The 57,671-nt window shown below is 35.4% G+C and carries 59 protein-coding genes and 2 pseudogenes (1 of these 61 running past the window's edge); 38 read left to right on the forward strand and 23 right to left on the reverse strand.

Features of this window, described 5'->3' with window-relative positions:
- Positions 1-240: 240 nt before the first annotated feature.
- Positions 241-333 (reverse strand): YjcZ family sporulation protein, encoded by a 93-nt coding sequence (locus ACH6CY_RS04465; protein WP_374066069.1) that lies wholly within the window; start codon positions 331-333, stop codon positions 241-243.
- A 194-nt stretch (positions 334-527) separates the two neighbouring features.
- On the opposite strand from ACH6CY_RS04465, the gene ACH6CY_RS04470 reads away from it, so the two are divergent.
- From ACH6CY_RS04470 to deoC, 8 genes are all read left to right on the forward strand, one after another.
- Positions 528-1,253, forward strand: coding sequence for a GntR family transcriptional regulator (locus ACH6CY_RS04470; protein ID WP_374066070.1), 726 nt, complete (start codon positions 528-530; stop codon positions 1,251-1,253).
- A gap of 202 nt (positions 1,254-1,455) precedes the next feature.
- The gene (locus tag ACH6CY_RS04475) at positions 1,456-2,652 is read left to right on the forward strand and encodes a NupC/NupG family nucleoside CNT transporter (protein ID WP_374066071.1); all 1,197 of its coding nucleotides are present in this window, start codon (positions 1,456-1,458) and stop codon (positions 2,650-2,652) included.
- 42 nt (positions 2,653-2,694) lie between these two features.
- Positions 2,695-3,999 (forward strand): pyrimidine-nucleoside phosphorylase, encoded by a 1,305-nt coding sequence (locus ACH6CY_RS04480; protein ID WP_374066072.1) that lies wholly within the window; start codon positions 2,695-2,697, stop codon positions 3,997-3,999.
- 117 nt (positions 4,000-4,116) lie between these two features.
- The gene (locus ACH6CY_RS04485; protein ID WP_374066073.1) at positions 4,117-4,305 is read left to right on the forward strand and encodes a XapX domain-containing protein; all 189 of its coding nucleotides are present in this window, start codon (positions 4,117-4,119) and stop codon (positions 4,303-4,305) included.
- Positions 4,223-5,404 carry a phosphopentomutase gene (gene deoB / locus ACH6CY_RS04490; RefSeq protein WP_374066074.1) on the forward strand — a complete coding sequence of 394 codons (1,182 nt, stop codon included), beginning with the start codon at positions 4,223-4,225 and terminating at the stop codon, positions 5,402-5,404. Before ACH6CY_RS04485 ends, deoB begins: the two co-directional genes overlap by 83 nt.
- Positions 5,405-5,417: 13 nt before the next feature.
- Positions 5,418-6,236, forward strand: coding sequence for a purine-nucleoside phosphorylase (locus ACH6CY_RS04495; RefSeq protein WP_374066075.1), 819 nt, complete (start codon positions 5,418-5,420; stop codon positions 6,234-6,236).
- Positions 6,237-6,261: 25 nt separating this feature from the next.
- A complete protein-coding gene (cdd, locus tag ACH6CY_RS04500; RefSeq protein ID WP_374066076.1) occupies positions 6,262-6,669 on the forward strand; it encodes a cytidine deaminase in 408 nt (135 codons plus the stop codon).
- A 44-nt stretch (positions 6,670-6,713) separates the two neighbouring features.
- Positions 6,714-7,385 carry a deoxyribose-phosphate aldolase gene (gene deoC, locus ACH6CY_RS04505; RefSeq protein WP_374066077.1) on the forward strand — a complete coding sequence of 224 codons (672 nt, stop codon included), beginning with the start codon at positions 6,714-6,716 and terminating at the stop codon, positions 7,383-7,385.
- 527 nt (positions 7,386-7,912) lie between these two features.
- On the opposite strand, the gene pdxK is transcribed toward deoC, so the two are convergent.
- Positions 7,913-8,707, reverse strand: coding sequence for a pyridoxine/pyridoxal/pyridoxamine kinase (gene pdxK / locus ACH6CY_RS04510; protein WP_374066078.1), 795 nt, complete (start codon positions 8,705-8,707; stop codon positions 7,913-7,915).
- A gap of 261 nt (positions 8,708-8,968) precedes the next feature.
- Between pdxK and ACH6CY_RS04515 the strand changes: the two genes are divergently transcribed.
- The 5 genes from ACH6CY_RS04515 (at position 8,969) to ACH6CY_RS04535 (ending at position 13,755) form a co-directional block, all read left to right on the forward strand.
- The gene (locus ACH6CY_RS04515; RefSeq protein ID WP_374066079.1) at positions 8,969-9,220 is read left to right on the forward strand and encodes a hypothetical protein; all 252 of its coding nucleotides are present in this window, start codon (positions 8,969-8,971) and stop codon (positions 9,218-9,220) included.
- The gene (locus ACH6CY_RS04520; protein ID WP_374066080.1) at positions 9,220-10,581 is read left to right on the forward strand and encodes a tripartite tricarboxylate transporter permease; all 1,362 of its coding nucleotides are present in this window, start codon (positions 9,220-9,222) and stop codon (positions 10,579-10,581) included. The genes ACH6CY_RS04515 and ACH6CY_RS04520 overlap by 1 nt, the downstream gene beginning before the upstream one ends.
- 68 nt (positions 10,582-10,649) lie before the next feature.
- Positions 10,650-11,630: a mevalonate kinase gene (mvk, locus tag ACH6CY_RS04525; RefSeq protein ID WP_374066081.1), complete on the forward strand. Its 981-nt coding sequence runs from the start codon at positions 10,650-10,652 to the stop codon at positions 11,628-11,630.
- Between the two features lie 18 nt (positions 11,631-11,648).
- A complete protein-coding gene (gene mvaD / locus ACH6CY_RS04530; RefSeq protein WP_374066082.1) occupies positions 11,649-12,629 on the forward strand; it encodes a diphosphomevalonate decarboxylase in 981 nt (326 codons plus the stop codon).
- Between the two features lie 25 nt (positions 12,630-12,654).
- Positions 12,655-13,755, forward strand: a complete 1,101-nt coding sequence (locus ACH6CY_RS04535; RefSeq protein WP_374066083.1) for a phosphomevalonate kinase — start codon at positions 12,655-12,657, stop codon at positions 13,753-13,755.
- A gap of 260 nt (positions 13,756-14,015) precedes the next feature.
- On the opposite strand, the gene ACH6CY_RS04540 is transcribed toward ACH6CY_RS04535, so the two are convergent.
- The 3 genes from ACH6CY_RS04540 to ACH6CY_RS04550 form a co-directional block, all read right to left on the reverse strand.
- Positions 14,016-14,744, reverse strand: coding sequence for a MerR family transcriptional regulator (locus ACH6CY_RS04540; protein ID WP_374066084.1), 729 nt, complete (start codon positions 14,742-14,744; stop codon positions 14,016-14,018).
- A gap of 192 nt (positions 14,745-14,936) precedes the next feature.
- Positions 14,937-16,307, reverse strand: a complete 1,371-nt coding sequence (locus tag ACH6CY_RS04545) for an aldehyde dehydrogenase (protein ID WP_374066085.1) — start codon at positions 16,305-16,307, stop codon at positions 14,937-14,939.
- Between the two features lie 73 nt (positions 16,308-16,380).
- Positions 16,381-17,433, reverse strand: a complete 1,053-nt coding sequence (locus ACH6CY_RS04550; protein ID WP_374066086.1) for an NAD(P)/FAD-dependent oxidoreductase — start codon at positions 17,431-17,433, stop codon at positions 16,381-16,383.
- Between the two features lie 136 nt (positions 17,434-17,569).
- Between ACH6CY_RS04550 and ACH6CY_RS04555 the strand changes: the two genes are divergently transcribed.
- The 4 genes from ACH6CY_RS04555 (at position 17,570) to ACH6CY_RS04570 (ending at position 21,464) form a co-directional block, all read left to right on the forward strand.
- Positions 17,570-18,379 (forward strand): ABC transporter ATP-binding protein, encoded by an 810-nt coding sequence (locus tag ACH6CY_RS04555; protein ID WP_374066087.1) that lies wholly within the window; start codon positions 17,570-17,572, stop codon positions 18,377-18,379.
- A gap of 41 nt (positions 18,380-18,420) precedes the next feature.
- Positions 18,421-19,299, forward strand: a complete 879-nt coding sequence (locus ACH6CY_RS04560; RefSeq protein ID WP_374066212.1) for an iron-hydroxamate ABC transporter substrate-binding protein — start codon at positions 18,421-18,423, stop codon at positions 19,297-19,299.
- Positions 19,300-19,476: 177 nt separating this feature from the next.
- Positions 19,477-20,463: a FecCD family ABC transporter permease gene (locus tag ACH6CY_RS04565; protein ID WP_374066213.1), complete on the forward strand. Its 987-nt coding sequence runs from the start codon at positions 19,477-19,479 to the stop codon at positions 20,461-20,463.
- Positions 20,460-21,464 (forward strand): FecCD family ABC transporter permease, encoded by a 1,005-nt coding sequence (locus ACH6CY_RS04570; protein ID WP_374066088.1) that lies wholly within the window; start codon positions 20,460-20,462, stop codon positions 21,462-21,464. The genes ACH6CY_RS04565 and ACH6CY_RS04570 overlap by 4 nt, the downstream gene beginning before the upstream one ends.
- Before the next feature lie 13 nt (positions 21,465-21,477).
- Here the strand turns inward: ACH6CY_RS04570 and ACH6CY_RS04575 are convergent, their stop codons facing one another.
- From ACH6CY_RS04575 to ACH6CY_RS04585, 3 genes and pseudogenes are all read right to left on the reverse strand, one after another.
- Positions 21,478-21,918: a GNAT family N-acetyltransferase gene (locus ACH6CY_RS04575; protein ID WP_374066089.1), complete on the reverse strand. Its 441-nt coding sequence runs from the start codon at positions 21,916-21,918 to the stop codon at positions 21,478-21,480.
- A gap of 105 nt (positions 21,919-22,023) precedes the next feature.
- Positions 22,024-22,515 (reverse strand): methyl-accepting chemotaxis protein, encoded by a 492-nt coding sequence (locus tag ACH6CY_RS04580; RefSeq protein ID WP_374066214.1) that lies wholly within the window; start codon positions 22,513-22,515, stop codon positions 22,024-22,026.
- A gap of 42 nt (positions 22,516-22,557) precedes the next feature.
- Positions 22,558-22,980: pseudogene (locus ACH6CY_RS04585) on the reverse strand (PAS domain-containing protein); the annotation flags it as partial.
- A 523-nt stretch (positions 22,981-23,503) separates the two neighbouring features.
- Between ACH6CY_RS04585 and ACH6CY_RS04590 the strand changes: the two are divergent.
- From ACH6CY_RS04590 to ACH6CY_RS04655, 14 genes are all read left to right on the forward strand, one after another.
- Positions 23,504-24,337 carry a sensor histidine kinase gene (locus ACH6CY_RS04590; RefSeq protein WP_374066090.1) on the forward strand — a complete coding sequence of 278 codons (834 nt, stop codon included), beginning with the start codon at positions 23,504-23,506 and terminating at the stop codon, positions 24,335-24,337.
- Entirely contained in the window at positions 24,334-24,966 is a 633-nt protein-coding gene (locus ACH6CY_RS04595) for a response regulator (protein WP_374066091.1), read from the forward strand. The genes ACH6CY_RS04590 and ACH6CY_RS04595 overlap by 4 nt, the downstream gene beginning before the upstream one ends.
- 104 nt (positions 24,967-25,070) lie before the next feature.
- Complete coding sequence (locus ACH6CY_RS04600) at positions 25,071-26,003, forward strand: ABC transporter ATP-binding protein (protein ID WP_374066092.1); 933 nt, start codon at positions 25,071-25,073, stop codon at positions 26,001-26,003.
- Between the two features lie 18 nt (positions 26,004-26,021).
- Positions 26,022-27,299, forward strand: a complete 1,278-nt coding sequence (locus ACH6CY_RS04605) for an ABC transporter permease (RefSeq protein WP_374066093.1) — start codon at positions 26,022-26,024, stop codon at positions 27,297-27,299.
- Positions 27,296-28,390: an ABC transporter permease gene (locus ACH6CY_RS04610; protein WP_374066094.1), complete on the forward strand. Its 1,095-nt coding sequence runs from the start codon at positions 27,296-27,298 to the stop codon at positions 28,388-28,390. Before ACH6CY_RS04605 ends, ACH6CY_RS04610 begins: the two co-directional genes overlap by 4 nt.
- An 82-nt stretch (positions 28,391-28,472) precedes the next feature.
- On the forward strand, positions 28,473-29,033 hold the full coding sequence (locus ACH6CY_RS04615) for an AAA family ATPase (RefSeq protein WP_374066095.1): 561 nt from the start codon (positions 28,473-28,475) through the stop codon (positions 29,031-29,033).
- A 15-nt stretch (positions 29,034-29,048) separates the two neighbouring features.
- Positions 29,049-29,741 carry a Crp/Fnr family transcriptional regulator gene (locus ACH6CY_RS04620; protein WP_374066096.1) on the forward strand — a complete coding sequence of 231 codons (693 nt, stop codon included), beginning with the start codon at positions 29,049-29,051 and terminating at the stop codon, positions 29,739-29,741.
- Between the two features lie 222 nt (positions 29,742-29,963).
- Positions 29,964-31,820 (forward strand): heavy metal translocating P-type ATPase, encoded by a 1,857-nt coding sequence (locus ACH6CY_RS04625; RefSeq protein ID WP_374066097.1) that lies wholly within the window; start codon positions 29,964-29,966, stop codon positions 31,818-31,820.
- A 149-nt stretch (positions 31,821-31,969) separates the two neighbouring features.
- Complete coding sequence (locus tag ACH6CY_RS04630) at positions 31,970-32,203, forward strand: heavy-metal-associated domain-containing protein (RefSeq protein WP_374066098.1); 234 nt, start codon at positions 31,970-31,972, stop codon at positions 32,201-32,203.
- Positions 32,204-32,491: 288 nt separating this feature from the next.
- On the forward strand, positions 32,492-32,581 hold the full coding sequence (locus ACH6CY_RS04635; protein WP_255307033.1) for a putative holin-like toxin: 90 nt from the start codon (positions 32,492-32,494) through the stop codon (positions 32,579-32,581).
- A 313-nt stretch (positions 32,582-32,894) separates the two neighbouring features.
- Positions 32,895-33,047, forward strand: a complete 153-nt coding sequence (locus tag ACH6CY_RS04640; RefSeq protein WP_374066099.1) for a hypothetical protein — start codon at positions 32,895-32,897, stop codon at positions 33,045-33,047.
- A gap of 219 nt (positions 33,048-33,266) precedes the next feature.
- Entirely contained in the window at positions 33,267-33,914 is a 648-nt protein-coding gene (locus ACH6CY_RS04645; RefSeq protein ID WP_374066100.1) for a TetR/AcrR family transcriptional regulator, read from the forward strand.
- On the forward strand, positions 33,911-34,816 hold the full coding sequence (locus ACH6CY_RS04650) for an ABC transporter ATP-binding protein (RefSeq protein ID WP_374066101.1): 906 nt from the start codon (positions 33,911-33,913) through the stop codon (positions 34,814-34,816). Before ACH6CY_RS04645 ends, ACH6CY_RS04650 begins: the two co-directional genes overlap by 4 nt.
- Positions 34,816-36,420, forward strand: coding sequence for an ABC transporter permease (locus tag ACH6CY_RS04655; RefSeq protein ID WP_374066102.1), 1,605 nt, complete (start codon positions 34,816-34,818; stop codon positions 36,418-36,420). Before ACH6CY_RS04650 ends, ACH6CY_RS04655 begins: the two co-directional genes overlap by 1 nt.
- 64 nt (positions 36,421-36,484) lie before the next feature.
- On the opposite strand, the gene ACH6CY_RS04660 is transcribed toward ACH6CY_RS04655, so the two are convergent.
- Complete coding sequence (locus ACH6CY_RS04660; protein ID WP_374066103.1) at positions 36,485-37,120, reverse strand: FMN-dependent NADH-azoreductase; 636 nt, start codon at positions 37,118-37,120, stop codon at positions 36,485-36,487.
- Positions 37,121-37,350: 230 nt separating this feature from the next.
- On the opposite strand from ACH6CY_RS04660, the pseudogene ACH6CY_RS04665 reads away from it, so the two are divergent.
- A pseudogene (locus ACH6CY_RS04665) lies at positions 37,351-37,910 on the forward strand (GNAT family N-acetyltransferase).
- 149 nt (positions 37,911-38,059) lie between these two features.
- On the opposite strand, the gene ACH6CY_RS04670 reads toward ACH6CY_RS04665, so the two are convergent.
- The 4 genes from ACH6CY_RS04670 to ACH6CY_RS04685 all read right to left on the reverse strand — a co-directional run bounded on the left by ACH6CY_RS04670 (position 38,060) and on the right by ACH6CY_RS04685 (position 40,689).
- A complete protein-coding gene (locus ACH6CY_RS04670) occupies positions 38,060-38,884 on the reverse strand; it encodes an alpha/beta fold hydrolase (RefSeq protein ID WP_374066104.1) in 825 nt (274 codons plus the stop codon).
- A gap of 21 nt (positions 38,885-38,905) precedes the next feature.
- A complete protein-coding gene (gene queC / locus ACH6CY_RS04675) occupies positions 38,906-39,556 on the reverse strand; it encodes a 7-cyano-7-deazaguanine synthase QueC (protein ID WP_374066105.1) in 651 nt (216 codons plus the stop codon).
- Between the two features lie 177 nt (positions 39,557-39,733).
- Positions 39,734-40,105 carry a carboxymuconolactone decarboxylase family protein gene (locus tag ACH6CY_RS04680; protein ID WP_374066106.1) on the reverse strand — a complete coding sequence of 124 codons (372 nt, stop codon included), beginning with the start codon at positions 40,103-40,105 and terminating at the stop codon, positions 39,734-39,736.
- 437 nt (positions 40,106-40,542) lie between these two features.
- The gene (locus ACH6CY_RS04685; protein WP_374066107.1) at positions 40,543-40,689 is read right to left on the reverse strand and encodes a hypothetical protein; all 147 of its coding nucleotides are present in this window, start codon (positions 40,687-40,689) and stop codon (positions 40,543-40,545) included.
- 378 nt (positions 40,690-41,067) lie between these two features.
- Here ACH6CY_RS04685 and ACH6CY_RS04690 point away from each other — a divergent pair, with 378 nt between their 5' ends.
- A complete protein-coding gene (locus ACH6CY_RS04690) occupies positions 41,068-41,643 on the forward strand; it encodes an RNA polymerase sigma factor (protein WP_374066108.1) in 576 nt (191 codons plus the stop codon).
- Positions 41,643-42,437: a DUF4367 domain-containing protein gene (locus ACH6CY_RS04695; protein ID WP_374066109.1), complete on the forward strand. Its 795-nt coding sequence runs from the start codon at positions 41,643-41,645 to the stop codon at positions 42,435-42,437. Before ACH6CY_RS04690 ends, ACH6CY_RS04695 begins: the two co-directional genes overlap by 1 nt.
- Before the next feature lie 25 nt (positions 42,438-42,462).
- Here ACH6CY_RS04695 and ACH6CY_RS04700 read toward each other — a convergent pair whose 3' ends face one another.
- Positions 42,463-42,897, reverse strand: coding sequence for a hypothetical protein (locus tag ACH6CY_RS04700; protein WP_374066110.1), 435 nt, complete (start codon positions 42,895-42,897; stop codon positions 42,463-42,465).
- A gap of 249 nt (positions 42,898-43,146) precedes the next feature.
- Positions 43,147-44,385 carry a peptidase T gene (gene pepT / locus ACH6CY_RS04705; RefSeq protein WP_374066111.1) on the reverse strand — a complete coding sequence of 413 codons (1,239 nt, stop codon included), beginning with the start codon at positions 44,383-44,385 and terminating at the stop codon, positions 43,147-43,149.
- Positions 44,386-44,923: 538 nt separating this feature from the next.
- On the opposite strand from pepT, the gene ACH6CY_RS04710 reads away from it, so the two are divergent.
- Positions 44,924-45,058, forward strand: coding sequence for a hypothetical protein (locus ACH6CY_RS04710; RefSeq protein WP_374066112.1), 135 nt, complete (start codon positions 44,924-44,926; stop codon positions 45,056-45,058).
- Positions 45,059-45,343: 285 nt separating this feature from the next.
- Here ACH6CY_RS04710 and ACH6CY_RS04715 read toward each other — a convergent pair whose 3' ends face one another.
- Complete coding sequence (locus ACH6CY_RS04715; RefSeq protein WP_374066113.1) at positions 45,344-46,081, reverse strand: hypothetical protein; 738 nt, start codon at positions 46,079-46,081, stop codon at positions 45,344-45,346.
- Positions 46,082-47,466: 1,385 nt separating this feature from the next.
- Between ACH6CY_RS04715 and fni the strand changes: the two genes are divergently transcribed.
- Positions 47,467-48,495, forward strand: coding sequence for a type 2 isopentenyl-diphosphate Delta-isomerase (fni, locus tag ACH6CY_RS04720; RefSeq protein WP_374066114.1), 1,029 nt, complete (start codon positions 47,467-47,469; stop codon positions 48,493-48,495).
- 242 nt (positions 48,496-48,737) lie between these two features.
- Positions 48,738-50,420 carry a dihydroxy-acid dehydratase gene (gene ilvD, locus ACH6CY_RS04725; protein ID WP_374066115.1) on the forward strand — a complete coding sequence of 561 codons (1,683 nt, stop codon included), beginning with the start codon at positions 48,738-48,740 and terminating at the stop codon, positions 50,418-50,420.
- 661 nt (positions 50,421-51,081) lie between these two features.
- Here ilvD and ACH6CY_RS04730 read toward each other — a convergent pair.
- The 4 genes from ACH6CY_RS04730 to ACH6CY_RS04745 form a co-directional block, all read right to left on the reverse strand.
- Positions 51,082-52,194 carry an NAD(P)/FAD-dependent oxidoreductase gene (locus ACH6CY_RS04730; protein ID WP_374066116.1) on the reverse strand — a complete coding sequence of 371 codons (1,113 nt, stop codon included), beginning with the start codon at positions 52,192-52,194 and terminating at the stop codon, positions 51,082-51,084.
- Positions 52,195-52,564: 370 nt separating this feature from the next.
- Positions 52,565-52,795: a thioredoxin family protein gene (locus ACH6CY_RS04735; RefSeq protein ID WP_374066117.1), complete on the reverse strand. Its 231-nt coding sequence runs from the start codon at positions 52,793-52,795 to the stop codon at positions 52,565-52,567.
- Positions 52,796-52,828: 33 nt separating this feature from the next.
- Positions 52,829-53,830: a permease gene (locus ACH6CY_RS04740; RefSeq protein WP_374066118.1), complete on the reverse strand. Its 1,002-nt coding sequence runs from the start codon at positions 53,828-53,830 to the stop codon at positions 52,829-52,831.
- 34 nt (positions 53,831-53,864) lie between these two features.
- Complete coding sequence (locus ACH6CY_RS04745; protein ID WP_374066119.1) at positions 53,865-54,197, reverse strand: ArsR/SmtB family transcription factor; 333 nt, start codon at positions 54,195-54,197, stop codon at positions 53,865-53,867.
- 235 nt (positions 54,198-54,432) lie between these two features.
- On the opposite strand from ACH6CY_RS04745, the gene ACH6CY_RS04750 reads away from it, so the two are divergent.
- On the forward strand, positions 54,433-55,638 hold the full coding sequence (locus tag ACH6CY_RS04750; protein WP_374066120.1) for an aminotransferase-like domain-containing protein: 1,206 nt from the start codon (positions 54,433-54,435) through the stop codon (positions 55,636-55,638).
- A gap of 54 nt (positions 55,639-55,692) precedes the next feature.
- Here ACH6CY_RS04750 and ACH6CY_RS04755 read toward each other — a convergent pair whose 3' ends face one another.
- From ACH6CY_RS04755 to ectB, 3 genes are all read right to left on the reverse strand, one after another.
- A complete protein-coding gene (locus ACH6CY_RS04755) occupies positions 55,693-56,133 on the reverse strand; it encodes a YueI family protein (RefSeq protein ID WP_374066121.1) in 441 nt (146 codons plus the stop codon).
- Positions 56,134-56,277: 144 nt separating this feature from the next.
- Complete coding sequence (locus tag ACH6CY_RS04760; protein WP_374066122.1) at positions 56,278-56,664, reverse strand: ectoine synthase; 387 nt, start codon at positions 56,662-56,664, stop codon at positions 56,278-56,280.
- 105 nt (positions 56,665-56,769) lie between these two features.
- A protein-coding gene (gene ectB, locus ACH6CY_RS04765; protein WP_374066123.1) for a diaminobutyrate--2-oxoglutarate transaminase crosses the window boundary here: on the reverse strand, positions 56,770-57,671 show its 3' portion. It continues 370 nt past the right edge of the window; only the last 902 of its 1,272 coding nucleotides appear in the window; its start codon lies beyond the right edge, outside the window — the gene reads right to left on this strand; the stop codon is at positions 56,770-56,772.

Consider the following 57,671-nt stretch of genomic DNA (forward strand, 5'->3'; position numbering starts at 1 on the left):
ATGGTCCGCCAAATCCGAATCCAGGTCTTCGATGATAATTTTGTGGATAAGATGAATGATAAAGATTGTTATCTCTATACATATTATTTCTCCTTTCCTATTTTTATATTAGTGATATAGGGTAATTTAGTTAAAAGTTTCCGTACATACTATGCGAGATAGGCAAAAGTTCTTGGGTTGATGTCCTGTAAAAAATAAAAAAGAAGAGATTTTTAATCATCTCTTCTTGGTTCCTTCTTTTTATCCATAGAATGTAGCGCCGACGATAATGAGAAGAATAAATAGCACCACAATCAAAACAAATGAATTACCATACCCACCGCAATGACTCATTTTGTTTTCCTCCCGTAAATAAATTTAGTAAAGCTACAGTATATCTTATGCTTTTATTGTTGTTTTGCTTGGGCGAGCATGTTCAATTTAGTTTTATTTATTAGGCAGCTTAATTAGATTTCTGATCCATGCTATAATGTAAAGAACATGTAAACGTATTCGAATAAAAGTATATAAATAAAGGGGGAAATAGGGTGAATTACAACTATCAAACACCACGATATCTCGTTGTTATTGAGCAAATAAAGACGAAAATTAAAGAAGGCGAATTAGAGCCAGGTGAACGCTTGCCCTCAGAAACAGACTTCTCCAAAGCGTTACGCGTATCAAGGAATACATTAAGAGAAGCGTTGCGAATATTAGAAGAGGAAAATATTATTATCCGCAAACACGGTGTTGGCACGTTTGTTAATAAAAAGCCAATTTTTTCAGGTGGGATTGAAGAGTTGTTTAGTATCACTGATATGATAAAGAGAGAAGAGAAGGAACCTGGAACAGAATTGCTTTTTACTGGGTTTGTTGATCCACATGTAGATGATGTCACTGAATTACAAATGAATCCAAACGAAAAAGTAATGCTCGTAAAGCGAGTTCGAACTGCTAATCAAGAGCCCCTTGTTTATTGTATAGACAAGATACCTGCTGAATTACTAGAAAACGGATTTTCATTACAAGGAGAATCTATCTTTGACTCGTTGCATCATAGTGCAGGAATTACAATCAGTTATGCAAAGGCCGATATTAAAACAATTGGTTATCATAAAGAAATATCTCATATCTTAAAGTGCGAACCCGATATACCTTTATTAGTACTAAAGCAAGTTCATTTTGATACGAATGACAAGCCGATATTATATTCATTAAACTTCTTTAGATCAGACCAAGTTAGTTTTAATGTATTTCGAAAAAGAATACTTTAAATTGAAAAAAACTTGATAACAGGAACATGTTATCAAGTTTTTTTATAAAACATTTGACTTGTTGGACGTCTAACCTTTATGATAAAGACATAGCACTTTGTAAGGGATTACATTAAACATTGATTTCGGTGTTTTATATGCTGACAAAAGGGATAAATCAACTAAAGATGTCCAAATTATAGATAGAAAGAGAGTGTTTAACATGAACTTGATGTGGGGTATCTTCGGCATAATTGTAGTATTATCTATTGCGTTTCTTTTCTCTTCAAACAAGAGGTCGATTCGTGTACGAACAATTTTAGGCGGTTTATCTATTCAAATCGCTTTTGCATTTATCGTATTAAAATGGGAAAAAGGGAAAGAAGGATTAGAATGGTTCACTTTACGTGTGCAAGATATTATTAATTATGCAAATGAAGGAATTAGCTTCTTATTTGGACCATTAGCAGATAGTGATGAATTTGGAACGATATTTGCTTTTCATGTGTTGCCAATTATTATTTTCTTTTCAGCGCTTATTTCTGTATTGTATTATTTAGGTATTATGCAGCGGTTTATTAAAATCTTAGGTGGTGGCTTATCGAAGTTATTAGGTACTAGTAAGGCAGAATCGATTTCAGCGGCATCTAATATTTTTGTTGGACAAACGGAAGCACCATTAGTTGTACGACCATTTTTAGATAAAATGACAAAATCTGAGTTATTTGCAGTTATGACGGGTGGACTTGCCTCTGTTGCTGGTTCTGTATTAGTTGGTTATTCGTTATTAGGCGTCCCGCTGGAATACTTATTAGCTGCTAGTTTTATGGCTGCTCCTTCAGGATTGGTCATGGCTAAAATGATGATGCCTGAGACAGAAACGTCACAAACAACAGATGAAGTTGAATTAGAAAAAGATACAGAAACGGTTAATGTAATCGATGCAGCTGCAAAAGGTGCGAGTGATGGATTGAAGTTAGCGCTTAATGTAGGAGCTATGCTTTTAGCGTTTATTGCATTAATTGCGTTGATTAATGGCATTTTAGGAGCTTTTGGTGGATTAACGTTAGAAGGAATTTTAGGATATATGTTTTCTCCAGTTGCATTTGCGATTGGTGTTCCTTGGTCTGAAGCAGTTACAGCAGGTAGCTTTATCGGTCAGAAATTAGTATTAAATGAATTTGTGGCCTATTCTTCCTTTGCTTCTGAAATGAATACACTATCTGACAAGACTAATTTAATCATAAGCTTTGCATTATGTGGTTTTGCCAATTTAAGTTCGATGGCTATTTTGTTAGGTGGTTTAGGTGGCTTAGCTCCTAGCCGTCGTAAAGATATTGCAACGCTAGGACTTCGTGCTGTAGCAGCAGGAATGCTTGCTTCGTTATTAAGCGCAGCAATAGCGGGTATGTTTTTTTAAGTCAGAAACAAAATAATTTTTAGAAAAGAGAGGAAGATAAACATGAGAATGGTAGATATTATTGCGAAAAAAAGAGATGGTAAAGCATTATCAAAAGCAGAGATCGATTTTGTTGTTGAGGGGTATACCAACAATGAAATACCTGATTATCAAATGTCTGCTTTAGCAATGGCTTTGTACTTTCAAGATATGACAAAAGAAGAGCGTGTTCATTTAACCATGGCGATGGTAGAGTCAGGCGATCAAATTGATTTATCTGATATTGAAGGAATTAAGGTAGATAAGCATAGTACAGGTGGCGTTGGAGATACGACAACATTAATATTAGCACCACTAGTAGCTGCATTAGACGTCCCGGTGGCAAAGATGTCTGGCAGAGGGCTTGGTCATACTGGTGGGACGATTGACAAATTAGAATCGATTGACGGATTCCAAGTGGAACTAGATAGTGCAACGTTTAACAAATTAGTGAATCAAAACAAAATTGCTGTCGTTGGTCAAAGTGGGAATTTAACCCCAGCAGATAAAAAGTTGTATAGTTTACGAGACGTGACTGCAACCGTTAACTCTATCCCTTTAATTGCAAGCTCTATTATGAGTAAAAAAATTGCTTCTGGTGCAGACGCGATTGTATTGGATGTAAAAACAGGCTCAGGTGCTTTCATGAAAGATTTGGACGATGCGCAAGCTTTAGCAAAAGCAATGGTTGAAATAGGTAATGGTGCTGGGCGCAATACGATTGCTGTTATTTCTGATATGAATCAACCGCTTGGCCTGGCGATTGGAAATGCACTAGAAGTAAAAGAAGCAATTGCTACTTTACAAGGTAATGGACCAAGTGATTTACATGAACTATGCTTAACGCTAGGAAGTCAGATGGTTTATTTAGCAAAAAAAGCAGATTCAATTGAACATGCGCGTAAGTTGTTGGAAGATGTGATGGAATCGGGTAAAGCCATTGAAAAGTTCAAAACTTTCATTGCATCACAAGGAGGGGATGCATCTGTTGTAGATGATCCTAGCAAGTTACCAGCAGCTGCAAATCAAATCGAAGTAAAAGCAAAAAGAGATGGATATGTAATTGAAATAGTTGCTGATGAAATAGGTGTTGCAGCAAGTATGCTAGGTGCTGGTCGAATGACAAAAGAGTCAGAAATTGATCTAGCTGTTGGTCTTGTATTAAAGAAGAAGATTGGCGATCCAGTAAAAACAGGTGAAACGATTGTTACGATTCATAGTAATCAATCCAATGTTGATGAAGTGATCGAAAAGGTTCAGCAAGCTTACACAATTGGCGATGAATCCCCTATAGCTAACGAATTAATATATGATATTATTCATCAGTAAATACTTCTTGGAAGGTTGGACATCAAACCACGCTGTAGGTAAAATAGAATAAGGTAGGAGAGTGCAATTGATTTTGAGTGAATCATTATAGGTGTATTTAAATTTTAAAAACTCCCATTGCCAGCCCCTCCAGTACTTACAGGTGTGTTTAGGATAGTAGGTGTTTATGTAGGTGAAAAGATTGGATACAAACTATACTTTACAACAGAAAGGATGAGATCTTATGCACACACCATTCAAACGAGTTTTTGTTATTGTAATGGATTCAGTTGGTATAGGCGAAGCGCCAGATGCAGCGGAATTTAATGATGTTGGTGCAGATACATTAGGGCATATTGCTGAAACAATGAACGGTCTAAATATGCCGACAATCGGAAAATTAGGTTTGAGTAATATTCGAGAAATAAAAGGTATTGAAAAGGCAGCACAACCACTTGCCCATTTTACGAAAATGGAGGAGGCTTCCAATGGTAAAGATACAATGACAGGTCATTGGGAAATAATGGGGTTACATATCGCCCAACCTTTTCAAACGTTTCCTGATGGTTTCCCTGATGATTTATTACAGCAAATAGAAGAGAAAACAGGTCGGAAAATTATAGGGAATAAACCTGCTTCTGGAACCGAGATTATTAAGGAATTAGGACAAGAACATATGGAAACAGGAGCACTTATCGTTTACACATCTGCCGATTCTGTATTGCAAATTGCTGCACATGAAGATATTATTCCAATCGAGGAACAGTATGAAATTTGTGAAACAGTACGAGCTTTAACTAAAAATGATACGTATATGATCGGTCGTATTATTGCACGTCCGTTTATTGGAGAGCTAGGTGCCTTTGAACGAACATCTAACCGCCATGATTATGCATTGAAACCATTTGATAGAACAGTGATGAATGAGATGAAGGATAGTGGGTATGATGTAGTTGCTTTAGGTAAAATTTCAGATATTTATGATGGTGAAGGAGTAACTGAGTCTATTCGAACAAAAGATAATGATGATGGTATGGAGAAATTCATCCAGTCAATGGACAAAAATTTTCACGGATTAAATTTCTTGAATTTAGTAGACTTTGATGCGAAATATGGTCACCGTAGAGATCCAGAAGGTTATGGAAAAGCTCTAGAGGTATTTGATCAGAGAATGCCAGAAGTATTAGAAAAGCTAAGAGAAGATGATTTATTGATTATTACCGCAGACCATGGAAATGACCCAGTTCATCACGGAACCGATCATACCCGTGAATATGTACCGTTACTCGTCCATCATAAAGGGATTAGCGAGGGAAAAGAGCTACCAATACGAAAAACATTTGCTGATATTGGTGCAACGATTGCAGATAACTTTGAAATTAACATGCCAGAACATGGTGCTAGTTTTTTGAAAGACATTAAGTAAGGAGGAAGAACAAATGAATCTACAAAACATTCAAGAAGCCGCTTCTTATATCACTAAAAAATTATCTATTACACCGAAAGTGGGCTTAATTCTTGGCTCTGGCTTAGGAATGCTTGCTGATGAAATTGAAGATCCAGTAAAGATTAAATATGAAAAAATTCCAGGTTTTCCTGTTTCGACTGTAGAAGGTCACGCGGGTCAACTTGTTAGTGGTACGCTAATGGGTGTGCCGGTCATTGCTATGCAAGGTCGTTTTCATTATTACGAAGGATATGGGCTTGATGCAGTTACTTTCCCAGTACGTGTAATGAAAGCATTAGGAGTAGAAAAGCTTGTAGTAACAAACGCAGCAGGTGGTGTAAACCCTGATTTAAATCCAGGTGACTTAATGCTGATTACCGATCATATTAATAATACAGGACAAGATCCATTGATAGGGCCAAACGAATCGAAGCTTGGTGTGCGTTTTCCGGATATGTCTACTGCGTATGATAGAAACTTACAGAATATTGCTCGTGATGTAGCCAAAGACATGAATTTAGACTTACAAGAAGGCGTTTATGTCTGGAATACTGGACCTAGCTATGAAACCCCAGCTGAAATTCGTATGCTACAAAAAGTAGGGGGAGATGCCGTTGGTATGTCTACTGTGCCAGAAGTAATTGTCGCTCGTCATGCAGGGATGGATTGCTTAGGTGTTTCTTGTATTTCAAATATGGCAGCAGGTATTTTGGATCAGCCGTTATCACATGATGAAGTAATTGAGACGACAGAAAAAGTAAGGGATTCTTTTTTACGTTTTGTTAAAGACGTGTTAGTTCGTATGAGCTAACATGCTAAGCTGAGGAGGAAATGCGATGGCAATAGAAAAAAAGCTGGTAGAAGAGGCTAAAAAAGCAAGAGAGATGGCTTACACACCATATTCGAAGTTCAAAGTAGGTGCGTCATTACGGACTACTGATGGTGACATTTTTCATGGGTGTAATATTGAAAACGCGGCATATTCCTTAGCGAATTGTGCGGAGCGAACGGCTCTGTTTCATGCCTACGCTTCGGGTGCTCGTTCATTTGATCTGCTTGTAGTTGTTGCTGATACCGATCGTCCGGTATCGCCTTGCGGTGCTTGTCGTCAGGTCCTAGCAGAATTGTGTGATCCTAACATGAAAGTAGTTTTAACCAATTTGCATGGTGATATTCAAGAGACGACAGTGAGTGAATTGTTACCAGGTGCTTTTGTGTCGGATGACTTATCTAATGCTAAATAAAAAGAAGTGAAAGTAAAGTAAATCTAAAATCAGGAGAGATAAGAATGGTAAATCAACTAGCAAACAAAATTGATCATACTGCACTTAAACCCGATACAACGAAGAATCAAATTACAACCTTGTGTCAAGAAGCGAAAGACCATGGGTTTTATTCTGTTTGTGTAAATCCAACATGGGTGAAGGAAGCTGCTAATTTGTTGGCTGGCTCAGATGTAGCTGTTTGTACGGTTATCGGTTTTCCTTTAGGAGCATCTACTACTAATGTGAAAGCATTAGAAACGAAAGATGTAATAGATAATGGTGCAACAGAAGTTGATATGGTTATTAATATCGGTGCATTGAAAGATGGAAACAATGAATTAGTTAAATCTGATATTCAAGCTGTAGTTGATGCTGCTAAAGGAAAGGCACTAGTAAAGGTAATCATTGAAACATGCTTATTGACGGATGAAGAAAAAGAAACAGCATGCAAACTAGCTGTTGAAGCAGGTACAGATTACGTGAAAACATCTACTGGCTTTTCCACTGGTGGAGCAACAGTCGAAGATATTCGCTTAATGCGTCAAACAGTTGGAGAGCATATCGGTGTAAAAGCTTCTGGCGGTGTACGTGATCAAGAAACGGCAGAAGCAATGGTTCAAGCTGGAGCTTCCCGTATTGGTGCTAGTGCAAGTGTTGCGATTGTACAAGGAAAAACATCAACAAGTGATTATTAAAAGCAATACATGTTTTTACCAAGTATGAACCGATTTTTGTTAAGAGTCAGATGAAATGAAGGGATTGTCTAGAGATACCGTTCTTAAAGGTTAGGTGTTCATTCTAATTTTTCGGGTAACGGTATCTTTCCATTTCATCTATTTTTCTAACATCTATTTAAATTGCGTCGTTGTACCTTAGTCAGAACAATTATATTGTCTTTCTATTCGGCTGTTTTGCAAATGAATGATAACTTGTATGCTTTTATTTTTGCTATATCTCTTGTTCTATTCATGACATCACGTTTGGTTAAATAAACATGAAAACGTGTTTTGAATTTTTTGTTTCTACAGACCAACTTTCACTATGATCAATGACAGGCCGCCTCTCTTCTTAATTCTGGCAGTACTAATTCAAGTTTATCTTTTAGCTAGTATTTTTTGTCCTGATGACAAACCATTCTTTGTATCGTGACTTTGGTGTTAACTTTACCAATTATTCGTGCGTTATAACAAAAACGAAGCCAGATGACTTCGTTTTTAAAGGTTTATTTTTGATTGTATGCACCGTGTTTAACTGGTCCGACAAATTTGTTTAATTTCCAACCGTGTTTGATAGCCTCATGAACAAACTCTTTCGCAACTATTACTGCATCTTTCACTGTCTTACCATTTGCTAAGTTCGCAGTAATCGCAGCAGCAAACGTACAGCCAGCACCGTGAGTATAATTTGTTTCTATTTTGTCGTTCTCTAATAATGTATGTGACTTACCATCATAGAACAGATCAATTGCTTTATTATGCTTTAGAGCTTTTCCACCTTTAATTACTACATTTTTTGCGCCTAATTCGATAATTTTTTCGGCTGCGTGTTTCATGTCATCAATTGTTTTAATCGGACCTGTTTTTGCTAATTGACCAGCTTCAAATAAGTTTGGTGTAGTAATGGTCGCAAGTGGTAATAGTAATTCTCGCATTGCATCTGTGTTTTCGGGTTGCAACACTTCATTTTCACCTTTGCAAACCATCACCGGATCAATCACTACCTTATTTAAACCGTGTGCTTTCATTTCTCTTGCGCCAAGTTCAATAATATCTACCGAGCCAAGCATACCTGTTTTCATTGCATCAATACCTACAGACAGGATGGTTTTTAATTGCCTTTCTACCGTTGTGACTGCTATAGGCGTTACTTGATGACTCCAATTTTCAGGTGCCATTGAAACAATGGAAGTAAGTGCGGTCATTCCGTATACTTGATGCTCTTGAAATGTTTTTAAGTCCGCTTGTATACCTGCTCCACCACTGGAATCAGAGCCAGCCAATGTTAGTGTTTTTTTCAAAATATCCCCCTCCAGGTCGAACAGAAATTTTTTATTTAAATATACTTTATCACACTAGAAGAAAGATGAAAAATAAAGAAAGCTTTTTTTACAATATACTGAAATACGCCTTTCAAAAATGCAAATTATTTCAGAAATAACCGCATGTCATGTTAAAATTGTGAACGATATCACTTAATTTTATTTGTTTGTACCAAGTAATAATATTATAATATAATCTCGGCTTATTCTTATCACTTTTCTAAATAAGGAATGAAGAAAATGACAAAAAAAGATCACGTAATACAAGAAGAAAACATTGAAGTATGGGCAGACTTAGTAAATATAAAAGATTTGGTTTGTGCACTAGTAATTACTAGTACTTTTACTTTAGGTGCATATTTTATTGCTCCAAATGAAGATCCAAAACCATTATATTTTGGCTTGATTGGTTCATTAATAGGGTTTATTATTTCTAGTATTGTAATTAAACCAAAAAGAAAGTTTGAAACAGGTAAGAACGGGGACATATAATGGATATTACGTTGATTATTCAGATGATTTTAGCAGCTGTTACTGGAACTTTTATTTATACAATCATAGGTATTTTACCTGGTACTGATGAAACCGCCGTCTTAGCTCCAGTCACCCTAGTCTTAGTATTGATAGGATTAGAACCAATTGTAATATTAACATTTTTTATTGCATCAATTATTGCAAAAAAACTAACTGATTCGATTCCAGTTGCTGTAGCAGGGATCCCAGGTGGTGTGATGGCAGCGCCGATGGTCGAACATGCTATTGTTTTAAAGCGACACGGCAAATCTGATCTTAGTATTCGGAAGATGGCATCAGGCTCTGTGATTGGGACAATTGTAGCAGTACCATTAAGTTTATTGTTAGCAAATGTGTTGATTCCTTTTTCGGATGTGATTCAAAATTATACGAATCAAATTCTGTTTGGAGGAGCAGTTGTTTTAGCCTTAATGTCAAGAAATAGGTGGATAGCTCTTGCGTCGATTGTACCATTTGCTATACTAATACAAGGCTTACGTCATTTGTATTGGGGGTTAGGTGTAGTCCCAGAAGGTACCAATGTTTTTGTTTCTTTCTTTTTAGGGATTACCATTGGCCCTGTTATCTTAATATTATTTGAGTTATTAAATAAAGATAAAAGAAGAGCGATGAGCCGCTATGGAATGAAGACAATTATATTAAATCAGAATAATAAGTATAAAGAGTTACCAAATCCATTCAAAATTTTAACAAAACAAGAATTAAGTATAAGTACACTTTCTTCTTTTTTCGGTTCTATTTTATTTATTTTAAGCCCTGTGGGAATAACTATCCTATTAGGAGAATTAGTATCTTCTCGGGTAAAAGATCCGGTAAAGAAAAGTTCACTGGCTATTTCTAGTATGGATGCGTTAACGAATGCATCTTATATTGCAGGTACACTTATTCCATTAATTGCATTAGGTATTCCATTGTCGCCAGTGGCAATCGGTCCTGCAAATGCGTTATTTCATGCACCACCAGTATTTACGCTTGAACATAATATGCACCATATCCTTTCCAATGCTGATTTTATTTGGGCAGTGGCGATTGGTGCAATTGTGGCAATCGGGATTACTTATTTCATTATTGTAAAACATGCACAACAAATTTGTACGTTTGTATTTAAATGGGTACCACATGAAGCTATGTTAGGGCTGTTTTTTGGCTTAGTTCTATTATTAGCATACATGGATGGTGGTTTAATTAATATAGGCGGTGTATTATTGATCGGATTAGTTGCTGGTTTTATGCATCGATTAGGTATTAATTATGGTGTGCAATTTATGGTGTTATACGCTGCGCCGTGGATTGTTACACAACTTGCAAGCTTATCTTAATGAAATATTTAGGAATTGTTTTTTTGGGTAATAGAAGAAAACGCGATAGATAAAGGAGAGGCAGCAATATGTTAGAACTACCGCAGAAAACAGCAATAGGTAGCGCGCATAGCAAACTGATTTTAGTAGGTGAGCATGCGGTTGTATATGGAGAACCAGCAATTGCTTTACCGTTTCCATCTATACATGTGAAATCAGTAGTCACACCACATAAAGGGCCTGTATTGTTAGAAAGTAATTTTTATGTAGGGCCATTAAGTAGTATTCCAGAGAAGTTAAAAGGTATTGCTGCTTGTATTGAACAAACATGCAAAAAGCTTAATAAAGAACCTAATCATTTTCGTATGTATATTAAGTCAACTATTCCTATTGGTCGTGGGCTTGGTTCTAGTGCCGCAATCGCAATTGCTGTTGTGCGTAGTTTATACAACTTTTTTAATCATCCGTTAGACAAGAGTGATTTATTAGCACTCGTTCATTTAGCGGAAACTTATGCGCATGGTACTCCTAGTGGAATTGATATGGAGGCAGTGAGTAGTGATGTTCCGATTTGGTTTGAAAAAGAAAAATCAATTGAAGAAGTTGAAATTAATCAAGCTTTTCATTTAGTTGTGGCGGATACTGGAAGAATTGGTGACACACATGCGGCAATTGCGAGTATTAAAGAAAAATATAAATCCATTACTGCACAAACGAAGCAATCGATTAAATTGTTAGGTCATTTAACAAAAGAGGCAAAAAAAGCATTGCAAGATGGGAATCCATTGATCTTAGGTGACATTTTAAATCGTGCACAAAAAGAACTGGTCAGTCTAGGAGTAAGTGATGCAGGAATCGATCATTTGGTGAAAATTGCGCATCAAGCTGGGGCTTTAGGAGCAAAACTAACTGGGGGTGGTCGTGGCGGTTGTATTATAGCACTTGCAAAACATGCAGCTCATGCAAAAACGCTTGCGGAAAGATTTTTACACGCAGGTGCTGCTCAAACATGGCATTTTCAAATTGGTCAAGGTGAAGAACAGTATACAACATCTGTCAGTGGATCGTAATATTAAAGGAGCTAGATTATGAGAGCAACGGTTAAAGCACATACAAATATTGCACTAATCAAATATTGGGGTAAACGAGACGAGCAGCTGTTTCTTCCTACAAATAATAGTTTGTCAGTAACGCTGGATAAATTTTATACAATTACAACAGTGGAATTTGATGAGCAACTAAAATCTGATCAGTTTTATTTGAACGAAAAGCAAGCGGAATCAGAGGAAACGGAGAAGGTAGCTGTGTTTTTGGATCGGGTTCGGGCAAAAGCTAATCAAACGATATATGCTAAAGTGACTTCTAAGAATTATGTCCCAACTGCTGCTGGCTTCGCGTCTTCTGCTTCAGGTTATGCCGCTTTAGCCGCAGCTGCTGCTAAAGCGATTGGTTTAAACTTGAATGAACGTGAGCTGTCACAACTGGCAAGGCAAGGATCGGGATCTGCTAGTCGCTCCATTTTTGGTGGTTATGTGGAGTGGCAAAAAGGGATAGAAGCAGATGGTTCGGATTGTTATGCAACACCTATTTTGGACAAAGATGCTTGGGATTTACGTGTATTATCTGTGGAAGTAACTACAAAGGCGAAGAAAGTGTTATCACGAGAAGGGATGAAACGGACAGTTGAAACGTCTCCATTTTTTGCTGGGTGGTTAGAAGCGGTCGAAGAAGATTTAATTACAATAAAAGAAGCCCTGCAAGAAAAAGACTTCACTAAGCTTGGGCAAGTGGTGGAAGCGAATGCGTTAAAAATGCATGCAACAACCCTTGGTGCGAATCCACCATTTATGTATTGGCAGAGTGCGACAGTAGAAGTAATGCAGGAAGTTCAAGCACTTCGTGAAAGAGGGATTGAAGCCTATTTTACTATTGATGCGGGTCCTAATGTGAAAGTCGTCTGTCAGCCAAAAGATGAGCAGGCAGTTCAAGATGCACTGAATGTCTTGTCTGTTGTTCATGACATTCACCATTGTCGTGTAGGCCCTGGAATTATGTATGTAACAGATTAAAACAAGGAATGGGAGAAAAATTTTTATGCAAGCTGCTCGTTCTTATCAAATTAAAACACCAGGGAAATTACTGATTGCAGGTGAGTATGCGGTAACTGAACCGAATCAACCTGGCATTGTTGTTGCAGTTAATCGATATATTACTGTACAGATTGCTGAAAGTAGCCACAATCGAATAGACTTGCCTCAGTTGGGATTGGAGGATATCACCTGGAACTATGAAAACGGACAAGTGCAATTTTCGATAAGCAATAATAAACTTCGATTTATTCATCAAGCAATACAAGTCGTTTATCGTTATCTGTCTAATTCAATGGTTCCGTTTCATTTAATAGTGTCTAGTGAGTTAGATGATGCATCTGGGAAGAAGTATGGTCTCGGTTCTAGTGCAGCTATTGTTGTAGCAGTAATAACAGCAATGTTGAAATTACATAAAAAACAAGAACCAACTGAAGATGAAATATTTAAACTATCATCCATTGCACATTTTAAAACGCAAGGAAACGGTTCTTGTGCAGACATAGCAGCTTCGACCTATGGTGGTTTGCTACATTATGTTGCATTTGATGGAGCTTGGTTGATGAGTCAATTAGAACAGCAATTATCGGTCGAGGAAATCGTGTTGATAAAATGGCCGATGTTGTTTATTGAACGATTACAATTACCAGAAGGGTTACAGTTTTGTGTTGGTTGGACTGGAGAAGCGGCAGCAACTGCTCCAATGGTTAACCAAATTCGCAGCTATCAGAAAAAAAATAAAAAAAGCTATCATGCTTTTTTGAAGGATAGTTTATCGGCTGTTCAGCTGATTGTGCATGGTTGTAAAGAAAACAAGTCAGAGCTTGTAATAGATGGGATTTGTCGTAATAGAAATGTACTACGTTCGATTAGTCAATTGGCTAATGTGCAAATTGAAACACCTCAATTAGAAATACTGGCAGAAATTGCTGCTGCATATGGTTGCGGTAAATCATCTGGTGCTGGTGGTGGCGATTGTGGGATTGCCTTTGTTGAAGGACAAGAAAAGAGTGTACAACTTAGCGAGGCGTGGCAAGCTGCAGGGATAAAAGCATTAGATCTTAAGCCTTCCATTAGTCGAGCACACGTAAAATGTAACGAAAATTAACAAAAGCTTTGGAAGTACATGATGAGGTACTTAGATGTAATTGGATTAAAGAAGCTGTGAAATTTAATCTAGATTAACGGTTTACACTATTCATAGTGTTGTCAACAGTGGATAAGATTGTTATTAAGCTGAACATAATACGATAGTAAATGAATAATAACATAGGTAAATCAAGAACAAGCCACCCCTTCATATTGAAATGGTGGCTTATGTCAAGGAGTAAAATACGCTTGCTTGTTGGTTATTAGTGTTAACCTCATTTATTTATGATTTTCTGCATATGTCCGCATTGCATCACGCATAAAAACGGCTAATCCATCTCCAAACTGATCAATATTTTTGGTGAATCGTTCATCTGCTACGTACATTTCCCCTAAGCCTGAAAATACATCAAGCGAATAGTTACCCATCTCATTTAAAAGGTAGAACCATTTTTCAATTCGCACTTGTGCTTCTTCAGATGATGGAGACGTGTGGCGAATAGTAGCTAGATCAGCGTAAACTTGATTCATACGTCCAGCCAATTCTTCTTCATTTCCTTTAACTCGTTCCTTGGCCTGATCAATCGCTTGGTCACCCCATTCGTCTCTCGCTTCTTTTTCGTAAGGGTTCCCTTTAGTAAAACTAAATCCTTTAAATTTTTCTTCGTTCGTCATGATAATCTCTCCTTTTTCATGCAATAGTGTCCGATCAATTGTTTCAATCATTTGAGCAATTTGCTTTTGCTTCTGTAGAAGATTTTCTCGGTGCAACTGTAATGTCTTCTTTCTATCATAAGTTGGTTCTTGCATGATCTTTTTAATTTTTTTCAAAGGAACATCGAGTGCGCGAAAGAAGAGAATTTGCTGTAAGTCGTCTAGGTTTTTATGAGAATAGCTACGGTACCCTGATTCAGTTGTTTTGTCTGGCTTTAACAAACCTATTTCATCGTAATGATGCAGTGTGCGCACACTAATATCAACTAAATCAGCTACTTCTTTCACTTTCATTAATTTTTTCCCTCCTTTGTAAATCAAGCATAATCTATAACGTAACGTTAAGGTCAAGGAATCTTTTGAAAATTATTCTTCTTTTCTTTGTTTTGATTGATCATAATACATTGATTATTGTTTCAACAAAAAATGTGCGATCACGTCTTCCTCTCTAATGGGGATATCACCGTGATCGCACATTTATAAACATTATTTAAAAAACTTCTTAATTAATTTAAATCTTTTTTCTGATCCAGGATATCGTAATGGAAGATCAAACTTTGTTGTTTGCTTTAATATACTTTTATAATGACTAAATGTGTCAAAGCTTGCTTTACCATGGTAAGAGCCAGTTCCACTATGTCCAACACCACCAAAAGGAAGATGTGGCGTAGCTAAATGGTACATCGTATCGTTAATACAGCCACCACCAAATGGTATGTGATCAACGACTTGTTGTTCGATTTGTTTGTTTTCCGTAAATAGGTATAGTGCTAATGGTTTTGGTTGACCTGATAATGCGGTAATAACCGTTGGTAACTGGCAATAAGTCATGATAGGCAATATTGGGCCGAATATCTCTTCTTTCATCACTGGCGTTTCCCAATCGATATCTGTTAAAATAGTCGGTTCTATTTTACATTTTTCAAGATCTGATTTACCTCCATAAATCAAATTTCCGTTATCTAGAAGTTGATGTAGACGATTAAAGTGATTATCATTAACAATTTTTGGGAAGTCTGGATTGTCTAAAGGTTGTTCACCATATGAATCTGTAATAGCCTGTTGTAGCTCTTGTAGAAAAGCTACCTTTATATTTTCGTGGACATAAATGTAATCTGGAGCAACACAAGTTTGTCCCGCATTCGTAAATTTCCCCCATGCGATTCGTTTTGCTGCTAATTTGAGGTTAGCATCCTCATGTACAATAGCAGGGCTTTTTCCTCCAAGTTCTAATGTAACTGGAGTTAAATGCTTTGCGGCTTGCTCCATCACAATTTTTCCTACAGGAGTACTTCCTGTGAAAAAAATATAATCAAATGGCTGCTTTAATAAGGCCTGACTCGTTTTGGCATCCCCTTCTATTGTGGCAATATAATCTGAATCAAACGTTTCCTCTATTAATTGTGTCAATACTGCTGAAGTATGAGGAGTCAATTCAGAAGGTTTAATGATTGCGGTATTACCAGCTGCTATCGCCCCAATTAATGGAGCGATAGCTAGTTGAAACGGATAATTCCATGGTGCAATAATTAACGTAACGCCATAAGGTTCTGGATAAATAACACTTTTTGATCCAAGATGTGTGATTGCTGTTTTTACACGTTTTGGCTTCATCCACTGCTTTAGTCTTTTCTTTACAAAATCTATTTCTTCATACAATATTCCTATCTCTGTTAGAAAGCCTTCAAATTCAGATTTATTTAAATCTTGTCGAATTGCTGAAAGAATCGTATTTTCATGCTTTTTAATTGCTAGTTTTAGATTGTTCAATGCTTGCAAACGAAAAGATAAGGCCTTTGATTCTCCGGTTTTAAAAAAACATGTCTGACTCTGAAAAATTAAATTTATTTGATTCAATACGTACACCCCCACTACCAATTATAAAGCATGAATAGGCTGTGTAATGAGTAAATAAAATAAATAGGGAAAATTATTTCATTTGTTGCTCGATGATTGCTTTATTTTTTTGTTTGAATTTATCATTATGTGAAGACACCATCGCATGTTTAGAGGCTTCGGGATCTAAATACCTTTTAGCCATATTTATTGCATTGGCTGCATCTTGATATGCTCCAGCAATTAAGTGTAATTTCCCATCGTGATGAAGAATATCTCCTGCAGCATATAGCCCTTCTACAGATGATTCACTTAAGGAACTTCCCATTATAAAATAATCATCATGTAAGTTTATTTGTAAAGGACTATCTTGCAACAAGCTATTATCTCGAATATAGCCATGATGAACGATGACATCATCAACTGCTATCAGATGTTTTTTATTAGATTCTGTTTCAGTCAATTCAACTTGTTCGATAGTATTCCCTGAATCAGAAGAAATGAATTTAGTAATATTTGTTTCGAAAAAGCTTGTTACTTTTTCGCTGGATAATACTTTCTCTGTAACTGTTTCATGCCCTCTAAAGGTATCTCCACGATAGGTTAAATAAATTTTATTCACGAGCGGCTCCAATTCAGCTGCCCAATCGATAGCAGAATGTCCACCACCAGAGATAAGGATATCTTTATTTTTAAAATAGGTAAGTGGCTTCATTAAGTAATGTAAGTTGGTTTGTTCAAAATGACTAATATGTTTTAATTCTAAACGCTGTGGTTGTAAAATTCCACCGCCAATTGCAACGATCACGGTTTTTGAATAATGTGTAATATCTTCGTTTGTATGTAAGTGAAAGATGTTATGTTTATCTTGTGTAATTGATGTCACTTTTGTATTTAAAATCACAGTAGGATCAAAGGTTAATCCTTGCTCGATCATTTGTTCAATTAACTGTGCCCCGGTTAACGGTGGAACACTTCCTACATCCCATACCATTTTTTCAGGGTAGACATGAACTTTACCACCGAGGTATGGTTGGAATTCTATCACCTTTGTTTTTAATCCACGGAGACCACTATAAAAGGCGGCAAACAATCCAGCTGGACCACCACCGATAATGGTTACATCATATGTCGTGTTTGTTGTCATTGTATTTCCTCCATTTCTATGTGACGAATCATATGTTTAAAAATTAAGTTGACAAGACCTACCTTTAATAAGTATATTACCATTATAAACGAAAATGAGAATCGTTATCAATATAAAATCATAAGGAGGTCCTTTTGTGTCTCGTTTGTTTACGGAAAAGTTATCTGTTGGGTACGGTGATGACCTAATTGTTAAAAATATGGAGATTACTATTCCAGATCAAAAAATCACAGCAATTATCGGAGCGAATGGCTGTGGGAAATCAACATTATTAAAAGCAATGACCAGAATCATTACTACAGATCAGGGGAAGGTTGTTTTGGATGGTGCTTCTATTCATACCCAAAACACGAAAGAATTAGCTCAAAAATTAGCTATTCTTCCACAAACGCCAGAAAGCATGCCCGATTTAACAGTTGGGGAACTGGTGTCTTATGGACGTTTTCCTTATCAAAAAGGATTAGGAAGGTTGACAAAGCGTGATAAGCAGATGATTGATTGGGCATTAGAAATGACTAGCACGCTCTCCTATAAGCATTATTCTGTTGATGCATTATCAGGTGGACAGCGTCAAAGAGTCTGGATTGCAATGGCACTTGCGCAAGATACTGACATCATATTTTTAGATGAACCAACTACCTATTTAGATATGGCGCATCAATTAGAGATATTAGAACTTCTCCAATATTTAAACCAAGCTGAAGGTAGAACGATTGTTATGGTTTTGCATGATATTAATCAAGCAGCTCGTTTCGCTGATTATATGGTGGCAATGAAACAAGGAGAGATTGTGCAAACAGGCAGTCCAGATATTGTCGTTTGTCATGAAGTATTAAGAAGTGTATTCCATATCGATGCGAATGTATGTCAAGATCCATGTTCGAACAGACCGATGTGTATGAGTTACAATTTAATTAAACAATCAATAACTAAACAAGCAAATTAAGGGGAGAATGTGTTGTGAAGAAATTATTTATGATATTAGCAATGTTCGTAATTATTGTCGGATGTACGAATCAAACAGAGGAAGCTGAAGATACAGGTGAAAAAGAGACAATTACTTATGAATTAGAGAATGGCTCTGTAGAAGTTCCTGCTAATCCTAAGAGAGTAGTAGTATTGTCTACATTTGCAGGCAATTTGATGGAATTAGATGTGAATATGGTTGGTGTAGATACTTGGACTAAAATGAATCCGAATTTTGATGAAGAACTCGCAGATGTAGAAGAGGTTTCTGATAAAAGTTTAGAAAAATTACTTGAACTTGAACCGGATTTAATTATTGGTTTGTCGAATATAAATAATGTAGACAAACTTAAAGAAATCGCCCCCACGGTCACTTTTACTTATGACAAAGTGGACTATCTCACCCAACATATTGAAATTGGTAAACTAGTGAATAAAGAAGAAGAAGCAAGAGCGTGGGTAGAAGATTTTAAAGCACGTGCGAATAGTATCGGTGAAGAAATTAAAGCAAAAATTGGTGAAGAAGCTACTGTTACTGTGATAGAAAATTTTGAAAAGCAATTATATGTGTTTGGCGATAACTGGGGTCGAGGAACAGAGATTCTATATCAACAAATGGGACTGCAAATGCCGGACAAAGTAAAAGAAATGGCATTGACTGATGGTTACTATGCCATCTCTCCTGAAGTATTACCAGAGTATGCTGGTGATTACATTATTTTTAGTAAAAACGCCGAAACGGAAACCTCCTTTCAAGAAACAAAGACATATAAAGATATTCCAGCTGTAAAACAAGGTCATATATATGAAGTGGATGCACAGGCTTTTTATTTTAATGATGCAACAACATTAGACTACCAATTAGATTTCTTTGAAAAGAGTTTTTTAGGGAAGGACTAAGGAAACAAACAGGATTCTAATTTTTGGGGATCCTGTTTATTGCACGTTAGGAAAGGTAGTATGTTAGAATCGTTTGAAAATAAATTTGATGTACAGCATAGCATGGGTCTTCGTCTTAACAATACATTTATGTAACAGATTTTTTGAATAAAGGAGCGATTATTTTTGCTAAAAAGAATGCCGTTTATATTACAAATGATTTTAGCGTGTTGTCTTATGCTATCAGCATTGTTAATCGCTCTTGTTTTTGGAGCAGCAGATATTACAGTTGTTGACCTTTGGTATGCGATCATTGATTCGGATAAAACGGATATGGCCTCAATCATTTGGGAGATTCGTTTTCCTCGTGAAGTTGCAGCAGTATTTGTTGGTGGTGGATTAGCTGTGGCCGGTGCTCTGATGCAAGGTTTAACACGTAATCCATTAGCAGACCCCGGTTTGTTAGGTTTAACGACAGGAGCGAACTTAGCCTTGGCAATCACACTCGCTTGGTTACCAACTATAAATTATTTTGGCATATTACTAGCTTGTTTTCTTGGTGCCGGGGTTGGTGCTTCGCTTGTTTTTAGCATTGCTTCGATCAAGCGTGGTGGTTTTTCTTCTTTTAGAATTGTGTTAGCTGGCGCAGCTATTTCAGCATTTTTAGGTGCTATTGCTGAAGCGATAGGATTATATTTTCATATTTCAAAAGATATTTCTATGTGGACAGCTGGTGGGCTCATCGGATCAAACTGGCAACAATTATCTATCATCATTCCTTGTATGATAGGGGCAACCATTATTGCATTATTTTTAGGAAGACAATTAACTATACTTAGTTTTAATGAAGAAGTTGCTGTTGGCCTGGGACAGCGTACACGTTTCATTAAGGCACTTTTATTCGTTGTTATTATTATATTGACAGGTTCTTCGGTTGCACTAGTAGGTAATTTAACTTTTGTTGGACTCATGATTCCACATATTGTACGTGCGATGGTTGGTAGTGATTATCGTTTTATTATTCCTATTTCCGCATTTGTTGGGGCAAGTTTTTTGTTGTTAGCAGATACGTTAGCTCGTACGTTGCATGCACCGTATGAAACACCAATAGCAGCGATTGTTTCCATACTTGGGTTGCCTTTTTTTCTTTTTCTAGTTCATAAAGGAGGGAAGACCTTCTCATGATTGATCCATCGATTATAAAAAAACAACGAATTATTCTTGTGTTTTTATTGCTTGCAATCATTTGTACATTTTTTATTAGTATTGCGCTAGGCTATGCTTCATTACCAGTTAATCGATTGCTACCTACTTTATTTGGTCAAGGTACAATGAAAGAGGAGTTTATCTTATTCACAGTACGTCTTCCTAGAGTTTTAATTACAATCCTAGCCGGGATAGCGCTAGCAACTTCTGGTGCGATTTTACAAGGTATTACAAAAAATGATTTGGCAGATCCAGGGATTATAGGAATTAATGCTGGTTCTGGCGTAGCGATTGCTATCTTTTATCTGTTTTTCCCTGTCGAAGCAGGGGTATTTGTTTATTTGTTGCCGGGCATTGCTTTTCTTGGTGCATGTTTGACGGCTATGGTGATTTTTAAACTTTCTTATCAAAAAAATCAAGGACTACAGCCAGTGAAATTTGTATTAATGGGTGTTGGTATTTCCATGGCTTTATCTGGTGTGATGATTGTTATTATTTCTTCAGCTGAACGAGCAAAAGTTGACTTTATAGCAAATTGGCTGGCAGGGAGCATTTGGGGTTCGGATTGGCCATTTATTCTAGCCATGTTACCCTGGCTGCTAGTGTTACTTCCGTTTGTTTTATATAAAGCTAATCGGCTAAATATTTTAACTTTACATGATCATGTTTCTGTTGGTTTAGGGATAAACAGGTCAAGAGAACAGTTTGTTTTAATTGGTGTGGCGGTTGCGTTGTCAGCTGCAGCTGTTTCTGTGACAGGTGGGATTGCCTTTGTTGGATTGATGGCTCCGCATATTGCGAAAAATCTTGTTGGACCACGGTTCCAGTTGTTTCTTCCAGTAGCTATGCTATTAGGAGGTTTATTATTACTAATCGCAGATACGATAGGAAGGAATGTTTTAGAGCCAGATGGGATTGCCGCAGGGATTGTCACCGCATTAATAGGAGCACCATACTTTATTTATCTATTAATCAAATAATTGGACGGAGGGTTTAACATTTCCGTCCTAGTATTTTCTTCATTACATAGTGTGGGATTCCGTCTTCTAGAAAAGCTGCTGATTTTGTTTCATATCCTAACTTTTGATAAAATTGTTCTGCTTGAGTTTGACCATGTAAATAAACAGTATGGATTCCTTTACTTCGTGTAATTTTTCCCAAAGCATCAACAATTTCTTTTCCTAGTCCATGCTTTCTAAAACGAGAATCGACACAAATACGCTCTAATTTACCTTGTTGATTCACGAAACGCAAACGTCCAGTTGCCAATGCTTGTCCTTCTACTTCAAGCAAAATATGTACGGTGCTTGGATTATTATCATGTTGATCAAATTCGTATTCAATCGGAATGTCTTGTTCTTCAACAAATACATCTTTACGAAGCTGATAAACCTTTTCCAATTGTTCTTTGGAGGTAACTTGAGTTATTTTCATGTGATATCCTCCTCAATACCTTATTCGTTTATCATAGTAGATATTTATAATCATTTCAATAAAAAAAGCGTAGTCTAATAAATAGATTACGCAAAGGATCAAGGGTTAGATAATGTTACTTACCTCTTGTGCTCGTTTGTCTAATTTATCGGCAGCAGAAGATATATTATCAAAATCTTCTGTAGCTAGTTTCATGTTTACTTGTGTCTGATCGATATGGTGATGTACTTTGTTCGTCCCATCAGTAATGGCTTGTATTTCTTTTGTAATCGATTCGACATTTTCTCGAATTTCAGTAATCGATTCATCTACACCAGTCGATAGCTTACGGACTTCTTCAGCAACTACACTAAAGCCACGCCCGTGTTCACCAGCTCTTGCAGCCTCGATTGCAGCATTTAAAGCTAACAAATTTGTCTGTGAGGCAATCTTTCGAATCGTTTGGACAATACCTTGAATAACATCTGCTTGTTTTTGTAGGTTTTTTAATGTCAAGCCATTATCTTTATACACAGAAGCAATCGTCTCAATGGTTTGAGAAATTTCTGTTCCACGTGCGATTCCTTTTTCCGCACGGTGATTTAGATCTTCTGCCATATGCTGTAGTTCTTCTACTACGTTTGAGATAGTATTTTGTCGGTGGGAGATGTCAGTAGCAATTTTAGAAATACCGACGACAGTGTTTTGTTCGTCTATTATAGGCATATAAGTCGCTTCTAACCAAACCGATTTTCCTTGCTTATGCTTCCGTTCAATCTTATCTTGAAAACTTTTTCCGGAAAAAAGATTATCCCAAAAATGTTGATAATCTTTGCTATTTACAAAAGAAGGCAAACAAAATGATCGATGATCCATTCCAAGCATTTCAGTGGCAGTGTAGCCCATTGTTTCTGCAAAAATTGGATTAACATAAGTTACTCGTTGTTCAAGATCAAAACGTATCATCGCTATGTTTTTTTCAATTGTTTGTATAACTAATCCATCCATTTGATTGGTTGTTGTATTTGTTGACATTTTATCTCTCCTGCGTTTTGGAATTGTTGGAAAAACATTATATAACATCGTGTATCTTTTATACAATGATTATATATCCATAACTGTATATAAGTAAATATGTTTCATCTAAGTTGTTTGAGACTTTTGACATAGAGTCAAATTTCTATCCTTTCCAAAATTATAAAAGTAAAAGATTAATTGAAACTAGGATAGTATTCCTTTACAAAAATATATTTGCTATGCTAGATATAAAAATGTCATCTAGTGAGGAGTTCAGATAATGCGATCGTATTGGTTATGGTCTTTGGTATTTATATGCACATGGTTTATCGCATTGTTTTTTTCGTATGGGACTTTGTTTGGTCAACCAATGATTCTGCTACTGAGTGCACTTTTTTGGGGATTGTATTTTCTATCGCCCTTATGTCGACCTTATTCTCTTATACATATGCTACTGTTTTTTCTAATGGGATTGCTATGTTTTAGTATTTTTCATATATTTCAAGTAGAAAATATCTCCTTTTTTAGTTTTCTTACTTATTTGTTAATTGCAGGAAAAGGGTTTTATCGATTGCCTTTCCGATATGCTATGATTACTTATGTGTACCTTATTACATTAGCAATTATTCCATATTTTTTGTTGCGAAATGTTGAGGTAATAATTAACATTGTATTTACTGCTTGTTTAATTGGCTTTGCTTTTCTAGCATTTTATCAAACTAGTAGGAAAGAAAAAATAATCAGTGAACTATATGAGGCGCTACAAAGCGAATTTCGTACGGTGAAGAGAAGATTAGTAACCACAGATAAGCTAGCTAGAAAAGAAGAAAGAGAACAAATTGCTCGTGATATGCATGATTCGGTTGGTCACCAACTGACGGCGCTGTTAATGCAATTAGAAGTGATGCGAATGCAATCAACAGATGAAAAAACAAAAAAGCAGCTCTCTAATATAAAAGATTTAGCTAAAATAAGTTTAGATGAAACGAGAAGTGCAGTTAAAACGTTGAAAAATGAAGAGGAAGGTGGGCTGTCAGCTATCATCCGGCTAATACGTAAGTTAGAAGCGGAAAGTCATGTTCGTATTACATTTTCAATTAAAAATGGTGCTTTTACTGCCCCTTTATCAAATGAACAAACGGTTGCTGTTTATCGCGTCGTTCAGGAATCACTTACAAATATGATGCGACATAGCCATGTGAAGGAGGCGACAATCCTTTTTGAATCAGTGGCAAATAATTATTTTCAAGTAGAAATAAGCAACCCATTTGAACACCAATCATGTGTAAAGCAGGGGTTTGGACTAACGTCTATGCAGGAAAGAATGGAACATGTTGGTGGGAAATTGAATGTTCAAAAATCCCAAGGACAGTTCATTGTTAGAGGGATGATTCCATTGGAGAGGAAGCTGATCGACAAATGATTAGAATTATTTTGGCAGAAGATCAAAAAATGGTACGTCAAGGCTTGCGAATGATGATGGAAACAGATTCGGAAATAACTGTGATAGCTGAAGTTGAAAATGGAAAAGAAGCGGTTACGGCATGTGAAAACCATGTTTGTGACATTATTGTACTTGATATTCGTATGCCAGTAATGGATGGTCTAACAGCAGCACAGATTATTCATGAAAGGTGGCCAAATCGAAAAATATTAATGTTAACAACTTTTAACGATGAAAATTATGCAGTTGAAGCACTAAGAAGTGGTGCCAACGGATATATGTTAAAAGATGCAGAAGCCGAGGATCTTATTCGGGCGATTCGAAGCTGTTTATCCGGTGGCTTGTCACTCCAAGATCAAGTAGCAGCAAAAATAATGCCTACTTTAATTAATCAACAACAAGAAAGAAGTGTTGATCCTTCACTAACTCCTCGTGAATTAGAAATTCTACAACAACTAGGAAACGGAAAAAGCAACAAAGAAGTAGCGGATGCACTCTATTTATCTGTAGGAACAGTAAAGAATCATATTAGTATAATCTTAGATAAATTAGAATTGCGAGATCGTACGCAGCTAGCTATTTACGCTATTCGGCATCATATTGTATGACTTTAGTAATAGAAGATGAATGAAATTGTGACTAAAGACAGTATTTGTACTGTCTTTTTCTTTATATAGTAGTAATACAAACAAGTAAAAAGGAGGTAATTGGGTTGATTGAAACAGAGGCATTACAAAAAAAATTTAAAAATCAGCTTGTCGTAGATGGAATAAATATTTACATCGAAAAAGGTGAATCTGTTGGACTTTTAGGTCCAAACGGGGCTGGTAAATCAACGACAATATCGATGATTTCTTCGTTGATTAAACCTACGGAGGGTGATGTTCGATTAAATGGAAAGAGTGTCGTTAAGCACCCGCAACTCATTCGAAATGTGTTAGGGGTTGTTCCGCAAGAAATTGCACTATATGAAGAATTATCAGCTTATGAAAATTTAAAATTTTTTGGAAAAATTTACGGAATTCGTGGCAAGCAATTAGAAGATAAAATTGATAAAGTTTTACGGATGGTTGGTTTAAAAGAAAGAAAAAAAGATGTTGTCAAAACGTATTCTGGAGGAATGAAACGTCGAATTAATATTGCTGTTGCCCTACTACATGAACCAGAAATATTAATTATGGATGAACCGACAGTAGGTATTGATCCTCAATCAAGAAACTATATTTTGGAAATGGTTCAACGACTTAATGAAGAAAATGGATTGACTATTTTATATACGAGCCATTACATGGAGGAAGTAGAAAAACTATGTGATCGCGTATATATTATGGATCACGGTAAAATTATAGCATCCGGTACGAAGAAAGAGTTGAAACGTGTGCTTTCGAATGAGGAAACTATATTGATTGAGACGCATTCATCTTCACCATCATTAATGGAAGCATTAGCAAAGGATAAAGATATATTACAAGCATCAGAAACGGATAAGGGAATAAAACTGATTGTCCCAAAAGATAGTAATAAGTTAGCCAGCATTTTCCATCAGACAGAAGCATTTGGTATACAAGTGACGAATGTAACTGTACAAATTCCAACGTTAGAGGATGTTTTTTTACACCTCACAGGTCGTACCTTGCGAGATTAATGAAAGGAGGCCAGACAAATGTTTAACTTTTTAAAAAAAGATATATTAGTATTGATTCGAGAGCGAAATGAACTCATCATTTTAATTTTAATGCCAGTTATTCTTATTTCTATATTAGGATTTGCACTACGAGGTATATGGAGTGATGAGGCTGAAGTTCTTCATATGAGTATAGCTATTGTTTCTCAAGACCAGGAGCAGGAAGGGGTGGAAGCTTTTAAAGCTGAGGTTACACAGCTTGATGCACCTGAGGAAATAAAAATGAAGCTGATGACTACTTCGAAAGACGTACTTCCTTATACTTTACTGCGGGAAGTGTTTCAAAAAGACAAGTTAAAAGAGATGATAGACGTTAGAGAGATGAGTAAAGCACGAGCGATAAAAGCGTTAGAGCAAGAAGAAATTGCAGCGATTGTTATTCTTCCAGAAGATTTTACCTTTCACACATTAAGTAAAATGTTTCTTTTAGAAGGTCCTGGAAGTCAGATGGATTTAATCGTAGAGGAAGAAGAAAGTTTAAAAGCAAGCATTGTTAAGCAAGTAGTAGAAAGGTTTTCACAATCATTAAATTTTCAGGCAGTAGCGGCATCCGTAACGGATAAAAAGATAAACTTTAAGGGAGAATCAGTGGAGTCATTAGGTGGAACAATTACTATTGCTTCAAATGAAAAGCCAATCTCGGCAATGCAGTATTATACAATTGGAATGGCGGTGATGTTCGTCTTGTATGTCGCATCCACGATTGGAAGTCAAGCACATATTGAAAAAAAACAACATGTGTTTAATCGTATTATTTTAAGTGGAAAATCGCCTATTACCTATTTAACTAGTAAATTTATTTCTACGACAAGCATTGTGTTGTTACAATTATTTATTTTAATGTTGATTTCAACGTTTCTTTTTCAATCGTTTAAAGGGTATAGTATTTCTTTTTGGTTCGGCATGGTGTTGATATCCTTTTTGCTCGCATGTTCTGTCGGTGCATTAGGGACCATTCTTTCGGCGGTATCTGTTCGTATGAATAGTGATCATGTAAATACGATGTTTTCAGGTGGAGTAGTAACTATTTTTGCGTTTTTAGGCGGAAGTTTTTTCCCTGCATCACAACTTCCGGACTTTATACGGATAATAGGGGAATGGACTCCGAATGGTGCGGCATTATCTGCTTATATCCAATGGATGCAAGGCGTCTCACTAAGTAACCTTACCTTTGCATGTAGTAAATTGGTTATTATTTCTATAACTTTATTTATTCTAAGCGTGATTATCTTTCCAAAAAGGAGGTCATCCGTTTGAAGTCAATTTTAATTTTACAGTTAATTCGGATCAAGCGAGCGCCCATGTTAATCTTTTCATTTTTTGGTCTGACCATTTTATTTGTTGGGATGATGTCAGGATTTGGGACTTCAGAACAACCTGAAACAGTGTATGTTTATAGTGATTTTGAAGTGTCTGAATGGCTAGAGTTACTTAATCAATCTGAACAATTTCAATTCAAAAAAATAACAGAGGAAAAAGCGCAAGCGGATGTGCAATCTGGTAAATTAAATTATGTACTTGAAATACAGCAGAATAATTATCAATTTTTAGTTAGCACAGAAGACCCTAATCAAAGGATAGTGGAACAATATGTACATCAGTTATTTGAACAAGAAAGAGCTATGCGTCAGTTAAACCAATCACTAGATGACAGATCTGTTCATCATAAAATAGAATCTGCTTTAGAAGATCCGGTGTTAACCGTGAATACAAAAACATTAAACCCTAGTAATTACTCCAATGCAGATGCACATAGATATCAAGTTTTGATTGGAATGACACTTTTTTTTGTTATTTTCACCATCTTTTCACATTTGTCTAACATTATGATTGAAAAACGAACAGGAACATGGAATCGATTAATTTTGTCACCGGTCAAAAAGTGGCAAATATATCTAGGGAATTTACTGTATTGTTTTATAATTGGATTTGTGCAAATTTGTACGGTTTTTTTAATTTTTGATTTCGTTTTCGGTTATAATTTAAATGCTTCTTGGGGTGCAATGTTAGTAAGTATTGCATGCTACGTATTTGCCATTGTATCATTAGGGATGTTAATTCTATGTATAGCTAGTACGCCGCAACAATTACAAGCGATTAATCCAATTATTGCTACAGCAATGGCTATGTTAGGAGGAGCATTCTGGTCGATAGAAGCAGTTTCTAATCCTTTTATGTTGGCACTTTCAAAAGGTATGCCTATATATTATGGTGTAGAAGCGCTGAAAGATGTGCTGATGTATAATAAAAGTTTAAGTGCTATATTAGAACCAATTTCAATTTTGGTGTTATTTGGAGTTATTTGTATGGGGATTGCCATCAATTTAATGGAACGCATAAAACAGTAACCTGATATACATGTTTAGATATGCCTTGAAAACGAGTCTATGGAACGATATGATGATAGATAAACAAAATGGAGGTTTTTGGATGAAATTTATTTTGTTATTCGGTCCACAGGCAGTTGGGAAAATGACGATTGGTCATGAATTAGAAAAATTAACGGCTTTTAAACTATTTCATAATCATATGACAATTGAATTAGTGCAGCCATTCTTTGATTTTGGAACACCAGGTTTTGAGCGGTTAGTTAACCTGTTTCGAAATGAAATTTTCACAGAAGTGGCTCATAGTGACTTGCCAGGTTTTATATTCACCTATGTTTGGGCATTCAATGAACAAGAAGATTGGGATTTCGTACAGCATTCAACTTCCATTTTTGAAAAAGCTGGTGCAACGATATATTATGTTGAATTAGAAGCAGATGTAGAGGAACGTTTAAAGCGAAACATAACACCTAATCGTTTAACGCATAAAGCAACGAAACGTAATACAGAACAATCTGAAGCTGAGTTATTGCGAACGATGAAAACATATCGGTTAAATTCATTTCAAAATGAAATAACTGCTGAGAATTATATTCGTATAGATAATACTAATTTGACTGCACAAGAAGTAGCGTTAAAAATAAAAGAAGCATTTCAATTTTAAGGAGAGAGCAGTAGAATGGTAGGTTGTAATCATCAAACAGACCGCTTGTGTTTATTTCATGTACCGATTTTTAATCATCTTACAGAAGAAGAAATGGATAAGATAAGTAAACATCTACAAAGTATCTCATACGAAAAAGGCTCATTGATTTTTATGCCACAGGATAAAGCGCAGGGATTAATTGTTGTAAATGACGGTAAGGTGAAACTATCTAAAATTAATCAAGATGGTAAAGAACAAATTTTACGCATATTGACACATACGGACTCCATTGGTGAATTATCTTTGTTTAGAGAATATCATTATACGAGTCAAGCAGAGGCATTAACGGATGTGAAGCTATGTATGATTAAGCGGAACGATATGCAAGCCATTATTCAGGCATACCCAGAGATTGCTCGTAAATTATTAGAAGTAGTCAGTGAACGAGTAGAAAATATGGAAAATCATATTGAACAGTTAACGCTTCATCATGTAGAGCAACGTATTGCGCATGCATTGATACAGTTTGCTAAAGAACAGGCTCCTGGTAAAGAGAAAGACTTACTTATTACGTTACCATTAAGTAAAGGAAATCTAGCAGGTCTGATTGGCACAACACTCGAGACATTGAGCAGAAATCTAGCTACTATGGAGTCGCAGGGGTTAATTAAACTAGAAGGGCAACGTGGAATTTTAATTAAAGATATCAATCAATTTAAAAAATAGATTGTATAAGGCAAGTTTGATGAAAACTCTTCATTAAACTTGTTTTTTTTATATTTAAATGACAACTACCCAGTTAAAGATGTTATTTCTTTTGTCGCATTTGATATAGATCAAATTAAAGACGTTAGATAGCAAGTAAAATAACATTAAATGAAGTAAACAAATTTTTCAGCTGATCCATAGCATTCACACAAAATATTTATATACATGGAGGAAAATAGCATGCAATATTTTATTTTAGGGAAGAAAAATCAAATTACGTTAATTAGTGCAATCCTAATTATCATTGGTTTTTTTGCTCACTTTAGTTTAAGTAATGCATTTGTTTTTAATGTGTCTCTTATCATTGCGTCTATTCTTGGGGGAGCTCCGATTGCAATTCAAGCTTATCAGGCTTTAAAAGTAAAGGTTGTTAGTATTGATGTTTTAGTCACAATCGCGGTAATTGGAGCTGTAATCATACAAAACTATGAAGAGTCAGCCATTGTTACTTTTTTATTTTTATTTGGTACTTATTTAGAACAGCGTACCTTAAACAAAACGCGCTCAGCTATTAAAAGGTTAACTGAAATGGCTCCCGATAGTGCTTTAAAACAAATGCAAAATGGTGAGTTTGCATCAGTAGATGTGGATGACGTAGATGAGGGAGACGTACTGTTAGTAAAGACTGGAGGGAAAATACCGGTAGATGGGACAGTAATGACTGGGGAAGGTCATATTAACGAAGCGAGCATTACAGGCGAATCTGTTCCAGTAGGTAAAACAAAAGGATCAAAAGTTTTTGCAGGAACAATTCTGGAAAATGGAACGATTCAAATTCAAGCCGATCGAGTTGGCGAAGATACGACGTTTGGGCGAATTATTGAGTTGGTAGAAGAGGCGCAAGATTCGAAGTCAGCAGCGGAGCGATTTATTGATCGATTTTCTAAATATTACACACCTGCTGTTTTAGTTCTCGGAATTATCGTTTGGCTATTCACATCTGATATTGAGTTAGCCATCACAGTGCTAGTATTAGGTTGTCCTGGAGCATTAGTCATTGGAGTACCTGTATCTAATGTTTCTGGGATTGGAAATGGTGCACGTAATGGTGTGCTTTTAAAAGGAAGTGAAGTCATCAGTGATTTTAGTAAAGTAGACACGATTTTCTTTGATAAAACAGGAACGTTAACAGTAGGTAACCCGGAAGTAGCAGAAATAGAATTTTATGGAACGGAAAAGAAAGAGGCACTTAGTTATTTAGCTAGTGTAGAGCGTGAATCCGACCATCCATTGGCAAAAGCCGTCTTGAATCACATAGGTGAAACACCCCTTTTTACAGTGGACCAAACTGAGGTCGAAAAAGGAGGTGGTATTACTGCACGAGTTAATGGTCATCATGTTGTTGTTGGTAATGAATCGCTTATGGAGAAGGAAAATGTTCATTTAACAAAAAAAATAAAAGATGATATCAAAAATTTTGAGCAAAATGGAAACTCGCTTGTTTTAACAGCGGTTGATGGAGAACTAAAGGTTCTAATGGGCATTCGTGATCAAGTTCGGTCAGGTGTGAAACAGGATCTTCAACAGTTAAAAAGACTCGGTGTGAAAAATCTTGTTGTACTTTCTGGTGATAACCAAGGAACAGTTGATATAGTTGCACGCGAACTCGAGTTGACAGAGGCACACGGAAATATGCTTCCGGAACAAAAATCAGCATATATTGTAAAAGTACAAACAGAAGGTAAAATTGTTGCCTTTGTAGGTGACGGTGTCAATGACAGTCCTTCCTTAGCCTTAGCTGATACTGGAATAGCTATGGGAAGCGGCACCGATGTTGCAATCGAAACTTCAGATGTCGTCTTGATGAATTCTGACTTCAGTCGTTTACCACACGCATTAGGCTTAACTAAATCAACTGCAAGAAATATGAAACAGAACATCGTGATTGCTGTAGGTGTTGTATTGATTCTATTAGCTAGCTTGCTGTTTAGTGAGTGGATGAACATGTCGATAGGAATGCTCGTCCACGAAGCAAGTATTTTAGTAGTTATTTTGAATGGAATGAGATTGCTCAGTTATCGATTGAAGAGTTCCTGAATTAGTGAATAGAAATCAAAAAAACTACTAAAAGATAAAAAAACTTGATTTAGATCAAATTTTCTTAATCATTGACGCTTTATACTGGAATTGTAGAGGGAAAAGGCGAACATAGCAAAGTCTTAATGTAAAAAAAGGAGAGATTTATAATGAAAAAAGCAACTATTCAATTAGAAACATTATCATGCCCATCATGCCTACAAAAGATAGAGAATGCAGTAAGAGGATTGGACGGTGTGGAGAAAGATAGTGTTAAAGTAATGTTTAATTCAAGTAAAGTAAAGATCGCTTTTAATTCAGAAACTATATCAATTGAAGATATTGAAAAAACGATTGAAAAATTAGGGTACCCAGTGATTAAATCAAAAGTAACGGCTGTGTAATTTAACGAAAAACTAGAAAATAATCTGGATAATAATTATGCTGAGAAAGCGGACTGAGAGGGTAGAAACTCAGTTCGTTTTCTTCATTTGTATATCGATTAATCATGATAATGCTGTATAAATTATACCAAAGAGTAAATGACTTAAATCAACTAGAACCTAGGACTTTTGAATGTAAATAAGAACACTCGTTCCCATTTTAAATAAATTATGCTATAATACAAGCAGATAATGTTCTTTTAGGGAAAGGTCGGCTAGCCTCGAAGTAGGGAGGTGATGCCTGTGGGGATGTATGAAATCTTCATGGTACTATTTGGGTTTGGTACATTATTGATTGCATTACTCGCGTTAGTCGTTTCAATGATTAATAAGAAATAGACCTCCCTATTTACCCTGACAAGTGACTAGGAGAGGTCTATCGTATCTGTAGATAGCCGATCCCTCTGGGGGAACCGCTTATCATTAGGTCACAGGGCGACTGTGACCTAGATTTAATTTTTATTATATTAATTATACCATAGTTATGCGTTTTTTAAAAATTCATTAACTGAGTTACTCATCTGTGGAATTCCAACCAGATAAGTATTATAAAGATTAAACAATCGATCTATTTATATAAATATTGCTTTCAGTAGTAAACTGTACATATAATTAAAAGACAAAATACTTTATTGAATAAGTGCTGATCATTTTGGACAAAAGTAATGTGATTTTATTTATTATAATGGCTTGGACGTTACTTGTTTACGGTGGAGTTACTTATCTAATAGTGAAAAAAAAGGCATATGGACTTATGTCTGGCTTTTCTAATCGTTCAGATGACTATTCTGACTCACCAACGTGATTTGACGTAGAACCAAAAAATTAAATATTAGAGAAAAACAAACTATAATTTCAAGTGAATTGTAGTTTGTTTTTTTGCCTGCGAAAAGCTTTTTTTATCATCTGTTTCAGCACATGTAATAAATAGTGAAAATAATGCATGTTTTAAATTGACCACATCGGTCTAAAATGGTATAATAAGGCAGACTTGAGTGGTCGAACATATTTTGGAAAGGGGTGATTGCTTATTAATGATACTTTTGAAAACCTTGATTTAGAAAAGAAAAATAGAATTATCAATGCCGCATTACAAGAATTTTCAGAAGAAGGGTATCAACGAGCTTCAACCAATCGCATTGTTAAAGCCGCTGGCATAGGTAAAGGGATGCTGTTCTACTATTTTCAAAATAAACAATCGCTTTATCATTATTTATTGAATTACAGTCTTGATTTAACCCTTAATGATTTGTTACAACGAATAGACACGAGTGAGAAAGACTTTATCACTCGCATGTATCAAATGGCTCATTTAAAAACACAATTATTTAAAACACACCCATTTATAATTTATTTTCTTAGTGCGTTCATGTTGGAAGAACAAACTGAGTTGCCGACTGAGATTAGTGAAAAATATCACCAGTTACAAACGATGGGCTATAGTAAAATGTATGACAATATTGATTATAGCTTGTTTAGAAAGGATGTTGATCCAAATAAAGCTTTTCAACTGATACGTTGGTCCATAGATGGTTACCAAGAAGAATTAAAGCAGCGGCTGGCAGGAAAGAATATTCACTCGATTGATTTAGATCCGTATTGGCAAGAGTTTTATGACTATTTGAATGTGTTAAGAACAGTTTTTTATCAAGAAGTGGAGGGGAATGTATGACGATTTTGCAAGCGAGTCAAGTGACAAAGAAATTCGGAAATTTCACGGCGTTAGATGGTGTTGACTTAGATGTGAGTAGAGGGGAAGTTTATGGTTTTATCGGGCCAAATGGAGCGGGAAAATCAACAACGATTCGCGTATTACTAGGTTTGTTAAAGGCGACCTCTGGTGAAGCGAAAATTTTTGGGAAAGATGTCTGGACAGACGCGGTAAATATTCATAAGCGAATTGCTTACGTCCCTGGTGATGTAAACTTGTGGCCCAATCTTACAGGTGGTGAAGTAATTGATTTGTTTGTTAAAATGCGTGGAAAGCAAATAGATAAGAAGAAAAGAGCGGAATTAATTGAACGCTTTGATTTTGACCCATCGAAGAAATGCCGAACCTATTCAAAGGGAAATCGTCAAAAAGTAGCACTAATAGCTGCATTTGCAGCAAAAGCAGATCTGTACATTTTAGATGAACCTACATCAGGATTAGACCCTTTGATGGAACGAGTGTTTCAATCTTATGTAGAAGAAGCGAAGCAAGGAGGATCGAGCATTCTGCTGTCTAGTCATATTTTGTCAGAAGTAGAACGTTTATGTGATCGAGTAGGTATTATTCGGCAAGGTAAGATGATTGAAACAGGTTCGTTAGATGAATTAAGACATTTAACAAGAGTACGTTTAGTTGTTGAAACAAAAAAGGAACTGGCTAATTTAACTTCACTTACTGGCGTTTATGACGTTGAACAAAAGGATAAAACTTTTATATTCCAAGTTGATGCAGATCAATTAGATCATATTATGCGGTATATTAGTCCGTTTGGAATAACTAAATTGGAAAGTGCCCCACCAACATTGGAGGATCTATTTATGCGTCACTATGAAGGAACAAGTGCTGGTGGAGGTGTTAGCTAATGACCAATCAAGCTAATTACCAAACAGGTTTTCTTGTTCAATTTTTAATAAAGCGAGAGCGAATGAAATTATTGATTTGGGTTCTGTCTTTTTTGATTGTAACCATTTCTACAGCAGTATCTCTTAGTGGTTTATATCAAAGTGATATAGAACGACAAACGATGGCTGAAACGATGAAAAATCCAGCAATGTCTGCATTAGTAGGGCAAGGGTATGGTCTTGAAAATTATACGAATGGAGCAATGATGGCACATCAAATGTTATTAATGACTGCAGTTGTCGTTGCGATCATGAATATTTTATTAGTTGTTCGATTAACGCGTGCGGATGAAGAAGATGGTCAGCTTGAAATGCTTCGTGCTTTACCAATTGGTAGGCTTGCCCCAACAAATGCAGTAATGTTTATTGTTCTTGGCACAAATATTTTCTTATCACTTGTAATTGCTGCTGGATTAGCTATTCTAGGTATTGAGAGTATTGATTTAGCAGGTTCCTTATTATATGGCGTTGTTTTAGGTGTAACAGGAATTTTCTTTGCTGCAGTGACAATGCTTTTTGCACAGCTATCCGATAATGCAAGAGGAACGATGATGCTGTCTTTTACTGTACTAGGAATCGCTTATTTCATACGCGCGGTAGGTGACGCTGGAAATACTACCGTTTCCTGGTTTTCTCCATTAGGCTGGATATTAGGAACAGAAGTATATGTGAATAATTATTGGTGGCCAATCTTACTCACTTTATTTATAGGTAGCTGTATTTTCCTATTAGCATTATATTTAAATCATGTTCGAGATATTGGTGCTGGTCTTTTACCTTCTAGAAGAGGAAAAAAACACGCATCTCGTTTGTTACAAACACCTATTGGTTTATCACTTCGTTTACAACGAACACCAATTATTGCATGGTTGGTTGGTGTGTTTGTTATCGGTGCATCTTACGGATCTGTTTTAGGTGATTTAGGTACGTTTTTTGAACAAAATGATATGATTAGACAAATGTTAGCTAGTGATGAAAATATATCACTAACGGAGCAATTTTTGTCGATGCTGATGGTGGTTATGGCTATTATGGCAACCATTCCAGTCATTATGTCTATATTGAAAATTAGAGGGGAAGAGAAGAAGCAACGAACAGAGCATTTACTAGCACGAGATATTTCTAGAAAAAAATTATTATTAAGTTATGTCATCATTGCTTTTGTTATCAGCTTTTTAATGCTATTGGTGTCTGTGATTGGTCTAGCATCTACTGGCCTAGCAGTATTGGAAATTGACACGACATTTTCTATCCTTGTTAAAGCAATGCTTGTGTACCTACCTGCTTTGTGGGTGATTTTAGGGGTAGCAGTTTTCATATTTGGAGTAACACCAAGATTTACTTCGTTTAGCTGGTTTTATCTATTATTCACCTTTGTCGTTGTGTATTTAGGAGAGTTATTAGAGTTTCCAGAATGGATTAGCAACCTGTCTCCTTTTGCGCATATTCCAGAATTACCGGTAGATGAGCTAACATTTACACCATTAATTACATTAACAATCATAGCTATTGCATTAACTGTTGTCGGCTTCTTCGGCTATCAAAAAAGAGATATACAAGGGTAATAAAAAAGAAAGCAAATGTAATGTTTGCTTTCTTTTTTATCTGTTAAATCTGTAGGAATTATTATTAGAATGTTGACGCGTATTCTTTTGCTTGTTGGATTGCCATTTGCTTAATTTCTTCTTTTTTATCAGGCATTTGATCATGGCCTTCCACAAATAATGCTTCAACATCATCGATACCAAAAAAACTCAGAATTGTTCTTACGTAACGATGTCCCATTTCTTTATCAGATGTTGGTCCGTGAGAATAGATCCCGCCGCTAGCTTGAATATGTAATGCTTTTTTACCTTCTAATAAACCAACAGCGCCTTGCTCGGTATGTTTGAAGGTTTTTCCTGCTACTGCAACTGCATCAAAATATGCTTTCATAATTGGTGGTAGAGAAAAATTCCATAATGGGGTAACAAATACATACTTATCAGCCGCAATAAATTGATTGCACAATGCTTCTAAGCGGCTCACTTTTTTCTGTTCTTCTTCTGAAAGTGAAGTGTAGTCATCTCCATTTTGAAGCTTTCCCCAACCTTGAAATACATCCGGATCGATTTGTGGAATATATGATTGATATAAATCAAGTTCTATCACTTCATCATTAGGATTAGTTAATTTATAATCGTGCAAAAAAGCCTCACCAACAGCTTTACTATAAGAAATAGAAGCGTTTTTTGGATTTGCTGTTACATATAAAACGGTTGCCATCGTTTACATACATCCTTTTAAATTGATATTTTATAATTTATTATACCTATAACGATGTGAATTATATCACGAGTTACTAAATAGAAACAATGTAACATTTTCTAATAGTAGAATTAAATGTAAATTAAAGGGATTGTAATTAACAAATACATAAAAAGAAAGTCATTTACAATTTCTACATGTTGAGATAGACTAATTTAAAATCATCTGATTAAGGAAGTGAGCCGAAGTTGAATCCTATTTTATTAGATTTTCCAAGTGAATTTGAAACGGAACGATTAATTATTCGTTGTCCAAAGTCAGCCGATGGAAAGGTTGTTTATGAAGCAATTCAAACATCTAAAGAGGAATTAAAGCAATGGCTTCCGTTTGCTCAGAAAGATTAGACAGAAGAAGAGACGGATATTAATATTCGTGAGGCATATATCAATTTTATCAAAAGAGAAGATCTGCGATTACTCGTTTTTGTTAAAGAGACCGGTGCATTTATTGCATCATCTGGCTTGCATCGAATAAATTGGGAAGTACCACGGTTTGAAATAGGCTATTGATTGACACTAGATATAGTGGGAAAGGATATATGACCGAAGCGGTTCAGGGGATTTGTGATTTTTCTTTTCTTGAACTAGGTGCCAATCGAATTGAAATTTGTTGTGATGAACAAAATGTTAAAAGTCGAGCGATACCTGAGCACTTAGGCTTTAAGCAAGAAGGGTTGTTTATCAATGACTCCGTTGCGTTAGATGGATCGCGATTGCGCAATACATGTATCTATGCAAAGCTTAGATAAAGAGCTTTATTTTTTATAGCTAGTATTAATATGCGGTATTGGAGCAGTATTAAGTGAGTTACTCGCCACTCCGCTTCCCTATACTGCTCAACATTAACCTCAAACTTTTTAAGAAGGACTGCTTGGTTAGAATCATAAAACATTCCTGTTCACTTCCATAAAAATGAGCCGATTTTTTGATCTACACCAGTGTGTTCGTGTAGACCAGAATGTGTAGCTTTGTTATCATTGAAAATTTCACGCTGAAGCTGATCTTCATTCACAATCTCTTCAATTCCCATTGCGCTAATCAAGCTGACTATTCCATCTGTTCCTGTTTGGTCAATTACTCCTGCAATAGCTAATACGTCAATAGTAGGGTCGAACTTTTCTTTATTTGCAATCATTTTTTTCAATGCTTCTGATCTTGTTTTTAAATCAACTGCAGCTTCTCCTGTGTTGACTAAAAAGTAATTAGGGCTGTCAATTCCTTTGAATGGACTTGCAATAACAACAAGTTTCTTTATTGTAGGTATAGTATTCTTTTTTGTGTTATGTAAAATGACATTGGTTGCGGTAAGACCTCCCATAGAATGTCCAACTAAATTAACTTGTCGAATGTTGTAAACTTCCTTCAACTGATGAAGTATGTTTTCCATCCATTGTGTTTGCTGTGCAATCGTTGCTCGATCGTTCTGAAAGATAACTTGGATAAAAGACGGGTGTTTTTCAGCTAAGTCACCGCTCGTTGCTATCTTACCGTTTGAAGCAACATGTATCACCATTGTTTTTTCTCCTAATTGTTTTTTTTCAAGTCTATTAAGCATGGTTTCAAATGAACGAGGTCCTCCTTTATAGCCATGTACAAACAGAGTGGGAGTGTGTTCATGTTGTTTAGTTGAATCAGTTGGCTTGGCATATACAAAAGCAAGCAAAACAAGGAAAGATAGAATGACGCACATGAATAATGTAAAACTTAATTTTCTCTTTCTCACTGCTCGTATACTCCTTTTAAATTACTGTGTTGCTAAAAATGCTTCCAATCCTTTTTTTCTTAATTGACATGCTGGGCATTCACCACATCCATCACTTGGAATACCATTGTAGCAAGTTAGTGTTTCCTTTCGAATAAAATCGAAAGCCCCTAATTGATCAGCTAATTTCCATGTTTCCGCTTTGTCTAACCACATAAGCGGGGTATGTATCACAAATTGATCATCCATTGATAGATTTAATGAGACATTGAGTGATTTAATAAACATGTCCCTACAGTCAGGGTAACCACTAAAGTCAGTTTCACTTACACCAGTAATAATATGCTTTACTCCACTTTGTCTAGCTAAGATCGTTGCAAAGGATAAGAATAACAAATTTCGACCAGGAACAAAAGTAGAAGGTAATTCTTCGTTTTCTCCTTCTGTGATTGTTTGGTTTGACCTTGTTAATGCATTAGGTGCAAGCTGATTTAATAAAGACATATCTAATATCGTTTGTTTTACCCCTAACTTAACTGCTATTTGTTTAGCTACCTCAATTTCTTTATGATGACGTTGCTGGTAATCAAAAGTTACCACTTCTACTTGCTCAAATCGCTCTAATGCCCAAAATAAACACGTTGTACTATCCTGTCCACCACTAAAAACAACAATAGCTTTTTTGTTGCCCATTTATCTCGCCCCTTTCTTTATGAATAATTAGAATGATTTAATTATTATTTTGGTTGATTTAGTTTATTTTGTAAAGACTATTGTACAGTTAATACTAGTATACTGACAATAAAAAATCCCTAGAATTAGATTTTTGGTCTAACTCTAGGGGGCACATCAGATGGATGCTTTTTTTTGCTACTCTTCTTTTTTGTAATGATGGAATGTGTCGATAGCAAGTGTGACACCTTGTGCAAAGGCGGCACCACCACCCAGTGCAGTGCTTACTCCGATAGTCTCTGCTATGTCCTGTTCTGTTGCATCATTTTCCACTGCGCCTTTTGTATGATAAATGATACAATACGCATCCTGTGCAAAAATACTAATACCTAATGCGATTAGTTGTTTTTGTTTTTTATCGAGTGCTCCTGATTTAAAACAAGCGTCTGTAAATGACATATAATGTTCGGTTACATAAGGAAGTGTTTTTTGTAAATAGGCTGTCCCTTCTTTGTAATCCATTACAGATTGGTCAAAGTAGTTATCGATTTTTTCTTCATTGTGCTTCATTTAATCCCACCTCTTTAAGTTGTCACTATAGTTTTCCCATAAGTCATGCTCCTATCCAAACGCGGATAATCCCCTTAATATATTTTTTAATACAGAAATTAGGTAATTAGTTAGTAATAGACAAATTAAAAATATGTGATTTATTATATAGGGAGGGTGTGTTTCTATGGAACATAACAAAGATATTGAAGTTGAAAAAAAGAAAAGAAATCAGATTCCAGTAAAGTAGGGGTTGCATTGATCAAATATATAACGTATCTTATCATTTTTTTTGGAATTCTATGGTTTTTAATCAACTATGTTCTTGGTCAACTCTTATAACTATTAAAACACGTTCTGACATTAGGGTTAGAAAGTGTTATTTTTTATTCAAACAAAAACGCCCTCTGACAAAATCAAAGGGCGTGAATTTTAATTGTTCATTCTTTATTAAAGGATTAGTTTTCTGGAAAAGCAAGAACGGGTTGTGTAGGATCAGCATCCATAAATGTTTTCTTTCTGTTACGTGTTGTTAGTTTGTCGATAAAAGAAATTACTTTGAAAGTAATTAAAATTACCGAAAGGAAGTATAAAGACAATAACATACGCAACTATCCCCTTTCAATGTATAAAATCCTTCATTTATTAATGAATTCAAGTATATAATACCAAATATTACGAATAAGTAAAGATAATTCTATAAATTCTTTTAAATTCTTTTTCATGCTTTATTATATGTTTAATTTCTCCGGGTGTGAAAGTGCATTTGCATTAAAAAAGTGTATAATTTAAATTTGGGTTATGACTTATTAATAACGTGAAGATGGTTCATTTATTGTTGAAAAAATCCTATAGTTTTTTAAACTAGAGTGTCCGAAAAAAGTTCACACGAGCAACAAAAAAAATATATGGTAAACTTTTCCCCTGAATTTTGTTATAATGGTTAAAGTATATCGCTGTTGTTGTAAAGGTGTGATAAATGAATGTTTAAAAGATTTAAGAAAAAAACGGAACTATCTGAGCAGGAGTTCCGTCTTATATATGAGTTATTTTATGATCGTGTCTTTCGAGATGCTTTTTTTGTTATAAAGGATCAACATCTGGCACAAGACATAGTTCAGGATACATTTGTTAAAGCATTTAAATATATGGATCGATTAGAGAATAAAGAAAAAATGGGTGCTTGGCTTTCTACGATTGCGACAAGAACAGCTATTGATTTAATTCGGAAACAAAATGCTCGGAATGGGATCCCAACAGAAGACGTTGTTTTAGAACATGTTAAATCAAAGCAGGAAGTATCTGCAAGCCTTGATGCAACAATAGAAAAAAAGCTTAGACAAGAATTTATTACTGAAAAGATCGCAATGTTAAAGCCAGAATACCGAGAAGTATTAATGTTAAAATATATACATGAGCTAAAAGATAAAGAGATTAGTGAATTTACAGATTTAAAAGAAGGAACGATTAAATCTCGCATTCACCGAGCAAAAAAAGAACTACGAATGCAGATTGAAGCGGATGAATCATGCGGACATCTTTTTGGTGGTGAAGTATAATGAGTAATAAAAAGAAGAAACAATATATTATAGATGATCAAATGTTTTATCATGTTGTGAAAGAAGCATACGATGAAGCGCCAAATATTGCACCTATGAAAGAGTATATATGGAAACAAGTTCAATCGGAAATAAAAGAACAACCAAAACAAAAATCCTTTTTTCTATATAATAAAAAAATATTAAGTATAGCAAGTCTATTTCTCATTCTTGTGATTGGTTCTTTTTTTATGCAATTAAAGGACGGTGAAGCATTTGGTTGGTTTTCCAATTACTTTGTTGAAAATCAAGGTGATCGAACGGAAATTCGCAATCAAATTTCAGATAAACCAATTGAAGAGCTACCCAAAGCCCCACCTTATGGTAAGTCATTGCAATCGAAAGAGCTTCATCCTATCGTTAAAGATATGAGTTTAGAAGAAGCAGTAAAAGAAGCTTCCTTTAAAATTGTAACTCCTAGAAAAATACCTGATGGCTACCAATTAGATAGAGTTACTCGAAAAACGTTTGAAGGAACACCATTGGAGGATGTTTTTTTACATTATGGTGGAAAAGGAAACCACTTTGTGATTAAACAAAGCAAAGTGAACGAAGAATTCTATTCTAGTAGTATCACCGTAAATAATGACATTGCACAGGTAAAAACAATTGATTTGGATGGGATAGAAGCTACGCTTATTTCTTATGATGATGGAACGACAACATTACTTTGGATGAGGATGCGTACAGAAGTATCAATCACCGGTAATTTAAAAAAAGACGAATTAATCACAATGGCAAAATCTTTAAGCTAAAAAAGCCCTATAGGGCTTTTTTAGTTTATTTAAAGTTTACTGGACTTGAATATGTGATCTTACTCTCATATGAACCGTTATTTTTAATAAAGTGAACAATCTTTACACGATAGAAGTAACCCCGTAGTAATTGGAATCGAGTTACTTTAGAAATAGAAGAAGCATTATAATTGAGGTACTCTCTACTTTGGGAAGTATTACCCCAAGATCGATTTTTTCGTTGAAGATAAACACGTAAACCAACTGTATCTACAGTTCGCGTACTATTTAAGCTACTTCTAGAGTAAAGATTTGATCCTGAGAGACTGACGGTGTTAGTAGTATATTTAATATTATTCATTGCTTGTATGTTTACTGTAATGTCGTTGTTGGAAGAAGAATTCTCATCTGCATGTGTGACAATCGTTGGTAGTAAAAACCCAATAAATAAAACGGTGACAGCTACTATTTTTTTCATCATTTAAATTTCCTCCCTTTTAATAACTTCATTACATATTAGACAGGTAAATCTGTAAAAAAGTTCCTGTTTTCGAACATTTTTTTGAAAAAATAGTAATTAAATTCTTTCAGCTTCATTTTAAAGGTCCGTTACTAAGGAAAGAAGATGAGGGATTTCTAAAATAACCAAACAGATCACATTAAAAAAGATGAAGCGTTGTTGTTAAACGCTTCATCTTTTTTAATGTGATTGAGAAAGAATTCTTTTTCTTCATAGTTGAGCTTTTTGTTCAAATAATCGTCCGATCTCCACAATAGTTCGCACGGCTTTTTCCATATCATCTACAGAGATATATTCATATTTCCCATGAAAGTTTTCTCCGCCAGTAAATAGGTTTGGCGTTGGTAAGCCTTTAAATGATAACTGTGATCCATCTGTTCCTCCACGAATAGGTTGAATGATCGGTGCTATATTTAGTTTTTTCATTGCACTTGATGCAATATCTACAATTTCATGAACCGGCTCAATTTTTTCTTTCATATTATAATATTGGTCTTTCATCTCTAGTGAAACAGCATCTGAACCGTACTTTTTATTAAAATCTAAAACAGTTTTTTCTATAAAGGATTTTTTTGAGATGAATTTTTGTTTGTCATGATCTCTGATGATGTAATAGAGTTGTGCTGTCTCTACATCACCTTCCATTGAAAGTAGGTGATAAAAACCTTGATATCCATCAGTGAATTCTGGTGCTTCATTAGCTGGCAAACGATCATGGAAAGCCATTGCTATTTTTACAGCATGAACCATTTTATTTTTGGCTGTGCCAGGGTGTACGTTATTTCCTTTAAAAGTGATTTTTGCCGCTGCCGCATTAAAACTTTCATATTGTAATTCACCTAAAGGTCCACCATCGACTGTATAAGCAAAGTCTGCCCCGAACCTTTTCACATCAAATTTATGCGGACCACGCCCAATTTCCTCGTCTGGAGTAAATGCAATCCTTATCTCTCCACGTTTAATTTCCGGATGATCGATTAGATACTGCATTGCAGTCATAATTTCTGCGATTCCTGCTTTGTTATCTGCACCGAGAAGTGTTGTGCCATCTGTTGTAATTAATGTATGTCCGATATAATTGTGTAACTCTGGGTAATCTTGCACTTTAAGGACAACAGATTGCTCTTTATGTAAAATTATATCTTTCCCATCATAATCGTTAATGATTTGTGGTTTAACATCCTTGCCGGTAAAGTCAGTTGCTGTGTCTAAATGTGCTAAGAACCCGATTGTTGGCACTACTTTTTCTGTATTTGATGGAAGTGTAGCCATTAGATAACAGTGTTCATCAATTGTCACGTCTTGCATACCAATCGCTTTTAATTCTTTTTCAAGTATATGTGCTAAGGTCCATTGCCCTTCGGTAGAGGGACAATTGGGATTTGATTCATCAGACTGTGTATCAATTTTCACGTATGACGTAAAACGATCAATTATTTCTTGCTTCATTACCAACTCATCTCCAATATGTTAATATTACATTTATTTTAGCATAGGTTCACTGAATCGCGAAAATCTACTCAGTAAAAAAATAGATTGTTTGAAACATAATGTTATCTCTTTGAATACACTTCTTTAACAAAGACTCTTTACAACTGGATTAATGAAGGAATACTATTGATAATAAACATCGATTTAGCAATGAGGCTGAATAGTTCTACCAACAAGAAAAGAATTTGGGTACTGGAAAATAGACAAAGTAGAATGTTACAAATCAAATGATGATGCTTTACTAATGCTGGTGGAAAGGAAGACATGTCATAAGATTATCAAGCGTATTCTTAATAAAGCCGCTTTAGCAGTTACAAACCCAAGAGGATATTTTTTCCGAATACCCTAAAATGTCTTTAAAAGCATTACAGCATATGATAGCTCATCATTCATCCATCTTTCAGAACAAGGGGAAGGGTTTAAGATTGAGGTCTATTTTTGATACCGTGGAAAGAGTGAACGTGATAACGGTATTATTCGAAATTTTATTAAAAAAGTGCAACCAATACATTCATACACTGACGAGCTGATTGACGGTGTCGAAAGCTGGATGAATACACTACCGCCGAAAATATTAGATTATCAAACATCGACAGAAAAATTTGCGAAGTTAGTTGATTGTGTCGCCTAGGTAACACAATCAACTAACTTCAAGTAAACCTGATATAATGATTTCACAAAAGGGCTGCATTTAAATTGCAATTAAAGGATTATGTTTCTTTAAAAAATTGTGGAGTTTAGTGTTGGCATTCCACTCTGAATTTATGAATTAAGTAAAAAACTAACACTAAGTAGACATAAGTTATTTATTTCTAAAAGTTTTTACGACTTTTAAAATTAAAAATGCTATTATTAGGATTGTCCCTAATGATATTAGTGCACCAACTAAGCTAAAATTACTCATTTTTCACACTCCTTAAAATGCATGCAAAGTAAACGTACCTGACGTTGTTTTTACTTCAGTATAAGCATCAGTATAAGTATATAAAACACCGATGGCAGTGTATTTAGCGGTTTTATCAATAGACCACTTTTTCTTTTTCGGGCCAGAGGTAGCTTTTCTTTGTCCATTATACACCAAGCCTATTTTGGTTCCTCCCCCACCTATTAGACCATAAGCCGCGTTAGTTACTGTATTTCTAATATATTTTATTTTTTTTGCACTTCCAGAGGTAATTATTGTTGTAAAATTCCCTCTATAACTATTATTTAAAATTCCTATCTTAGAGTAAACTTTACCCGATATCTTAGCAGTTACCCCATACTTCTTTTTGCTTTTGTTAAAGCTAGCACTTCTACTAGATCCAATTCTTATTGCATAAGTGGATATATCATCTGGATTTTCACTTGATTCAGTAGTTGATAAAGCATATGCTCTAATGAATTCAGTGTCTTCTGGTGAAAAAGTTTCACCAATTTGATAATTTGAATTAATTAGATGAAATCTTTCAGAGATTTGTTCTTCATTTAAATTTTGATTAATGTCATACTTAATCTCATTTAAATCAATTGGCTTATCCACTGTCTCGTTAAGTTTTTCTGCTGATACTGGCTCTGTAAAAAATAAAACAGAAAACATTAGCAAAAATCCAATTGCAGGTGTAAAAATCATTATTTTTTTATTTCTTTTAAACATATTAATTCCTTTTTTCATTAATTTATAATATACAGAATTTTCAGAAAAATCTTAATTGCTGATTCATTTCGATTTACTATTGATACATAAAGCATTTAGTCTCCCATTTCTTTATATATAGATAAGAGAAATTTTAGTTACTGGTACTACATCAACTTTAAAAAATGAGCATATGCTTTATCAGTTATATAACCCGATAAATGAAAATTAGCGAGAAAATAAAAAAGTGTTGGTTTATATTCACGACTACCTGGTTTAAATTCGTCTAGTATAATTTGACCTGAATCGGGTTGAAGGTGTTTATATTCATATTCAATAAAGTGGTTTTGCCACTTTTGTTTATTCCGATGATGGCAGCGACTCTTATTTGGGATAGACTCACATATGTGTTGTCGATGATAATCTATGAGTCATTAAGATGTATAATCGTCTTCAAATAAAAAAGGTGTGGAATACCATGTTGCGTATAAACAGGTTAAAGACTAACCAAAACCATTTGTTCTCAACTACACTTGAAAACTTTTCTTTAAATGATAATTGATAAGACATGAACATTGCATGCATCACCAAGAATAGATCCCTTAAAATTAATAGAAGGAAAATTTTGTTTAATTCAATTTTATTATATGAGTAATTAAATATTAATTATATAGGTATTTAATCCTGTTTTATCTATTTTTTACATAACGACCAAAAGGAGAATGAGAAGTTTGATTAACTGTATCAAAATAGCTTAAAGTTTATCCAGTTTTTCAAAACTACTTATGTTGTATTTGTAGAGTAAAAAAATGTTGGGTAACAGAATTTTTCAAAAGTACACTCTTGAATGGCATTACAAACCAAAACTGTTGTGTGTGAAAAAACACGACATACTTATTCTTAAATATTGTAGAAAAGATGTAGATATTTTAAGAGAGTTCAATATTGACTCGAGTATGATGAAATATATCTTTTCTGAGGATCGATAAAAGTTACTAATCTTTCTGTAAATGGTGTTAAAAAGAGTGAAAATCGATCATTACCGCAGTACATGACACATTTATTGTATACATCGAAACCCTATCAGGAGGCTTGTGGATATCTTCTATTTTTAATCATTTGATCTGTGATTTACAATGAACGAAATGATTTAATCCTATTAATTTTTCCAGGAATATTAGTGAAATTTGTCTGTTTGGTATATGTGCTAATTATTTTTACTGAAGTAAATCCTTGGTTTGTTTTACTTCCATATAGTATTATTGTGGTAACGAAAGCAATAATTGATAAAGTTAATTAGAAAGAGGACAAGGAGTTTATAGTTTTCAAAGTTGAAGGTTGTCTTGTGTAAAGTTTAGGATAATTAGGTGTAGGAATTTATTGCAAACATAGAATAGATAGTTATTAGTAAAGGGGACTTCAATATGTCAGATTCAATTAATAAGCGAAAAGCAGAGCACATTGAGCTTTGCCTAACAGGTCAAGTAACTGGAAAAACTATTTCAACAGGAATGGAATCGGTACGTTTTGTTCACAATGCATTGCCAGAAATAGATTTTAATGATGTATCTTTAGCCCAGTCATTTCTTGGTTTTAAACGAAAAACTCCTTTTCTAATTAGTTCTATGACTGGTGGAGCGGAACTAGCAGAAACAATTAATCGTAATTTAGCAATTGCGGCAGAAGAAAGGGGATGGACTTTTGCGCTAGGATCAACACGCGCTTTAGTAGAAAATGAGGAATACAGACCATCTTTTCAAATAAGAGAGTATGCTCCAACAGTTCCGATTGTTGCTAATTTAGGTGCGGTGCAATTAAATTATGGTTTTGGGGTAGAGAAGTGTCAGCAGATTATAGAGATTACAGATGCTGATCTATTGGTATTACACTTAAACGCAATTCAAGAAGTGATTCAAACTGGTGGTGATACAAATTTCTCTAATCTTTTAGGAAAGATAGAGACACTTGTGGAAAAACTAGATATTCCTGTTGGGATAAAAGAAGTTGGCTGGGGAATTGACGGAACGGTAGCAAACCAATTACGAGATGCCGGTATTGCATTTATTGATGTAGCTGGAGCTGGTGGCACATCTTGGAGCCAAGTAGAGAAGTTGCGCTCACAAGATAAAATCAAGAAAGAAGCAGCGGAAGCGTTTGTTGATTGGGGCATTCCAACGGTTGAAAGTATTGTCTCTGTTCGTGATCATGTGACCGATATCCCGGTAATTGCAAGTGGTGGGATGAAGACCGGCTTAGATGCAGCAAAAGCAATTGCTATCGGAGCTGATATGGTTGGATTTGCACGATCTATTTTACGGGAGTCAACAGAGTCAGTGGAAAAGCTGTTAGATTTAATGGAAACGAGAGAATTAGAATTACAAATGGCTATGTTTGCTTTGGGTGTCCAGGATATAAATGAACTGAAACAAACGAATCGAGTGATTATTTCATAAAAAACAATTAGCGAAACACCTTTACTTTGTTGTAGTATACAATAAAAGTTTAAGGTGTTTTTGTTCATTCGTAGTAATTTAAAGAGGAATGGCGATGTTGAACAAAGAATAATCATGATATAAATTACAATTTATTGAACAATGAATATTAGTATAAAATATATTTTCAGAAAATAGAAAATATATTGAAAAGATACGTGTGAAGGATTATAGTTAATAGAAAGAGAATTGGAGGGAGAGTAATGTCAAAAGATTTAAGAATTAAAAGTAATGTGTTTGATGATCCTAAACGCGCACCAAACAGAGCGATGCTACGTGCGGTTGGGGTAACCGATGAAGACTTCAAAAAGCCAATGATTGGTGTTGCAAGCACTTGGAGTGAAGTAACACCTTGTAACATTCATTTACATGAGTTAGCAGAACAAGCGAAAGAAGGTGCGAGACAAGCGGGCGGGGTACCACTGATCTTTAATACAATTACGGTATCAGATGGTATTTCCATGGGAACAGAAGGGATGCGTTATTCCCTACCAAGTCGTGATGTAATTGCTGATTCCATTGAAACAGTTGTTGGAGCAGAGAGCCTAGATGGTTATGTTGCCATTGGTGGCTGCGATAAAAATATTCCTGGTTGTTTAATCTCGATTGCTCGTTCCGATGTCCCTGCTGTGTTTGTATATGGTGGAACAATTGCACCGGGGTATCGTAACGGTGAAAAGTTAGATATCGTTTCAGTTTTTGAAGGCGTAGGAAAACATAATAATGGTGATATCTCAGATGAAGAATTGCACGGTATAGAATGCCATGCTTGTCCGGGTGCAGGATCTTGTGGTGGAATGTACACAGCTAACACAATGGCATCCGCTGTAGAAGCATTAGGTATGAGCTTGCCTGGTAGCTCTTCACACCCTGCTGAATCTCCTGACAAATATGAAGATACGAAGCTTGCTGGTGAAGCAGTTTATAAACTATTAGAGCAAGGTATTTATCCAAAGCATATTTTAACGAAAAAGGCATTTGAAAATGCAATTACAGTTGTTATGGCACTTGGTGGTTCTACGAATGCTGTCTTACATCTATTGGCTATTGCACATGCTGCTGAAGTGGATCTATCCATGGATGACTTTGATCGTATTCAGAAGAAGGTACCGCATCTTGCCGATTTGAAGCCTAGTGGAAAATATGTAATGGAAGACTTATACAAAGTTGGCGGTGTGCCAGCTGTGATGAAAATGCTATACGAAAATGGTTATTTGCATGGAGATTGTTTGACGGTAACAGGCAAAACAATCGCTGAGAATCTAGCAGACGCACCTGATTTAGCTGAAGGGCAGAAGATCATTTTGCCATTAGAGAAACCATATCGTGAAACAGGCCCACTAGTTATCCTTAAAGGTAATCTAGCGCCAAACGGAGCGGTAGCCAAAGTGTCAGGAGTGAAAGTAAAACGTCACACTGGTCCTGCTCGAGTTTTTGATAATGAAACGAAAGCAACCAACGCTGTAATGAAAAATGAAATTAATGAGGGAGACGTACTCGTTATTCGAAATGTTGGACCTAAAGGTGGACCTGGAATGCCTGAGATGTTATCTATTTCAGCAATTTTAGTCGGAAAAGGGCTTGGAGAAAAAGTCGCCTTATTAACGGACGGAAGATTCTCCGGAGGGACGCATGGATTGGTAGTAGGTCATATTGCACCAGAAGCGCAAGTAGGTGGATCAATTGCATACTTGCAAGAAGGGGACATTGTTACGATCGATTCAGAACTTCAAGAAATTACGATGGATGTATCTGAAGAAGAGATTGAACAAAGAAAACAAAACTGGAGTGCACCACCATTGTATAGTAAAGGTGTATTAGGAAAGTATGCACATAATGTGTCTTGTTCCTCAAAAGGTGCAGTAACAGACGACTTTCACGTTTAGTTTATTTAAATCAAAATAAATGAATAAAAATAGATGTAGTATAATCGCTACATCTATTTATTATTATTTCATACATTAGGAAATTATAAAATCTCGTTATTATAAGTCATTTTTATAATGAGAGTGAACGAGAAATGGGTTTTATCGTTCACTTATGTAGCTAATTTTAGCTCCAGTGTTCGATAAATGGATTATATCGTTCATTCATGTAGTAAAATAGCTCGCGAGTGTTCGATAAATGGATTATATCGTTCATTCATGTAGTAAAACAGCTCGTGAGTGTTCGATAAATGGATTATATCGTTCATTCATGTAGTAAAACAGCTCGCGAGTGTTCGATAAATGGATTATATCGTTCATTCATGTAGTAAAATGGCTCGTGAGTGTTTGATAAATGGATTATATCGTTCATTCATGTAGTAAAATGGCTCGTGAGTGTTCGATAAATGGATTATATCGTTCATTCATGTAGTAAAATAGCTCGTGAGTGTTTGATAAATGGATTATATCGTTCATTCATGTAGTAAAACAGCTCGTGAGTGTTCGATAAATGGGTTATATCGACCACTCACACATCTAATTAAAGCGCTAGTGAACGATAAATGTGTTTTATCGATTATTAACATAGCAAATCAACGCTCAATTGTCCGATAAGAAACATCTATTCGATTGCTCCTGCAACAGGATAATTATTAGGATCAATATGTATCGTCTCTCCTAAAACAAGATCTGCTAATTGTTGTCCAAGAAATGGCCCCGTTGTTAAGCCAGACGACCCTAGTCCATTTGCTGTAAATAATTGATCATATCCAGGGATTTGTCCGATTACTGGTAAAAATCCCGGTGTACTTGGTCGAAAGCCTACTCGTGTCTCAAGCACAGTACTTTGTGCTAATCCTGGTGCAATATCAAGTGATTTATTTAAAATTTCTTGTAAGCCAATTGGTGTCACACGATGATCAAATCCTAGATTGTTTTCATGTGTAGCGCCGGCTATAACTCGTTGATCATCATAAGCTACTAAATAATGATCACTCGGAGGCATAACAACTGGCCATTCACTTGTATCCGTGTTTGGTAATTGCATGTGCATAATTTGTGCTTTTTGAGCTTCTACTAAAAAATTGATACCGAGTGTTGATAGAAGTTGTTTACTCCATACGCCAGCAGTAATGATGATGCGATCTGCGAACATAGGTTGATCATCTATCAACGCATAGACTTGTTGCTTTTCTTCTTTTAATGTAGCATTTCCTTGAATGAATTTTGCTCCGTGTTTTTTTGCAGCACGTATTAATGCATTACGAAGTTTTCGTCCATCCACCCGAGCGGCTCCACTGACATGAATTGCTCCAACTCCTTCTTTAAGAGGTGGGAACATTTCTTTTACTTGATCGGCAGTTAATTTAGTTAAATCCCCGATCTCTGGTGCATCTTCTCTTCGCTTCATTGCACGTTTGAGCATCGCATCTAGTTTTTCTTCGGATTCCCTAATGCTAATGGCACCGACTTGTTTGTAGCCTGTATCTAATTCACCGTCATTTGTTAATTCTTTTATTAACGTTTGGTAATAACGAGCTCCTTCTTTAGCTAGAAAATACCACAACTTATTTCTTCGCTGTGATAACCAAGGGCAGACAATTCCAGCTGCAGCATCGGTTGCTTGACCAGCATGCTTCCGATCAATCACCGTTACATCCACACCTTTTTCCGCTAAGTGATATGCTGTTGACGCACCTAGTATTCCTGCACCAATAATAAGATGTTTTGTCATAATTGATAGACTCCTTTTCCGCTACAAGCAAAGTGTTTCTATTACACCAATGTATCACAATCAACTACTTAGAATAAACGATAATGCGAGATAGAATAACATCTTAATTATTAGTCTGCAAAAAATAATGGTGATTAGCAAGTTTTAAAATGATCACCATTCTTGTTTGATATTTTTTAAGCTCTTGTAATCGGTAGTTACTGCATTTTTTATTTAGGATTGAAAGAATGTTTAACTGTAAAGGTTGGGTTATTAAAATGAAATATACTGTTTATCGCAAACTTAGGTACAAAAAACTGCACTTCCAATGGTTAGGTGTGTCTAACCATTGGGGCACAGTTCAATATGGTGACTGTTTTTTTGTCGTCTTTTATTGAAGATGTACCTTTATCTCGTCAACTTTCGCAACTTTACCTGCTACTTTTATTTCATCATCTACGACTAGTGCAGGAGTACTCATTACACCATACTTTGTAATTTCTTTAAAATCAGTTACTTTTTCAATTGAAGCATTTAGTTCAAGCTCTTTAACAGCTACTTCAACGTTATTCTTCAATCTTTTGCAATTTGAACAGCCTGGTCCTAATACTTTAATAATCATATGAAACATCTCCTTAAAATTTATAATCACCTATTAAAATAGGAAATCTAAGCTATTAAATGTGTAGCCAATAATGACAATCCCGATTGTTATAATCGTGATAAATGTAGCTAATAATTTGGGTTTAACTACTTTACTTAACATAATTAAAGATGGAAGGGATAGAGCTGTAACAGACATCATAAATGTTAGAATAGTACCAACTTCTACTCCTTTTCCAAACAAAGCTTCAGCAATTGGTAATGTACCAAATATATCAGCGTAAATAGGAATGCCAATTACAGTAGCGATGAGAACGGAAAAAGGATTGCCTTCCCCAATGAAAGCCTCAATTATGGATTGTGGAATCCAATTATGAATTAACGCGCCAATTCCTACGCCGATAAGAATGGCGTACCAAACTTTTCTGAATATTCCCTTTACTTCATCTATTGAGTATTGGATTCTTTCTTTGTATGTTAATTGCTCCAGCTCACTTTCGACATGCTCCCCTTCTAGAACAAAGGATTGTATCTGCTTTTCTAATTGCAATTTATCAATGATCGTTCCACCTATTACAGCAAGGATGAGACCGACTAATACATAAATAGTAGCTATTTTAACTCCAAAAAAAGAACTCAGTAATAAAAATGACGCTAAATCAACCATCGGAGATGATATTAAAAAGGAAAATGTTATGCCCAATGGCAATCTGGCAGTTGTAAAACCAATGAAAATAGGGATGCTAGAACAACTACAAAAAGGAGTAATCGTACCGAGTAACGCACCGAATATATTTCCTTTTACCCCTTTTATACCTCCAAGTATTTTTTTGGTCCGTTCTGGTGGAAAGTAGCTTTGAATATATGAAATACCAAAAATCAAAACGGACATTAGAATAAAGATTTTAATCGTATCATAAACAAAGAAATGGATGCTTCCGCCTAGCCTTTCATTGATAGGTAAATTAAAAATTTCTTCAACTAATAATTGAATACTAGTTGAAAGCCATTCCATTCTAAGAAATTGATCGTTTAACCATGAAAATAGTGACATTTTATTGCCTTCTTTCTTTTAATCACTGAGCAATTCATTGCAAAAACGGAAGAACGCTATCTTTATTCAAATAGTAAACGGTGTATCTTCCTTCTTTTTGTGATCTTATGATATTCCCTCTTTCCAATAACTTTAAGTGATGAGAAATTGTAGATGTTGGAATATTTAAACCAGAAACTACTTCGCACATACAAAGGTTATCAAGTAACAACATTCCAATAATACGTAACCTTGTTTCATCCCCTAATGCTTTATAAAAATTAGCTTTTTCTTTTGTCTTCGTCTCGTCTTGTAGTATGGGTAATAGTTGTTCTGATTGATTTACAATGATTTTTGCTTCATCTGTTGTTTTTACTGCTGACTTCATTTCAATCACACTCCTTATTATCTATTATAAAACTATTTTTCTAGTTTTGTAGATGGAAATGTGATGATTTTATTAAAAAATGTAAAGTTAGTCCTGGTTTATTATGCGTATCCGGACATAATTAATAATTTTTAAGTAACAAAAAATACTTGTATTCGGTTGCTAGCATGTTATAATTAATAAATATTTGGATTTATCAGATTTTTCTAAAATATCAACTAAGGGTGGAATAGTAATGAAGTATGGCTTTTCACAACGAGTGCGTTATTTAAAGTCGTCAGCTGTAAGAGATATACTGAAAGTTGTGAATAACGGAAATGTCATTTCATTTGCTGGGGGATTACCTGATGAAGGGTTATTTCCAGTTGATGCTGTTAGTAACGCATATCAAAAAGCAATTCAATCTAATCGAAAGGCACTGCAATATGGAGAAACAGAGGGTGTCTATCATTTAAGACAACAGTTAGCTGACCGGATGAAACAACAAAAAAAGATTATAAGACAGCCAGAAGATATATTAATTACTTCTGGATCACAACAAGCGATAGATCTATTTTCGAGAATCATGTTTAATCCGGGCGATGTTGTTTTAACTGAAAATCCAACCTATCTAGCGGCCTTGCAAGTGTTTTCTTCTTATGAAACTAATGTTATTCCGGTTAAATCAGATCAAGATGGTATGTTGGAAAATGACTTAGAAGATAAAATCAGACGGCTGAAGCCAAAATGTATTTATGTCGTGCCAACGTATTCTAATCCCGGAGGAAAGGTATGGTCGTTAGAAAGAAGAAAAGCACTATTACAATTAGCTCATAAATATCATGTAGTTGTTCTAGAAGATGACCCGTATGGAGATATTCAATTTGAACAAGACGATACACCACCAACGTTGGCATCCATGGATCAAAATAAATATGTTTTATATACTAGTACGTTTTCAAAAACAGTTGTTCCTGCTATGCGGATTGGCTGGATTGTAGGCCCTCATCAAATTATTCGCTTAATGACACAGGCTAAACAAGCTGCAGATCTTCATACCAATGCTATTAGTCAATATGCGCTTGTTCATTTAATTCAAGATTTTGATCTCGATCAGCATATTCAAGTAATTCGTGATACGTACTATCAACGCATGTTAGTGATGAAACGGCTACTTGATCAAGTGAATATTGATGGCATGTCTTATATTGAACCAAAAGGTGGCATGTTTATGTGGATTAATATGCCAGAAACGATAAACACCACAGTATTATTACAAACGGCAGTCGACCATGGTGTTGCATTTGTTCCAGGTGCGCCATTTTATGTCTCAGATCCAAAAGAAAGTACGATGCGGCTTAATTTCACAAATGCAACTCCAGATTTGATTGAAGAGGGGATGAATCGATTAGTTTCTGTGATGAAGAAGGCACAAATGCAATCGAATGAGAAAGCAAACTAAAGCAATATAAAGGCAGTTCAGATTCTAATAGTAAGAATCTGAACTGCCTTTACATTAGTTATTTGAACCAAACAGTTTAGACCAAAAAGAAGTTTTCTTTTTTTTAGGTGCTTCAACAGCAGGCGTCTCCTGAAAAATAATATCCTCATCACTATAATCGACTGCATGATCATAAGTAAGGACAAGTCCATAATCTGATTCGGCATCACGGTTATTCACAGTTGTATATAATGTATTATGTTTACTTGCTATTTGTCGGTAAGGTTTAAAAAAACGAAAAGTAATATTGCCATTTAGCAAAATCTTTGCTTTAGGATTTTTGATCATTTTTTTTTCTAATTCTTTTATCCCCTTGCCTTTCATTACTTCACCTTTAGTTAATACAAAAACAACACGCTCACGTAAAGTTCCTAGAAAACTTTTACGCTCTGAAGGATTGATTTCTTTCGCACCATATATCCCCTCTTGTAAATAATCCTCAACATCTTTCTTCATGATAACTAACACTCCCTAAGAAGCTTTCTTCGTTATTATAATAGATTTGCTAGGTTGAATACAAATGAATTAATTTAAAAGTAATGATTAAAAAAGCATCCCAACATATTTGCTACGTTGAGATGCTTTTCGATGTTTGTTGCCCTATCCTTCATCTACTGGATATACGCCATTTTCATCGTGTACTTCATTCCCTGTTAGTGGAGGGTTGAAGACACAAATCATGCGCATATCTGTCCTTGCACGTAATAAGTGTTCATCATGTTTATCCAAGGCATAAAGCTGGTCTTTTTCAATTGGCCAAACCTTGTTGTCGCTTAATGTTACTACTTCCCCTTCGCCTTCAATACAATATACAGATTCAAGATGATTTTGATACCATATGTGTGTTTCAGTTCCAGCTTTGATGATGGTGTCATTTACGGAATAGCCCATTCCATCTTTTTTTGTAATCAGACGACGACTAATCCAATTACCTCCATCCACTTCATGCTTCGTACCTAGTATCTCTTCTAATGCTACTACCTTCATGTTTGATCCTCCTGTATCATTATCCATTTTAGTTTAAAAATTAAAAGTGTCATTGTTCCGTTTTTGTACATGAACTTCCATGTTTAGTACTAACGTTTTGATTAATTAGTTTGTTATCGGTTCTTTCATTGCGGCTTTAATGCTTGCTTCAAGGATAGCTAGCCCCTTATCCAATCCTTCATCATCAATGTTTAAAGGAGGGAATAATTTAAATACTTCATCACTTGGGCCAGAGGTTTCCATGATTAAGCCATTTTCAAACGCTTTTGCAGCAATCTTATTGGCTAATCCATCTACTTCTGATGCAACACCTACCATGAATCCACGTCCTCGGACTTCACCTTTTATTTCAGGATACTTTTCTACCATTTTTTCTAGGAAATCTAAGATTTTTTGTGATTTTTCTTTTACGTTATTTTCTAATTCATCGTTTTTCCAAAAATCAAGTGCAGCCGTTGCAGTAATAAATGCATGGTTGTTTCCGCGGAATGTACCATTGTGTTCCCCAGGAGTGAATATATCAATATCTGGGCGGATAAGTGTGACAGCAAATGGTAATCCATAACCACTTAATGATTTAGACAGACAAACGATATCTGGTTTTATTCCAGCTGGTTCAAAACTAAAGAAAGATCCAGTTCGACCAATACCTGCTTGGACGTCGTCGACAATTAACAGGATGCCCCAACGTTTACATACACGTTCAATTTTCTTCAACCATTCAAAGCTAGCGGCATTGATTCCACCTTCACCTTGAACGGTTTCTAAAATCATGGCAGCCGGAATAGCAACACCACTACCACCGTCTTCTAAGAAGCGCTCGAGATAATCAAGTGAATCTTGATCATCTACATAGTTATCGTAAGGCATGGTCACAACGTTTTGTAATGGTATTCCTGCGCCTTTACGTTTCATTGAATTACCTGTAACAGATAATGAACCAATCGTCATACCATGGAAACCATTCGTAAAACTAATAACATCTGTGCGACCGGTAACTTTACGAG

It is taken from the genome of Paraliobacillus sp. JSM ZJ581, from assembly GCF_044383835.1.
Taxonomy (GTDB): domain Bacteria; phylum Bacillota; class Bacilli; order Bacillales; family Amphibacillaceae; genus Paraliobacillus.

What these genes read in the sequence shown, in the direction of transcription:
- ACH6CY_RS04465 (WP_374066069.1), bottom strand. Translation starts at nt 333, where the DNA reads ATGAGTCATTGCGGTGGGTATGGTAATTCATTTGTTTTGATTGTGGTG.
- ACH6CY_RS04475 (WP_374066071.1), top strand. Translation starts at nt 1,456, where the DNA reads ATGAACTTGATGTGGGGTATCTTCGGCATAATTGTAGTATTATCTATT.
- ACH6CY_RS04480 (WP_374066072.1), top strand. Translation starts at nt 2,695, where the DNA reads ATGAGAATGGTAGATATTATTGCGAAAAAAAGAGATGGTAAAGCATTA.
- deoB (WP_374066074.1), top strand. Translation starts at nt 4,223, where the DNA reads ATGCACACACCATTCAAACGAGTTTTTGTTATTGTAATGGATTCAGTT.
- ACH6CY_RS04495 (WP_374066075.1), top strand. Translation starts at nt 5,418, where the DNA reads ATGAATCTACAAAACATTCAAGAAGCCGCTTCTTATATCACTAAAAAA.
- cdd (WP_374066076.1), top strand. Translation starts at nt 6,262, where the DNA reads ATGGCAATAGAAAAAAAGCTGGTAGAAGAGGCTAAAAAAGCAAGAGAG.
- deoC (WP_374066077.1), top strand. Translation starts at nt 6,714, where the DNA reads ATGGTAAATCAACTAGCAAACAAAATTGATCATACTGCACTTAAACCC.
- ACH6CY_RS04515 (WP_374066079.1), top strand. Translation starts at nt 8,969, where the DNA reads ATGACAAAAAAAGATCACGTAATACAAGAAGAAAACATTGAAGTATGG.
- ACH6CY_RS04520 (WP_374066080.1), top strand. Translation starts at nt 9,220, where the DNA reads ATGGATATTACGTTGATTATTCAGATGATTTTAGCAGCTGTTACTGGA.
- mvk (WP_374066081.1), top strand. Translation starts at nt 10,650, where the DNA reads ATGTTAGAACTACCGCAGAAAACAGCAATAGGTAGCGCGCATAGCAAA.
- mvaD (WP_374066082.1), top strand. Translation starts at nt 11,649, where the DNA reads ATGAGAGCAACGGTTAAAGCACATACAAATATTGCACTAATCAAATAT.
- ACH6CY_RS04535 (WP_374066083.1), top strand. Translation starts at nt 12,655, where the DNA reads ATGCAAGCTGCTCGTTCTTATCAAATTAAAACACCAGGGAAATTACTG.
- ACH6CY_RS04540 (WP_374066084.1), bottom strand. Translation starts at nt 14,744, where the DNA reads ATGAAAGTGAAAGAAGTAGCTGATTTAGTTGATATTAGTGTGCGCACA.
- ACH6CY_RS04550 (WP_374066086.1), bottom strand. Translation starts at nt 17,433, where the DNA reads ATGACAACAAACACGACATATGATGTAACCATTATCGGTGGTGGTCCA.
- ACH6CY_RS04560 (WP_374066212.1), top strand. Translation starts at nt 18,421, where the DNA reads ATGTTCGTAATTATTGTCGGATGTACGAATCAAACAGAGGAAGCTGAA.
- ACH6CY_RS04565 (WP_374066213.1), top strand. Translation starts at nt 19,477, where the DNA reads ATGCCGTTTATATTACAAATGATTTTAGCGTGTTGTCTTATGCTATCA.
- ACH6CY_RS04570 (WP_374066088.1), top strand. Translation starts at nt 20,460, where the DNA reads ATGATTGATCCATCGATTATAAAAAAACAACGAATTATTCTTGTGTTT.
- ACH6CY_RS04575 (WP_374066089.1), bottom strand. Translation starts at nt 21,918, where the DNA reads ATGAAAATAACTCAAGTTACCTCCAAAGAACAATTGGAAAAGGTTTAT.
- ACH6CY_RS04580 (WP_374066214.1), bottom strand. Translation starts at nt 22,515, where the DNA reads ATGGCAGAAGATCTAAATCACCGTGCGGAAAAAGGAATCGCACGTGGA.
- ACH6CY_RS04590 (WP_374066090.1), top strand. Translation starts at nt 23,504, where the DNA reads ATGATTACTTATGTGTACCTTATTACATTAGCAATTATTCCATATTTT.
- ACH6CY_RS04595 (WP_374066091.1), top strand. Translation starts at nt 24,334, where the DNA reads ATGATTAGAATTATTTTGGCAGAAGATCAAAAAATGGTACGTCAAGGC.
- ACH6CY_RS04605 (WP_374066093.1), top strand. Translation starts at nt 26,022, where the DNA reads ATGTTTAACTTTTTAAAAAAAGATATATTAGTATTGATTCGAGAGCGA.
- ACH6CY_RS04615 (WP_374066095.1), top strand. Translation starts at nt 28,473, where the DNA reads ATGAAATTTATTTTGTTATTCGGTCCACAGGCAGTTGGGAAAATGACG.
- ACH6CY_RS04620 (WP_374066096.1), top strand. Translation starts at nt 29,049, where the DNA reads ATGGTAGGTTGTAATCATCAAACAGACCGCTTGTGTTTATTTCATGTA.
- ACH6CY_RS04625 (WP_374066097.1), top strand. Translation starts at nt 29,964, where the DNA reads ATGCAATATTTTATTTTAGGGAAGAAAAATCAAATTACGTTAATTAGT.
- ACH6CY_RS04630 (WP_374066098.1), top strand. Translation starts at nt 31,970, where the DNA reads ATGAAAAAAGCAACTATTCAATTAGAAACATTATCATGCCCATCATGC.
- ACH6CY_RS04635 (WP_255307033.1), top strand. Translation starts at nt 32,492, where the DNA reads ATGTATGAAATCTTCATGGTACTATTTGGGTTTGGTACATTATTGATT.
- ACH6CY_RS04650 (WP_374066101.1), top strand. Translation starts at nt 33,911, where the DNA reads ATGACGATTTTGCAAGCGAGTCAAGTGACAAAGAAATTCGGAAATTTC.
- ACH6CY_RS04655 (WP_374066102.1), top strand. Translation starts at nt 34,816, where the DNA reads ATGACCAATCAAGCTAATTACCAAACAGGTTTTCTTGTTCAATTTTTA.
- ACH6CY_RS04660 (WP_374066103.1), bottom strand. Translation starts at nt 37,120, where the DNA reads ATGGCAACCGTTTTATATGTAACAGCAAATCCAAAAAACGCTTCTATT.
- queC (WP_374066105.1), bottom strand. Translation starts at nt 39,556, where the DNA reads ATGGGCAACAAAAAAGCTATTGTTGTTTTTAGTGGTGGACAGGATAGT.
- ACH6CY_RS04680 (WP_374066106.1), bottom strand. Translation starts at nt 40,105, where the DNA reads ATGAAGCACAATGAAGAAAAAATCGATAACTACTTTGACCAATCTGTA.
- ACH6CY_RS04685 (WP_374066107.1), bottom strand. Translation starts at nt 40,689, where the DNA reads ATGTTATTGTCTTTATACTTCCTTTCGGTAATTTTAATTACTTTCAAA.
- ACH6CY_RS04690 (WP_374066108.1), top strand. Translation starts at nt 41,068, where the DNA reads ATGTTTAAAAGATTTAAGAAAAAAACGGAACTATCTGAGCAGGAGTTC.
- ACH6CY_RS04695 (WP_374066109.1), top strand. Translation starts at nt 41,643, where the DNA reads ATGAGTAATAAAAAGAAGAAACAATATATTATAGATGATCAAATGTTT.
- ACH6CY_RS04700 (WP_374066110.1), bottom strand. Translation starts at nt 42,897, where the DNA reads ATGATGAAAAAAATAGTAGCTGTCACCGTTTTATTTATTGGGTTTTTA.
- pepT (WP_374066111.1), bottom strand. Translation starts at nt 44,385, where the DNA reads ATGAAGCAAGAAATAATTGATCGTTTTACGTCATACGTGAAAATTGAT.
- ACH6CY_RS04715 (WP_374066113.1), bottom strand. Translation starts at nt 46,081, where the DNA reads ATGAAAAAAGGAATTAATATGTTTAAAAGAAATAAAAAAATAATGATT.
- fni (WP_374066114.1), top strand. Translation starts at nt 47,467, where the DNA reads ATGTCAGATTCAATTAATAAGCGAAAAGCAGAGCACATTGAGCTTTGC.
- ilvD (WP_374066115.1), top strand. Translation starts at nt 48,738, where the DNA reads ATGTCAAAAGATTTAAGAATTAAAAGTAATGTGTTTGATGATCCTAAA.
- ACH6CY_RS04730 (WP_374066116.1), bottom strand. Translation starts at nt 52,194, where the DNA reads ATGACAAAACATCTTATTATTGGTGCAGGAATACTAGGTGCGTCAACA.
- ACH6CY_RS04735 (WP_374066117.1), bottom strand. Translation starts at nt 52,795, where the DNA reads ATGATTATTAAAGTATTAGGACCAGGCTGTTCAAATTGCAAAAGATTG.
- ACH6CY_RS04740 (WP_374066118.1), bottom strand. Translation starts at nt 53,830, where the DNA reads ATGTCACTATTTTCATGGTTAAACGATCAATTTCTTAGAATGGAATGG.
- ACH6CY_RS04745 (WP_374066119.1), bottom strand. Translation starts at nt 54,197, where the DNA reads ATGAAGTCAGCAGTAAAAACAACAGATGAAGCAAAAATCATTGTAAAT.
- ACH6CY_RS04750 (WP_374066120.1), top strand. Translation starts at nt 54,433, where the DNA reads ATGAAGTATGGCTTTTCACAACGAGTGCGTTATTTAAAGTCGTCAGCT.
- ACH6CY_RS04755 (WP_374066121.1), bottom strand. Translation starts at nt 56,133, where the DNA reads ATGAAGAAAGATGTTGAGGATTATTTACAAGAGGGGATATATGGTGCG.
- ACH6CY_RS04760 (WP_374066122.1), bottom strand. Translation starts at nt 56,664, where the DNA reads ATGAAGGTAGTAGCATTAGAAGAGATACTAGGTACGAAGCATGAAGTG.